This is a genomic window from Lacisediminihabitans changchengi (assembly GCF_016634425.1).
GTDB classification, from domain to species: Bacteria; Actinomycetota; Actinomycetes; order Actinomycetales; family Microbacteriaceae; genus Lacisediminihabitans; species Lacisediminihabitans changchengi.
In genome coordinates, this window is the sequence record NZ_JAEPES010000001.1 from 111,929 (window position 1) to 169,081 (window position 57,153).

55 protein-coding genes and 2 pseudogenes (2 of these 57 only partly in view) are annotated in these 57,153 nt (G+C 66.5%); 16 read left to right on the plus strand and 41 right to left on the minus strand.

Annotated elements, in window-relative coordinates:
• Both IV501_RS16470 and IV501_RS00580 read right to left on the minus strand, forming a co-directional pair.
• A protein-coding gene (locus tag IV501_RS16470; protein ID WP_307812112.1) for an alcohol dehydrogenase catalytic domain-containing protein crosses the window boundary here: on the minus strand, positions 1–269 show its 5' portion. It extends 1,402 nt beyond the left edge of the window; the window shows 269 of its 1,671 coding nt (coding positions 1–269); it begins with the start codon at positions 267–269; its stop codon lies off the left edge, out of view.
• A gap of 37 nt (positions 270–306) precedes the next feature.
• On the minus strand, positions 307–753 hold the full coding sequence (locus IV501_RS00580) for a MarR family winged helix-turn-helix transcriptional regulator (RefSeq protein ID WP_200554475.1): 447 nt from the start codon (positions 751–753) through the stop codon (positions 307–309).
• Positions 754–936: 183 nt separating this feature from the next.
• Here IV501_RS00580 and IV501_RS00585 point away from each other — a divergent pair, with 183 nt between their 5' ends.
• Positions 937–2,130, plus strand: coding sequence for an MFS transporter (locus tag IV501_RS00585; protein ID WP_200554476.1), 1,194 nt, complete (start codon positions 937–939; stop codon positions 2,128–2,130).
• Between the two features lie 102 nt (positions 2,131–2,232).
• Here IV501_RS00585 and IV501_RS00590 read toward each other — a convergent pair whose 3' ends face one another.
• Together IV501_RS00590 and IV501_RS00595 are read right to left on the minus strand one after the other, a co-directional pair.
• Positions 2,233–2,823, minus strand: coding sequence for a PadR family transcriptional regulator (locus tag IV501_RS00590; protein WP_200555376.1), 591 nt, complete (start codon positions 2,821–2,823; stop codon positions 2,233–2,235).
• Positions 2,824–2,977: 154 nt separating this feature from the next.
• A complete protein-coding gene (locus tag IV501_RS00595; RefSeq protein ID WP_200554477.1) occupies positions 2,978–3,523 on the minus strand; it encodes a DUF6611 family protein in 546 nt (181 codons plus the stop codon).
• Positions 3,524–3,619: 96 nt separating this feature from the next.
• Between IV501_RS00595 and IV501_RS00600 the strand changes: the two genes are divergently transcribed.
• The 4 genes from IV501_RS00600 (at position 3,620) to IV501_RS00615 (ending at position 6,448) form a co-directional block, all read left to right on the plus strand.
• A complete protein-coding gene (locus IV501_RS00600) occupies positions 3,620–4,405 on the plus strand; it encodes an alpha/beta fold hydrolase (RefSeq protein WP_307812113.1) in 786 nt (261 codons plus the stop codon).
• A gap of 101 nt (positions 4,406–4,506) precedes the next feature.
• Positions 4,507–5,595 carry a calcium:cation antiporter gene (locus IV501_RS00605; protein WP_200555378.1) on the plus strand — a complete coding sequence of 363 codons (1,089 nt, stop codon included), beginning with the start codon at positions 4,507–4,509 and terminating at the stop codon, positions 5,593–5,595.
• A gap of 15 nt (positions 5,596–5,610) precedes the next feature.
• The gene (locus IV501_RS00610; RefSeq protein WP_200554478.1) at positions 5,611–5,925 is read left to right on the plus strand and encodes a hypothetical protein; all 315 of its coding nucleotides are present in this window, start codon (positions 5,611–5,613) and stop codon (positions 5,923–5,925) included.
• A gap of 61 nt (positions 5,926–5,986) precedes the next feature.
• Positions 5,987–6,448, plus strand: a complete 462-nt coding sequence (locus tag IV501_RS00615; RefSeq protein ID WP_200554479.1) for an OsmC family protein — start codon at positions 5,987–5,989, stop codon at positions 6,446–6,448.
• A 5-nt stretch (positions 6,449–6,453) separates the two neighbouring features.
• Here IV501_RS00615 and IV501_RS00620 read toward each other — a convergent pair whose 3' ends face one another.
• Positions 6,454–7,539 carry a zinc-ribbon domain-containing protein gene (locus IV501_RS00620; protein WP_200554480.1) on the minus strand — a complete coding sequence of 362 codons (1,086 nt, stop codon included), beginning with the start codon at positions 7,537–7,539 and terminating at the stop codon, positions 6,454–6,456.
• A 143-nt stretch (positions 7,540–7,682) separates the two neighbouring features.
• Here IV501_RS00620 and IV501_RS00625 point away from each other — a divergent pair, with 143 nt between their 5' ends.
• A complete protein-coding gene (locus IV501_RS00625; RefSeq protein ID WP_200554481.1) occupies positions 7,683–8,558 on the plus strand; it encodes an EamA family transporter in 876 nt (291 codons plus the stop codon).
• Between the two features lie 117 nt (positions 8,559–8,675).
• Here the strand turns inward: IV501_RS00625 and IV501_RS00630 are convergent.
• Positions 8,676–9,242 (minus strand): annotated as a pseudogene (locus IV501_RS00630) (DedA family protein); the annotation flags it as partial.
• Here IV501_RS00630 and IV501_RS16040 point away from each other — a divergent pair.
• Entirely contained in the window at positions 9,160–9,348 is a 189-nt protein-coding gene (locus IV501_RS16040; RefSeq protein ID WP_234698336.1) for a hypothetical protein, read from the plus strand. The pseudogene IV501_RS00630 and the gene IV501_RS16040 sit on opposite strands and share 83 nt — an antisense overlap.
• A 113-nt stretch (positions 9,349–9,461) precedes the next feature.
• On the opposite strand, the gene IV501_RS16320 is transcribed toward IV501_RS16040, so the two are convergent.
• The 3 genes from IV501_RS16320 to IV501_RS00640 all read right to left on the minus strand — a co-directional run bounded on the left by IV501_RS16320 (position 9,462) and on the right by IV501_RS00640 (position 12,238).
• Positions 9,462–9,587: a hypothetical protein gene (locus IV501_RS16320; protein ID WP_267910385.1), complete on the minus strand. Its 126-nt coding sequence runs from the start codon at positions 9,585–9,587 to the stop codon at positions 9,462–9,464.
• A 176-nt stretch (positions 9,588–9,763) separates the two neighbouring features.
• On the minus strand, positions 9,764–11,266 hold the full coding sequence (gene gatB / locus IV501_RS00635) for an Asp-tRNA(Asn)/Glu-tRNA(Gln) amidotransferase subunit GatB (protein WP_200554483.1): 1,503 nt from the start codon (positions 11,264–11,266) through the stop codon (positions 9,764–9,766).
• A 9-nt stretch (positions 11,267–11,275) separates the two neighbouring features.
• Positions 11,276–12,238 (minus strand): EamA family transporter, encoded by a 963-nt coding sequence (locus IV501_RS00640; RefSeq protein WP_200554484.1) that lies wholly within the window; start codon positions 12,236–12,238, stop codon positions 11,276–11,278.
• A gap of 72 nt (positions 12,239–12,310) precedes the next feature.
• On the opposite strand from IV501_RS00640, the gene IV501_RS00645 reads away from it, so the two are divergent.
• The gene (locus IV501_RS00645; protein ID WP_200554485.1) at positions 12,311–12,883 is read left to right on the plus strand and encodes a CGNR zinc finger domain-containing protein; all 573 of its coding nucleotides are present in this window, start codon (positions 12,311–12,313) and stop codon (positions 12,881–12,883) included.
• A gap of 13 nt (positions 12,884–12,896) precedes the next feature.
• Here IV501_RS00645 and gatA read toward each other — a convergent pair whose 3' ends face one another.
• The 8 genes from gatA to IV501_RS00685 all read right to left on the minus strand — a co-directional run bounded on the left by gatA (position 12,897) and on the right by IV501_RS00685 (position 23,698).
• Positions 12,897–14,414: an Asp-tRNA(Asn)/Glu-tRNA(Gln) amidotransferase subunit GatA gene (gene gatA / locus IV501_RS00650; RefSeq protein WP_200554486.1), complete on the minus strand. Its 1,518-nt coding sequence runs from the start codon at positions 14,412–14,414 to the stop codon at positions 12,897–12,899.
• Positions 14,414–14,713, minus strand: coding sequence for an Asp-tRNA(Asn)/Glu-tRNA(Gln) amidotransferase subunit GatC (gatC, locus tag IV501_RS00655; RefSeq protein WP_200554487.1), 300 nt, complete (start codon positions 14,711–14,713; stop codon positions 14,414–14,416). The genes gatA and gatC overlap by 1 nt, the downstream gene beginning before the upstream one ends.
• A gap of 121 nt (positions 14,714–14,834) precedes the next feature.
• Positions 14,835–16,619, minus strand: a complete 1,785-nt coding sequence (locus tag IV501_RS00660) for an alkaline phosphatase family protein (RefSeq protein ID WP_200554488.1) — start codon at positions 16,617–16,619, stop codon at positions 14,835–14,837.
• 37 nt (positions 16,620–16,656) lie between these two features.
• Positions 16,657–18,147 carry an alpha/beta hydrolase gene (locus IV501_RS00665; RefSeq protein WP_200554489.1) on the minus strand — a complete coding sequence of 497 codons (1,491 nt, stop codon included), beginning with the start codon at positions 18,145–18,147 and terminating at the stop codon, positions 16,657–16,659.
• Between the two features lie 283 nt (positions 18,148–18,430).
• A complete protein-coding gene (ligA, locus tag IV501_RS00670; RefSeq protein WP_200554490.1) occupies positions 18,431–20,746 on the minus strand; it encodes an NAD-dependent DNA ligase LigA in 2,316 nt (771 codons plus the stop codon).
• A 54-nt stretch (positions 20,747–20,800) separates the two neighbouring features.
• The gene (gene mnmA, locus IV501_RS00675; protein WP_200554491.1) at positions 20,801–21,913 is read right to left on the minus strand and encodes a tRNA 2-thiouridine(34) synthase MnmA; all 1,113 of its coding nucleotides are present in this window, start codon (positions 21,911–21,913) and stop codon (positions 20,801–20,803) included.
• A 53-nt stretch (positions 21,914–21,966) separates the two neighbouring features.
• Positions 21,967–22,494 (minus strand): hypothetical protein, encoded by a 528-nt coding sequence (locus IV501_RS00680; RefSeq protein ID WP_200554492.1) that lies wholly within the window; start codon positions 22,492–22,494, stop codon positions 21,967–21,969.
• Positions 22,487–23,698 carry a cysteine desulfurase family protein gene (locus tag IV501_RS00685; protein WP_200554493.1) on the minus strand — a complete coding sequence of 404 codons (1,212 nt, stop codon included), beginning with the start codon at positions 23,696–23,698 and terminating at the stop codon, positions 22,487–22,489. Before IV501_RS00685 ends, IV501_RS00680 begins: the two co-directional genes overlap by 8 nt.
• Before the next feature lie 68 nt (positions 23,699–23,766).
• Between IV501_RS00685 and glgX the strand changes: the two genes are divergently transcribed.
• Together glgX and ybaK are read left to right on the plus strand one after the other, a co-directional pair.
• Positions 23,767–25,803 (plus strand): glycogen debranching protein GlgX, encoded by a 2,037-nt coding sequence (gene glgX, locus IV501_RS00690; protein ID WP_200554494.1) that lies wholly within the window; start codon positions 23,767–23,769, stop codon positions 25,801–25,803.
• Between the two features lie 14 nt (positions 25,804–25,817).
• Positions 25,818–26,288 (plus strand): Cys-tRNA(Pro) deacylase, encoded by a 471-nt coding sequence (gene ybaK / locus IV501_RS00695; RefSeq protein ID WP_200554495.1) that lies wholly within the window; start codon positions 25,818–25,820, stop codon positions 26,286–26,288.
• Between the two features lie 270 nt (positions 26,289–26,558).
• Here the strand turns inward: ybaK and IV501_RS00700 are convergent, their stop codons facing one another.
• The 3 genes from IV501_RS00700 to glgP form a co-directional block, all read right to left on the minus strand.
• Positions 26,559–26,924: a GntR family transcriptional regulator gene (locus IV501_RS00700; protein ID WP_200554496.1), complete on the minus strand. Its 366-nt coding sequence runs from the start codon at positions 26,922–26,924 to the stop codon at positions 26,559–26,561.
• Positions 26,921–27,895 carry a hypothetical protein gene (locus IV501_RS00705; protein ID WP_200554497.1) on the minus strand — a complete coding sequence of 325 codons (975 nt, stop codon included), beginning with the start codon at positions 27,893–27,895 and terminating at the stop codon, positions 26,921–26,923. Before IV501_RS00705 ends, IV501_RS00700 begins: the two co-directional genes overlap by 4 nt.
• A gap of 89 nt (positions 27,896–27,984) precedes the next feature.
• Complete coding sequence (gene glgP, locus IV501_RS00710) at positions 27,985–30,579, minus strand: alpha-glucan family phosphorylase (RefSeq protein ID WP_200554498.1); 2,595 nt, start codon at positions 30,577–30,579, stop codon at positions 27,985–27,987.
• Positions 30,580–30,697: 118 nt separating this feature from the next.
• Between glgP and IV501_RS00715 the strand changes: the two genes are divergently transcribed.
• Together IV501_RS00715 and glgB are read left to right on the plus strand one after the other, a co-directional pair.
• Positions 30,698–32,716, plus strand: coding sequence for an alpha-1,4-glucan--maltose-1-phosphate maltosyltransferase (locus tag IV501_RS00715; RefSeq protein ID WP_200554499.1), 2,019 nt, complete (start codon positions 30,698–30,700; stop codon positions 32,714–32,716).
• Positions 32,608–34,965 carry a 1,4-alpha-glucan branching protein GlgB gene (gene glgB / locus IV501_RS00720; RefSeq protein ID WP_200554500.1) on the plus strand — a complete coding sequence of 786 codons (2,358 nt, stop codon included), beginning with the start codon at positions 32,608–32,610 and terminating at the stop codon, positions 34,963–34,965. The genes IV501_RS00715 and glgB overlap by 109 nt, the downstream gene beginning before the upstream one ends.
• A 56-nt stretch (positions 34,966–35,021) precedes the next feature.
• Here the strand turns inward: glgB and IV501_RS00725 are convergent, their stop codons facing one another.
• Together IV501_RS00725 and IV501_RS00730 are read right to left on the minus strand one after the other, a co-directional pair.
• Positions 35,022–35,951 carry a co-chaperone YbbN gene (locus tag IV501_RS00725; protein WP_200554501.1) on the minus strand — a complete coding sequence of 310 codons (930 nt, stop codon included), beginning with the start codon at positions 35,949–35,951 and terminating at the stop codon, positions 35,022–35,024.
• Complete coding sequence (locus tag IV501_RS00730; protein WP_200554502.1) at positions 35,948–37,705, minus strand: DUF8094 domain-containing protein; 1,758 nt, start codon at positions 37,703–37,705, stop codon at positions 35,948–35,950. The genes IV501_RS00725 and IV501_RS00730 overlap by 4 nt, the downstream gene beginning before the upstream one ends.
• A 270-nt stretch (positions 37,706–37,975) precedes the next feature.
• Between IV501_RS00730 and IV501_RS00735 the strand changes: the two genes are divergently transcribed.
• Together IV501_RS00735 and IV501_RS00740 are read left to right on the plus strand one after the other, a co-directional pair.
• Positions 37,976–39,862, plus strand: coding sequence for a coiled-coil domain-containing protein (locus IV501_RS00735; RefSeq protein WP_200554503.1), 1,887 nt, complete (start codon positions 37,976–37,978; stop codon positions 39,860–39,862).
• A 39-nt stretch (positions 39,863–39,901) separates the two neighbouring features.
• Complete coding sequence (locus tag IV501_RS00740; protein ID WP_200554504.1) at positions 39,902–40,966, plus strand: AI-2E family transporter; 1,065 nt, start codon at positions 39,902–39,904, stop codon at positions 40,964–40,966.
• 3 nt (positions 40,967–40,969) lie between these two features.
• Here IV501_RS00740 and IV501_RS00745 read toward each other — a convergent pair whose 3' ends face one another.
• The 9 genes and pseudogenes from IV501_RS00745 to rpsB form a co-directional block, all read right to left on the minus strand.
• Positions 40,970–41,719 (minus strand): alpha/beta hydrolase, encoded by a 750-nt coding sequence (locus IV501_RS00745; RefSeq protein ID WP_200554505.1) that lies wholly within the window; start codon positions 41,717–41,719, stop codon positions 40,970–40,972.
• Positions 41,716–42,018, minus strand: a complete 303-nt coding sequence (locus tag IV501_RS00750) for an Rv1322 family protein (protein ID WP_200554506.1) — start codon at positions 42,016–42,018, stop codon at positions 41,716–41,718. The genes IV501_RS00745 and IV501_RS00750 overlap by 4 nt, the downstream gene beginning before the upstream one ends.
• 157 nt (positions 42,019–42,175) lie before the next feature.
• Positions 42,176–42,469: pseudogene (locus IV501_RS16730) on the minus strand (aggregation-promoting factor C-terminal-like domain-containing protein); the annotation flags it as partial.
• Positions 42,470–42,884: 415 nt separating this feature from the next.
• A complete protein-coding gene (locus IV501_RS00760; RefSeq protein WP_200554508.1) occupies positions 42,885–43,436 on the minus strand; it encodes a DivIVA domain-containing protein in 552 nt (183 codons plus the stop codon).
• 41 nt (positions 43,437–43,477) lie between these two features.
• A complete protein-coding gene (locus IV501_RS00765; protein WP_200554509.1) occupies positions 43,478–44,392 on the minus strand; it encodes a phosphatidate cytidylyltransferase in 915 nt (304 codons plus the stop codon).
• A 95-nt stretch (positions 44,393–44,487) separates the two neighbouring features.
• A complete protein-coding gene (frr, locus tag IV501_RS00770; RefSeq protein ID WP_200554510.1) occupies positions 44,488–45,042 on the minus strand; it encodes a ribosome recycling factor in 555 nt (184 codons plus the stop codon).
• A gap of 109 nt (positions 45,043–45,151) precedes the next feature.
• Positions 45,152–45,865, minus strand: coding sequence for a UMP kinase (gene pyrH, locus IV501_RS00775; protein ID WP_200554511.1), 714 nt, complete (start codon positions 45,863–45,865; stop codon positions 45,152–45,154).
• Between the two features lie 123 nt (positions 45,866–45,988).
• Complete coding sequence (tsf, locus tag IV501_RS00780) at positions 45,989–46,816, minus strand: translation elongation factor Ts (RefSeq protein ID WP_200554512.1); 828 nt, start codon at positions 46,814–46,816, stop codon at positions 45,989–45,991.
• A gap of 49 nt (positions 46,817–46,865) precedes the next feature.
• Positions 46,866–47,918, minus strand: a complete 1,053-nt coding sequence (rpsB, locus tag IV501_RS00785; protein WP_200554513.1) for a 30S ribosomal protein S2 — start codon at positions 47,916–47,918, stop codon at positions 46,866–46,868.
• A gap of 326 nt (positions 47,919–48,244) precedes the next feature.
• Between rpsB and IV501_RS00790 the strand changes: the two genes are divergently transcribed.
• Positions 48,245–48,877 (plus strand): M23 family metallopeptidase, encoded by a 633-nt coding sequence (locus IV501_RS00790; RefSeq protein WP_200554514.1) that lies wholly within the window; start codon positions 48,245–48,247, stop codon positions 48,875–48,877.
• Entirely contained in the window at positions 48,861–49,217 is a 357-nt protein-coding gene (locus IV501_RS00795) for a DUF5997 family protein (RefSeq protein WP_200554515.1), read from the plus strand. The genes IV501_RS00790 and IV501_RS00795 overlap by 17 nt, the downstream gene beginning before the upstream one ends.
• Positions 49,218–49,228: 11 nt before the next feature.
• On the opposite strand, the gene IV501_RS00800 is transcribed toward IV501_RS00795, so the two are convergent.
• The 10 genes from IV501_RS00800 to IV501_RS00845 all read right to left on the minus strand — a co-directional run.
• Complete coding sequence (locus tag IV501_RS00800; RefSeq protein WP_307812114.1) at positions 49,229–50,140, minus strand: tyrosine recombinase XerC; 912 nt, start codon at positions 50,138–50,140, stop codon at positions 49,229–49,231.
• 36 nt (positions 50,141–50,176) lie between these two features.
• Positions 50,177–51,184 (minus strand): phosphodiesterase, encoded by a 1,008-nt coding sequence (locus IV501_RS00805; protein WP_200554517.1) that lies wholly within the window; start codon positions 51,182–51,184, stop codon positions 50,177–50,179.
• Between the two features lie 174 nt (positions 51,185–51,358).
• Entirely contained in the window at positions 51,359–52,630 is a 1,272-nt protein-coding gene (gene dprA, locus IV501_RS00810) for a DNA-processing protein DprA (protein WP_307812115.1), read from the minus strand.
• Positions 52,627–54,162 carry a YifB family Mg chelatase-like AAA ATPase gene (locus IV501_RS00815; protein ID WP_234698081.1) on the minus strand — a complete coding sequence of 512 codons (1,536 nt, stop codon included), beginning with the start codon at positions 54,160–54,162 and terminating at the stop codon, positions 52,627–52,629. Before IV501_RS00815 ends, dprA begins: the two co-directional genes overlap by 4 nt.
• Positions 54,162–54,515: a YraN family protein gene (locus IV501_RS00820; protein ID WP_200554518.1), complete on the minus strand. Its 354-nt coding sequence runs from the start codon at positions 54,513–54,515 to the stop codon at positions 54,162–54,164. Before IV501_RS00820 ends, IV501_RS00815 begins: the two co-directional genes overlap by 1 nt.
• Positions 54,516–54,696: 181 nt before the next feature.
• On the minus strand, positions 54,697–55,020 hold the full coding sequence (locus IV501_RS00825) for a DUF2469 family protein (protein ID WP_200554519.1): 324 nt from the start codon (positions 55,018–55,020) through the stop codon (positions 54,697–54,699).
• Entirely contained in the window at positions 55,013–55,699 is a 687-nt protein-coding gene (gene rnhB / locus IV501_RS00830; RefSeq protein WP_200554520.1) for a ribonuclease HII, read from the minus strand. Before rnhB ends, IV501_RS00825 begins: the two co-directional genes overlap by 8 nt.
• A 13-nt stretch (positions 55,700–55,712) precedes the next feature.
• A complete protein-coding gene (gene lepB / locus IV501_RS00835) occupies positions 55,713–56,486 on the minus strand; it encodes a signal peptidase I (protein ID WP_200554521.1) in 774 nt (257 codons plus the stop codon).
• Positions 56,487–56,554: 68 nt separating this feature from the next.
• Positions 56,555–56,905, minus strand: a complete 351-nt coding sequence (rplS, locus tag IV501_RS00840; protein WP_200554522.1) for a 50S ribosomal protein L19 — start codon at positions 56,903–56,905, stop codon at positions 56,555–56,557.
• Positions 56,906–57,113: 208 nt separating this feature from the next.
• A protein-coding gene (locus IV501_RS00845) for a hypothetical protein (protein ID WP_200554523.1) crosses the window boundary here: on the minus strand, positions 57,114–57,153 show its 3' end. It continues 566 nt past the right edge of the window; 40 of the gene's 606 nt are visible here — the last part of the coding sequence; the start codon falls outside the window, past its right edge; the stop codon is at positions 57,114–57,116.

The following is a 57,153-nucleotide window of genomic DNA, read 5'->3' on the forward strand; positions in this document are numbered from 1 at the left end:
TTGAGATACCGGTCGAAGCGCACCGCGTCCTCGGGCGCCGGGTCGAGCAGATAGACCAGCGACGAGTACGAGTCGAGGTACTGGCGGGTGAGCGGAAATTGCTGGTCGCCGTCGGCGTCGGCGAGGTCGCGCAGCATCCGTCGTCCGATCTTGACGATGCGCACCAGGTGGCCGACGACGATCGCCTGATCGCGGCTGAGCCCGGCGTGCGCCCCGACCACACCCTCGACGATGCGCACGAACTCGGCGACGAGTGCGGTCTCGGGCAACCCCGCCTCAGGCTGTACCACCTCAGGCTGTACCACTTCAGACGAGGGCAACGCCGTGAAGGGCATCGACCAGCGGCAGCAGCTCTGGTGTCTCGCGCGCCTCGGCGAGCGCCTGCTCGAGCGTCGCATCGTGGGTCGGTTTGGCCTCAGCGAGCAGCCTTTTGCCCGCCGCAGTGAGTTCGGTGTAGATGCCGCGCCGGTCATCAACGCAGAGGATGCGGGTGAGCAGATTGCGGTCTTCCAGTCGCGTGACCAGTCGGGTGGTCGCGCTGTTGCTGAGCGCCGCCGCACGAGAGAGCTGCTGCATGCGCATGTGCCAGCCGTCTTGGCGGCTCAACACGTCGAGCACGGTGAACTCGACCACGGACAGCTTCGAGCTCGCCTGGAGCGCTCGCTCGAGTCGTGAATCGATCAGCCCGTGCAGGGCTGCAAGCGTGTACCACCCCTGCGCCCGCACCTCGACCGCGTCGTCTCCGATACTCATTGCCTGCTCCGTCCGTTCCCGCGCCCCGGCGTGCCCCGTGTCTCCGAGCGATCGGATGACACGGTTGCGGAAATACCCCGCGTGTGCAACTATTTATGACGCGTCTGCAAATACCAGCGTACGCGTGCCATCCCGCGCCCACAAGCGCAGCCCCACAAACACAGCCCCCACAAGGAGATAGCCATGCCCATCGGCCTGATCGCCCTCGCCATCGGCGGATTCGGAATCGGCTTGACGGAATTCGTCATCGCCGGCCTCCTCCCCGAGGTCGCGGCAGACTTCCATGTCAACGAGGCAGCGGCGGGCTGGCTGATCTCGGGCTACGCCTTGAGCGTGGCCGTCGGCGCCATTCTCATCACCGCGGCCGTCACGCGCGTGCCCCGCAAGACCGCACTCATCGGCCTCATGGTGCTCTTCATCGCGGGTAACCTGATCTCCGCACTCGCTCCGACCTATGGCGTCATGCTGCTCGGCCGCATCGTCGCCGCACTCTGTCACGGGGCGTTCTTCGGCATCGGGTCCGTCGTCGCCGGCACCCTGGTGAAGCCGGAGAAGAAGGCGAGCGCGATTTCGATCATGTTCACCGGTCTCACCCTCGCGAACGTGCTGGGCGTGCCGTTCGGCACTTTCCTTGGCCAGGCGCTCGGCTGGCGCTCGACCTTCTTCGCCATCACGATCATCGGCGTGATCGCGCTGCTCGGCATCGTCGTTCTCGTCCCAAAGCCCACCGAGGCGAACGCTCACGTGAGCAATCTGCGCGGTGAGCTCTCGGCCTTCCGTGCCGGCCAGGTCTGGCTCTCGATCGCCGTCACCGTTCTCGGTTTTGGTGGGATGTTCGGCGCCTTCACCTACATCGCCTACACGCTCACCCGGGTGAGCGGATTTCCGAGCGGCGCCGTTCCGTGGCTACTGATCCTGTTCGGCGTCGGGCTGTTCGTCGGCAACCTGGTGGGCGGCAAGGCGGCGGAACGCCGACTCGACCGCACGCTCATCGTGCTGCTGATCGGCCTGACCATCGTGCTCGTCGCCTTCGCACTGACCGCCACCTACCCCATCGCCGTGATCGTCGCCCTGCTCCTGATGGGAGCGTTCGGCTTCGGCACAGTCCCCGGGCTGCAAACCCGCGTGATGCTGTACGCGAGCTCCGCCCCGACGCTCGCCTCCAGCGCCAACATCTCCGCCTTCAACATCGGCAACGCGCTCGGAGCGTGGATCGGCGGGCTCACCATCAGCGCGGGTCTCGGCTTCACCAGCCCGCTCTGGGCGGGAGCCGCGATCACCGCCGGGGCCGTGATCGTGATGGTGATCGCCGCAACGCGACGCTCGGTCATGCCAGACACGAAGCACCCCGCCGTACTCGAGCCCGCCGATGCGTGAGCCCGCCCGCGGGTAACGACGCGAACAACAAACGGATGGCCGCCCCGGTTTCCCGGGACGGCCATCCGTTTGCTTGTTTGTGCCGCGTTATTTGTGACGCGCCTAGTCCGCGAGGATCAGATACAGGGCACGGCGCGCTTCGTCGATCTTCTCGACGGCCGCCTTGCGCTGGGCATCGCTCGCTCCATGACGGAACTGACCGACGACGCCCATCAGCTTGCCGACGCTCTCGAAGAACTCGCTTGCCCCCTCGGAGCGTCCGGGGGTTGCTTCCCAGGCCTTCGAGAACTCCTCCTCGTGCTCGGCGACGTATGCGGAGCCGGCCTCGGTGAGCTCGAACTCGGTCTTGCGACCGTCGCCCTTGCTCACGATGAGCTCCTCATCGACGAGTTGCTGCAGCGTCGGGTAGACCGAGCCGGGGCTCGGGCGCCACGCACCATTGGTGCGCTCGGCTATCGCCTTGATGAGGCCATAGCCGTTCGACGGTCCCTCGCTCAGCAGCGACAGGATGACGGAACGGATGTCGCCCTTGCCCGCCCGGCGCGAACCGCGCGGTCCGAATCCACCAGGCCCGAATCCCGGGCCGAAGCCCTGGCCCGGGAACCCGGCTCCGAAGCCGCCGGCGAAGCCGTGACCATGGTCACGACCGCGTCCGCCGCCGTCATTGTGGAATCGCATCGCCTCGGCACGCATTGCGCGAAGGGTGTCGAACTGGTTGTTGTGATGTGTGCTTCTCATGAAAGTCTCTTTTCGCATTCTGCTCGCAGTCAGCCGGTTCATGCCGGGTGATCGTTCCACTGGAACTCGAGCCATCGCAGAACTTCTGCGATGCGTCAAAGATATATCGCTAAAGCGAAAAGCGCAAGCGCGGGTTTTTGAGCGGCATGCTCTCCAACGAGTTGTAGACGACGGCCCAGCCCGCTTCGTGTTGCACGTGCACGATCTCCCCCGCCGACATCCGTCGATCGAGCTCGAGCAGATGCCGCACGCTCGCCTCATAGAGCGCGACATCGCCGAACCGATGCCGCTCTCCCGACAACTCGGTCACCACCACCGTGATCGACCGCACCTGCTGGCGCAGGCCGCGCGTTCCGGCCAGGCCGACCGCGATCCCCGAGAAGTACAGCGACAGGATGATGACGGTCACCACGCTCGGCACCCAGAGTGTGCCGAGGATCAGCTCCGCAAACAGAGCCGCAATGCCGCCGCAGACCGGCCAACGTCGATGGAAGGTGAGTGCGCGACGCTCGGCGGCATTGGTTCCGGGCGGGTATACCCGTAGTCGATACTCACCCCAGCCGCGGCGGGCGAGATCGACGGGATTGGCAACATCGAGAGTTCCCCAGGGATGATGGCCCTCGAGCGCGAAGGCGAGGGCGGATGAGACGTTCACAGGCCCGGTCTACGCCGCTGGACGACGATCGGCCAGAGTCCTCACGCGATCCTTACGAAAAACCACCGGGGTACTCATGGCGCGATAATTGTCAGGGTGAGCCTGCTGCCCGACGCCCCTCCCGCCCGCGGCGTGATGACCTCAGACGGCCTTCGCCTGGCGACCTACGACTTCGGCGACCAGGATGCCCCTGCTGTCCTCGCCGTTCACGGCTTCGCCTCGAGCGGCCTGATGAACTGGCAGCAGACAGGCTGGACCCGCGACCTGCTGCGAGCTGGTTTCCGCGTCATCGCCTACGACCAGCGCGGGCACGGCGCGAGCGATAAGCCGGAAGATCCCGCGCAGTACACGATGGAGCTGCTGGTCTCGGATCTGCTCGCTGTGCTCGACGGCTATCTGCTCGACGAGGTGGCTCTCGTGGGCTACTCGCTCGGGGCCCGCGTGAGCTGGCACGCCTCGATCGAGCTGCCTACCAGAGTCACCCGGGCGGTGCTCGGCGGAATTCCCGGAGGTGACCCGCTCACCCGGTTCCGTCTCGACGAGGCCCGCCGGTTCATCGCCGACGGAACCGCCGTCACCGATCGGCTGACCGACACCTATCTCTCGATGGCGGCCGGCATCCCTGGCAACGATCTCAGCGCGCTGGTCGCTCTGGTCGAGGGGATGCGCGGAGGGCTTCAGCCCGACCCGGCGGACCCACCCCAGCAGCCGCTGCTCTTCGCCACCGGCAGCGACGATCCGATATTCGACGCGTCCCGGGATCTCGCGGCTGCTGTGCCGAACGGCGAGTTCTTCGACATCGTCGGCCGCAATCACTTCACGGCGCCACCCGCCCGACCGTTTCGCGATCGCGCGGTGGAGTTTCTCGACGCCACTAAATGACTATGCGACGAAATGACTATGCGACGAAATGACTCCGCAACGAAGTGACGGTCTGACGAGCTAGAGGCCGGTCAGGCCGCCCCGGCTAGGGTTGAACCGTGATGAAAACGGTGCAGCGCGTGTCACCGGTCGGCGTGCCGCTGCTGGCGTTCGTGCTGCTCATCGCCACCTGGCATCGCACCCTTCCGCTCGCGATCGTGATCATCGTCGCGGTCGTGCTCATCGGGGCAGTTCTCGCCGCGGTGCACCATGCCGAGGTGGTCGCCCATCGCGTCGGGGAGCCATTCGGCTCGATCGTGCTGGCCGTCGCGGTCACGGTGATCGAGGTCGGGCTGATCATCACGCTCATGATCTCGGGCGGACATGGCACCGAGACGCTGGCCCGCGACACCGCCTTCGCCGCGGTGATGATCACGTGCAACGGCATCGTCGGACTGTCCCTGCTGCTCGGCTCCGTTCGCCACGGCCTGCCCCGGTTCAACCCGGAAGGCACCGGTGCCGCGGTGGCGGTGGTCGCAACCCTCGTGACGATCACGCTGGTGCTCCCGCGCTTCACCACCGGCGCATCCGGCGGGCGCTTCACCGGATCGCAACTCGCCTTCGTCGCGATCGCCGCCGTAGCCATCTACGCCGTGTTCATCACCACCCAGACCCGTCGCCACCGCGATTTCTTTCTGCCCGTGAACGCCACGGGCAAACCGATCTCCGACGACGAGCACGCGACGCCGCCCTCCACGCGCACCACGGTCATCAGCGGCATCCTGCTCGCGGTCTCACTGCTCTCCGTCGTGGGGCTCGGCCACGCCGTCTCCCCGTCGATCGAGGCCGGGGTTGCGGCCGTCGGCATCCCGAGCTCCTTCGTCGGTGTGGTCATCGCGTTCATCGTGCTGCTGCCGGAGGGAATCTCCGCGTCGCGCGCGGCGCTGCGTGATCGCATGCAGACAAGTCTCAATCTTGCGTACGGCTCGGCCATCGCGAGCATCGGGCTCACCATTCCGGCCATCGCCGTCGCGAGCATCTGGCTCGACGGCGAGCTCGTTCTCGGGCTCGGGCCGGTGCAGATCGTGCTGTTGGTTCTCACGATGCTGGTCGGCACCCTGACCGTCATCCCCGGGCGCGCGACGCGGCTCACGGGATTCGTGCACATCATCATCCTGGCAGCGTTCGTCTTCCTGGCGATCAGCCCGTAGGCCGGAAGGGGCACCATGGAGATCAGGCTGTTCGATACCCCGACCGCGACGACGCTGGCGCAGATCCTGCCGGTGCTGCTTCTCACCGTGATGGTGGAGATCCGTCGGCTCGAACTGCACCGGCGCGGCAAGAACATCGTCACCACCCGAGTTCTGCTGGGAACGTTCTTCGGGCTGTTCGCGATCGTCGAGACCGTGCTCGTGCTGTCGATCGACGGCCACCTGTTCCCGTTTCAATGGAGCGACTGCATCGCCGCCGTCCTCATCTTCGCCCTGCTCGTGATGCTCTTCATCTTCTCGATGATGGGCGCGGAGCCGAAACGAAAGTAGGCCTGGCACTCGGCTCCACCGTCGGAGCAGACTGGGGTCATCCCGATCGAACGGAGATGCCATGCACGTCACCGCCCGCATCCAGAATTCTCTCGACTCGCACTCGGTGTCATTCGCGAGCGAGGAGAGCACCCACTCGTTGACGATTCCGCCGCGCGAGCAGGGACGCGGGTCGAGCGTCAACGGCGGCGAACTGCTCTTGCTCGCCCTGGCCACCTGTTACGGCAACGACGTCTACCGCGAGGCGGAGGCCCGCGGCATCGAACTCGACAGTGTCGATGTCACGGTCGACGGTGACTTCGACGGTCCCGGCGAGCCCGTGCGCGCGGTGCGGTACGGGGTCTCGGTGGTGACCTCGGCCGACGAGGCCATCGTGCGCGAGTTGCTGCGGCACACGGATACCGTGGCCGAAATCCAGAACTCGTTACGCTCCGCCGTACCGATCGAGCTGGCCTCGATCGAGATCATCTCCGATGCCGTGGCAACGGTAGAGGCGGAAATCACGACCGGTCACGTTGGATAGGCCGGCTATTTTCCGTAAGCGCTGACGAACAGCTCGCCCCTGATCTCCCCCAGTCGCTCGATCACCCGGTCGAGCAGCACCCCGCTGATCCCTGCCGCAACGAGGTCGTAGTCGCCGAGCGGCAGGAGCTTGCCGACCCGGATGCGGATGACCTCCCAGCCCACCGAGCGCAGCAGCCGGTCTTTCCGGCGGTCGACCTCCTCACGCTTTCCGAGGTGTTCCAGCCCGTCCCGGCCGATCGTGTCGTACTCGATCGCGACCTTGAGTTCTGCGATGGGGATGTCGGGCCAGACCTCGAGGTGCGCGAAGAACGGGCGCGCGACGCGCACGGCGTTCGGCGTGAGGTCGACGTCGAGACGGTCGAGAATGCCCTGACGCAGCTCCGACTCGGCCCGGGAGGCAGGCTTCGGCGCCAAGGCACTGACGAACGCCTCCCCCACCGGCACCGCGGCCGCGCCGGCGCGAGCGTTCTTGCACACCGGACACCGCGGCCCCGACAGCACAGACTCGACCCGTGCCGAGTAGGTACCGTGCCCGGCCGCGCAGACCCAGGAGTACCGCGCCTTCGGCGAAATCTCCTCGGCGAGCGCCGTGCGGCGTGCGGGGTTCACCCGGGCGAGAAGTTCACTGCGGTTGACGGCACTTTCCTCGAGTCGTTGACAGAGCAGGCAGCGCAGGTCGGCATCGGGGTCGGTCCACGGCGCGATTCCGGGGTGACCACAGGAGAACGGCGTACCGACTTTCGGCGACTCGGGCACGGGCATCCGTCTCGCTCGCGTCGCGCGGTGTACGGCCAGCGACGCGCAGTCGGGACACCAGGTCGATCGGCGCCTAGAGGTTCCGGGCTTACTGCGCTGCTCCTCGGGCGTCGCGGCGAAGCGATGGCCCACCTCGCACTCCCAGAGCAGCAGCACCTCGGCTCCTGGGGGGATCTGGGTGAGGGTGATTCCGTGGTTGAACTCGGGGTGGTACTGGCGGATCAGCGCAGGGTACGCCTGCCACGCCTCCCGGTAGGTTCCGATCGGGTATGGCACCGCGACGCCCTTTGAACGCTGTCGCCTCGCCCACCACGCATCCACACTCTCGGTCACGCCGCAACCGTACTTTCGGCCACTGACACTCGCCCAGAAACTAGCACTGACACTCGCCCTGGCACTTGAGGGCGGCCACGATCCTCCCGCCGATCGCGTAGGGCGGTCACCCGGTGTCCCCCGGCTGCTGCCAAGCTGACCTGGTGACACCCCGACACGCCCTCCTCGCTCTCGTCGTCGTCGTGATCTGGGGACTCAACTTCGTCGTGATCGACCTCGGCGTGGCAGACGTGCCCCCGCTGCTGTTCGTCGCGATGCGCTTCCTGCTGGTGTCGATCCCGGCGATCTTCTTCATCAAGCCGCCCGGCATTGGGTGGAGGAACGTGCTCTTCATCGGCCTGTTCCTCAGCCTCGGGCAGTTCGCGCTGCTGTACCTCTCGCTCGCGCTCGGAATGCCGCCGGGGCTAGCCTCCCTCCTCGTGCAAACCCAGATCGTTCTGTCGGTGGCCATCTCCGCGCTCGTGCTCCGCGAGCTGCCGACTCGCCGCCAATTGATCGGCATCGTGATCGGGATGATCGGGCTCGCCGTCGTCGTGGTCGGGCACATCGCCTCCGCTCCCTGGCTGCCGGTGGTCATCGCGCTTCTCGCCGCACTGAGCTGGGCGATCGGCAATGTGCTGAGCCGTCGAGCGAAGGCCGCATCCGGCCTCTCCCTCGTCGTCTGGTCCGGACTGGTCGTGCCGATCCCCAGCGCCGCCCTCGCCCTCGTCGTCAACGGGCCGCACGCGGTCGGTGTCGCGCTCACCCACCTGCCGCTCGCGGCGATTCTCAGCACCGTCTACACGGCGGTGTTCGCGTCGCTGATCGGGTACGGCATCTGGAATTCGCTGCTCACCCGCTACCCGACCAGCGCGGTCGTGCCGTTCACACTCCTGGTGCCGGTGATCGGCATCCTCGCCGCCTGGGTGGCACAGGGAGAGGTGCCCGCCGCCACAGAACTCCTCGGCGGAGCGATCATGCTCGGCGGACTCGCTGCCGCGGTCATCACCCGCCGCGGGCCGGTCCCCCTGGTCGAGTAGCGGCGCAACGCTGGTTGAGTAGCGCACGCGCTCTGGCGCGTTCGCGTATCGAAACCGAGCAGAATTACCACGCCGAGGCGTCCGGCGAGTGCACCGTCGGCACGACAAGGGACGAACCTATTCGGCGCGGGCCTCGCGTCGACGGCGGATGCGCCGCAGCACCAGCCACCCGACGAGCGCCGCGCCGGCCGCGTACACCGCGTAGTCCACGTACGCCGAGTAGTCCACGTACGCCGAGTAACGATCGAGCAACTCGTACTGAGCGCCGAGGGCTGCTCCGAGCAGCACGAGCAGCGAATTCCAGACGGCACTGCCGGCGATGGTGAAGACGCTGAAGGCGAGCCGAGACATCCGTTGCGCACCGGCGGGGAGGGAGATGAGGCTGCGCACCCCGGGGATCAGCCGGCCGAAGAAGACGGCAGAGCGACCATGGCGCGAGAACCAGCGGGATGCCTTCTCGAAATCCTCGCGGTCCACCAGCGGGAGCTTCGCCAGCAGGCGCACAGCCCGTTCCTCCCCGAGCCACGCGCCCAACGCATAGAGCACGAGCGCCCCGAGCCAGGCGCCAGCGGTCGACAGCACGATCACGAGAACGATGTTCATGTCGCCACGCTGGGCGATGAATCCGGCGAGCGGCAGGATGACCTCGCTCGGGATCGGCGGGAACACCGTCTCCAGCAGCGACCTACACTCCCGCGAGGTCTTCGCGCGCGGCACCCACCCCGTCGCGGTCGACGGCCCGTACGCGCTGCCCGCCGCAACGGAGGTGCACCGCGGGTTCTGGAGCTAGCGCTGCGCTCGTTCTCGATCGACCTCCAGCCAATGTGCCCGTTCGTGCGCGTTGTGCCCGCACGAGCAGGCACAATCGCCACACACGGGCACAATCGCCATGAGCAGGCAGCATCAGGCACAGCGGCAACGGTTCAGCCGCCCCAGGTCGAGGTGCGCGTAAAGCCGGGCGATGAGCTCCCCGTGGGCTGCCACTTGTCGTTGCAGCTCTGCGATGGCGTCTTCGTCGTCGAGGGCCATGCCTTCGACGCTAGCCAGCGGCCGTAGCGCAGTCCAGAGCAGCTCCGCGTCACTGTGCCCTTTCGTGGCGATTGTGCTCGCACGAGCAGGCACAATCGCCACACACGGGCACAATCGCGAACACCGCGATCGCGAACGCTGCCGCCGCGAACGCTGCGGCCGCGAAACCGCGCGGGTTACGCCTGCGCCCGCTCCAGCACCAGCTCGCGCACGCGGGCCGCGTCGGCGGTGCCCTTCATCGCCTTCATGACCGCACCGATGACGGCACCGGCGGCCTGCACCTTGCCGTCGCGGATCTTGGCGAGCACATCGGGCTGGGCCGCGAGCGCCTCGTCGATGGCGGCGATGAGGGCACCGTCGTCGGACACGACCTTGAGGCCACGCGACTCCACAACTGACGAGGGCGAACCCTCGCCGGCGACAACACCCTCGAGCACCTGGCGGGCGAGACGATCGGTGAGTTCACCCGACTCGATGAGCGCGATCAGTTCGGAGACGTGCGCCGGGCTGACCAGGCTGGAGGCATCCACACCGGCCGCGTTGGCGAGGCGAGCGATCTCACCCGTCCACCACTTGCGGGCCTGCGCCGGGGAGGCGCCAGCAGCCGTGGTCTCCTCGATCTCGGCGAGCAGACCGGAGTTGTAGACATCCTGGAACTCGAGGTCGGTGAAGCCCCACGCGTCTTTCAGGCGGCGACGACGGATGGCCGGGGCCTCGGGCAGCGCGGCGCGCAGCTCCTCGATCAGCTCGAGGGACGGCTCGACCGGCACCAGGTCGGGCTCCGGGAAGTAGCGGTAGTCGTCGGCGTCGCTCTTCGGGCGTCCGGCCGAGGTGACGCCGGTGTCTTCGTGCCAGTGCCGGGTCTCCTGCGTGATCGTTCCGCCCTTGGCGAGAATCGCCGCCTGGCGCTGGATCTCGTAGCGGATGGCCCGCTCCACCGAGCGCAGGCTGTTGACGTTCTTCGTCTCGGTGCGCGTGCCGAGCTTGCCCGAACCGCGCGGCGACAGCGAGATGTTCGCGTCACAACGGATGTTGCCGCGCTCCATCTTCGCGTCGCTGATGCCGAGCGACCGCACGATGTCGCGAATGGTGGACACGTACGCCTTCGCCAGTTCCGGCGCGTCGGCCTCGGCTCCCGTGATCATGCGGGTGACGATCTCGACGAGCGGAACGCCGGCCCGGTTGTAGTCGACGAGCGAGTACTCGGCACCCTGGATGCGGCCGGTCGAGCCTCCGACGTGCGTGAGCTTGCCAGCGTCCTCTTCCATGTGGGCACGCTCGATGTCGATCTCGAAGGTGCGACCGTCTTCGAGCTCCACCTGCACGGTGCCGTCGTAAGCGATCGGGTCTTCGTACTGGCTGATCTGGTAGTTCTTCGCAAGATCCGGGTAGAAGTAGTTCTTGCGCGCGAACCGGCTGGAGGGGCGGATGCTGCAGCCGAGGGCCAACCCGAGGCTGATCGCGTACTTCACCGCCTGTTCATTCACCACGGGCAGCGAGCCCGGAAGACCGAGGTCGACGGGCGTCACGTTGGTGTTCGGCTCACCGCCGAAGTAGTTCGGCGCATCGCTGAACATCTTGGTTTTGGTGTTGAGTTCGACGTGCACCTCGAAGCCGAGCACGGGCTCGAACATTTCGATGGCTTTGTCGTAGTCCATGAGTTCTGCTGGTTGCGCCATGAGGCAATTCTACGGGCGCGCGTCGACCCGTTCATGCGCGGGGTCCGCGCCCGCCTCGACGATCGCATCGGTCTTCTCCGACCGCACGAAGGCGATGCCCGCGAGGATGAGCGCGCCACCGATCAACTGCGGAATCGTGAGGCGTTCCCCGAGCAGCAGCCAGGCGTAGAGCGTCGCCGCGACCACCTCGAGCAGCCCCATGAACGACGCAAGCCGAGAGCCGAGCATTTCGCTCGCGGTGATGCTCGTGGCGTAGGCGATCGCGGTGGCGAACACCCCGACGATGAGCACCGGCAGCCACCACGGCGCGAGCGCACCGAACATCACGACGTCGCGGGTGCTGGTCATGAACGGCACGACGCCGGTGAGGCCGACCAGCCCGAGCACGATCGCGCCCAAGATCAGGCCGGATGCCGCGAGCGCGACCGGCGGCAACCCGTCACTCGGGCGGGCCGCGACGACGTAGTAGATGGCGCAGCCGACCATCGCGATCAGCGCGAACATCACGCCGAGGATGTCGAGGCTGCCGCCTCCGCCGGGCGCGACGACGAGGACGAGGCCGGCCAGCGCGACGACGGAACCGATCAGCACGACGACCTTCGGCATCCGTCGACTGGTCGCCCAGACGAATGCGACAAGCAGAAGGGGCGCCATGTATTCGATCAGGATGGCCGTGCCCACGGGGATTCGCTGCAGCGCGGCGAAGTAGACGAGCTGCGTGCCAGCGACGCCGATCAGCCCCATCGCGAGCACCCGCCCGCGGGCCCGCCAGAGCGCGTTCCACTTTCCGCGCAGGGCGATCGCCGCGAACGGCGCGAGAACGATGCCGCCGACCCCGGCGCGCACGGTGACGGCTGCTGCCGGAGACCAGCCGGACTCGAGCAGCGGCTTCACGAAGGCTCCGGAGAGCCCGAAGGTCGCCGCGGCGACGAGCGCGATGAGCAGGCCGAGGGATGTCGACGAGCGCGTCATGAAAACCTCCGAGTCGTGGCCCATCCTGGCTGACACCCCCGACATTAGGATGGCCGGGAGTAAGGAGTCAACTTGCAATTAGCCCCTGACACAGAAGAGGTGCTGGCGTTCACCGTCACGCTCGCCAACACCGACCCCACCGCCTCCCGCAGCGGCGAGGATGAACTCGCCACTATCGCCCAACTTCGCGACCTGCTGGCCCTCGCCCGGTACTCCGGTCGCATCGATCACGATGAGCCGGAACGCCGCGACGTGCTCGCCACCCGCGACCGACTGCGCGCGATCTGGTCGCTCGACCGAGACGATGCCGTCGACGAGGTCAACGCGATGCTGCGCGAGGCGAAGGCACTCCCCCAGCTCACCCGGCACGACGGCAGCGACTGGCACTGGCATGCGACCGCTCCGGATGCCCCGCTCGCGGAACGCATCCGGGTGGAGGTCGCGCTGGCCCTCGCCGACGTCATCCGCATGGACGCCACCGACCGGCTGCGGGTCTGCGCCGCCCCGGACTGCAGCGGTCTGCTGGTCGACCTGTCGCGCAACGGCTCGAAGCGGTTCTGCAGCGTGCGTTGCGGCAACCGGGTGAACATGATCGCGTTCCGGGAACGCGCGTCGGGCACCCAAGCGCGTGCGCTACTCAACTAGCGGCGCGCCGAAGCTATGCCAGCGAGGGCACCTGCGAGATGAGGGTGTGACCCCACGCGTCTTCGAGGATCGCCTCGATGGCGGCTCCGTGCTCGTAGAGCCGAGCATCCGCTCGCGCCGGCGCCATGATCTGAAGCCCGGTGGGGAGGCCGTCTTCGGGGGCGAGCCCCATCGGAAGCCCCATGCCCGGGATGCCCGCGAGGTTCGCGGGTATCGTCGTGACGTCGTTGAGGTACATGGCCAGCGGGTCGTTGATCTTCTCGCCGAGCTTGAACGCCGTGGTCGGCGCTGCCGGGCTGATCAGGATGTCGGCCTGCGCGAACGCAGCATCGAAGTCGCGCTGGATCAGCGTGCGCACCTTCTGCGCGCTGCCGTAGTACGCGTCGTAGTAGCCCGCGCTCAGCGCATACGTGCCGAGGATGATGCGGCGCTTCACCTCGGGACCGAAGCCAGCCTCGCGGGTCGCGGCCATGACATCCTCGACCGTTCCGCCACCGACCGGGTTGACCCGCAGCCCGAAGCGCACGGAATCGAACTTGGCCAGGTTGCTGGAGGCCTCGGCCGGGAGGATCAGGTAGTACGCGGCGACCGCGTACTCGAAGTTGGGCGCGGAGACCTCGACGATCTCCGCACCGTTGGCCGAGAGCAGGTCGAGGGTCTCGTGGAAGCGCTGGCTGACGCCGGCCTGGAACCCGGGGGCGTCGAGCTCCTTGACCACGCCGACACGCACGTTCTCGAGGCTGCGGGTCGTCTTGCCGCGGCGGGCAGCGGCGGCGAAGCTCGGCCAGGCCTCTTTCAGCGACGTGGAGTCGCGCGGGTCGTGCCCGCCGATCACGTCGTGCAACAGGGCCGCGTCGAGCACGGTGCGGGTGACAGGTCCGACCTGATCGAGCGAGCTCGCCAGGGCGATGGCGCCGTAGCGGGAGACGCCGCCGTATGTGGGCTTGACGCCGACCGAGCCGGTGACCGCGGCAGGCTGACGGATGCTTCCTCCGGTGTCACTGCCAAGTGCGAGCGGCGCTTCAAACGCTGCCACCGCTGCCGCAGAACCACCACCAGAACCGCCTGGAATCCGGTCGAGATCCCACGGGTTGTGGGTCGGGCCGAAAGCGGAGTGCTCGGTTGACGACCCCATGGCGAACTCGTCCATGTTGGTCTTGCCGAGCGGGATGAGGTTGGCGGCGCGCAGGCGGGCGACGACCGTGGCGTCGTATGGCGGGATCCAGCCCTCGAGGATGCGTGACCCAGCGGTCGACGGCATGTCCAGGGTGCAGAGCACGTCTTTGATGGCAATCGGCACGCCGGCCAGTTCGCCGAGCTCGCTGCCGGTGCGGCGCAGCACGTCGACGCCCTCGGCGGTGTCGATGGCATCCTTCGAGACGTGGAGGAAGGCGTGAACATCGCCGTCGACGGCGGCGATGCGATCGAGGTGCGCCTGCGTCACCTCGACGCTGGAGACTTCGCGCTTCTGCAGCAGCTCGCTGAGGTCGGCGGCGGAAAGACGGGTGAGGTCCGAGTTCAGATCGGGCATTACTGCTCCTCCCCCAGGATCGCGGAGACCTTGAAGCGACTGCCGTCGTGCTCCGGGGCACCACTCAGTGCTTCTTCAAGCGAAAGGGTGTCGCCGACGACATCGGGACGGTAGACGTTGCTGAGCGGGATCGGGTGACTCGTGGCCGGGACATCCGGGGTCGCCACCTCGCTCACCTTGGCAATGGAGTCGATGATCACGGCGAGTTCGCCGGTGAGCTTCTCGATCTCGTCAGGGGTGAGGCCGATGCGAGCGAGGTTCGCGAGATGCGCGACGACGTCGGTCGTTATTTCAGACATGGTGCTCCGAGCGTGGCTGTCGTGGGAATGGTCCCAGTCTATTCGGGACCCGGGGGTCTATTCGGGCCGGGCGGTTCTCGTTGGGCGCAGAGGTTCCGTTCGCGACAGGCGGGCCATCGCCTCAGCGTTGACCGTCGCCGCCGCCCTTGGGCTCGTCGCGCACCCCGAATAGTCCCTTGCCGTGTTTCACCAGTACGGCGTAGGCATCGGCATAGTTGATCGGCACCTCCGCGGCCGGGTCGTACTTGGCCAGCAGCATGCCGACCAGTCCGATGCCCGGTGCGGTGAGCAGGCGGCCGGGAGCGTTGGCTGCCAGGGCGGGCGCCTTCGACTCCGGGTTTGACGGAACGTAGGCGGGGTAGACCTCCGGCCACAGAGCGGGCTGGCGCGGTTTTGCCAGGTTGACCGCGTTGAAGATGCCGCGCGCCTGGTCGTCGCGATGGCTGAGCGGCTCCAGTCCGTGCAATTGACAGAGGGTATGGATGATCGAGCCGTGATGCATCTCGTCGTTGATCACCGTGCCCTTGCGGGTATAGGCCGAGACGACGATCGTCGGCACACGGCAACCAAGGCGGTCGAAGCTGAACCCCATCTCGCCCGACTCTGGCTTTCCCGAGGGCGGTACCGCCGGCGGCGGCGGCACGTGATCGTATGTCCCGCCGTGTTCGTCGAAGGTCATGATGAAGGCGGTGTTCATCGCGTTCGAGCCGGTCTGCGATGCTCCGTTCTTGATCGACGTGTAGACCTGAGCGATCAAGACTTCGGCCGCGCGAGCGTCAGACAGAGCGCTCTCGAAGAGCTGGTCCTCTTCGCGCTCGGTGTCGGCGAAATGGTGCGGTGGATGCATGTCGTTGTGGTTGAACACCATGCGCGGCTCGACGAAGGCATAGGCCGGCAGATTGCCGTCCCGCGCATCCTCGTGAAACTGCTCCATGCTGCGGAAGTTCGTCTTCCAATACTTCTCGATGTGCGCCGCATGCAGCATGCCGGTGAGCGAGACCAGCTGGTCGGCGTCGTAGTAGACCCGCCAGGTCTTGCCCGCCGTCTCGAGTCGATTGAAGATCGTGGAGCCGTCGAAGGCGTCGAGCCACTTGTTGTAGCCGCCTCCACCCATGTTGGTGACGTACCCGTGTGACGTACCGGCGTTGAAGAACGAGCGATTGCAGAAGGTCTGCGATGGCACGCCGGCGAACCAGTGGTCGTAGACACCGAAGTTCTGCGCCAGGGTCGAGATCACCGGCAGCATGTCGGGAGTGAAACCGCCCATGGCCACCCGGTACTGCTCCGTCGTCGCGACCTTGCCCTCGCTCTCCATGGTGAAGTTGATCTCGTAGTCGTTCACGAAACCCGACATCGTCGGATGCGAGGTGTCGCGGGGCGCGTTGAACGGCGGTCGCAGGCCGTTGCGGAAGATATCGGCGTTCGACGGCGGATCGATCGTGCCGAACAGTTGCGTGTTGACGTGCGGGTACGTCTCGCCGGGATCGGGGTCGGGCGAGCTCATGATGTGGTCGGTTGAGCCCTGATACGGGTGCGCCTCCACCACCGTGCCATCGAACGCGGTATTGCTATGCTCGCCCGCCTTCAGCCCCTCGAAGCGCTGACCAAGCGGCGGCTCCTGCCCCTCATACAGCCAGCCGAGGATGTTGTCGAAGGAGCGATTCTCGTACATGAGCACGACGACGTGGTCGAAGCCCGGTCCTGAACGTGCGGGAAGCGGGGTGAAGCCGTGCTCGGTCTCGGGCTGGGAGATCGCCGCCTGCAGGCTCGCTCCGCCGACACCACCGGCGATGAGTCCGGTCGCCGCGATTCCGGCACCGGCGAAGAACGCCCGCCGCGACGGGTCCGCCGGCGTGTCGCCCATGCGCGGGCGGTCGGCGGGCGTGTCACGGTTGCGGCGGGCCATGCCCCCATAGTGCCACCGGCCCTAGAGCACGCAAGCCCTATCGCGAGGCGAGCGTGCGCGTGGCGTCTGCCTGTGAACCGTCGGTCACCAGCGAGCCCTTGCCCAGGCCGATGAGCGCGAGGTTGCGCATGGCCTCCGATCCGGGATCGAAGTAGCCCAGGTGGCCCACCGCGGCGGAGAGTTTCTTGTGGGTGATCGCATCGGTGGTGCCGGAGACATCCATCTTGTGTGCCCCGAAAGATGCCGCCCCCGGGTCGCTGCCGTAGAACGCGGTGTTCACGATCGGGTCGAGCTCTGCCTCGCCGACATAGACGTTGTCATTGGCCACCGAAAGCTGGCTCGCGCTCTGCGCCGCGGCGCCAGGAGAGCCGATCAGGGCGAGTGCATTGACCGAGATGCCGCCCTTCGCAAGCTCGACCATCGCGGTGGTGGACCCGTACGAGTGACCGATCACCGTGACGTACGGCTCGGCTCCGTGACGAGCCGCCTTGACCCCCTGCACCGCGTTGCCGAGGAAGCCGGCGCCGGCATCTGCGCGCGTGAGAGAGGTGATGTCGAGCACACCCGGGGTGGAGTATCCGATCCAGGCGACGGTGGCGGCGGTCTTGCCCTGATACGACGCGTCGGTCGTCGCGAGCCGCTTCAGCCACGAGGTCTGCTGCTGCTGCAGGTCTTGGGCGATGACCGTCCAGTCGTACATCTGCCCCTGCACGGTGAAGAACATGCCAGGAACGAGGTAGCTCACATAATCGGCCTTCGTGATGTCGCCGACGACGACGGCGGCACGGCCATCTCCGCTCGGGTCGAACGTCATCAACTGCCGATTCGGCTCGCTCTTCGTGGTGTGGAGCGTGCGCTGGATCTGCTTCAAGATCTCGAGGTGATGCTTCGACGATACGAGTGAGCCCCGCCCGGCACCGACGTTCACCGACTTCTTCGCGGCGGTGATCTCGGATCGCAGCGCGACCCGGTTGGCCGAATCGCGCACCGAGAACGGCAGGCCCTCGAGGTTGCCGGCGAGCTCCGGGGCGGATGCCGCGAACTTCAGCTGCTCGGAGCTCGAGAGTCCCGTCCACCAGCGTGAGACGCTCGCCGCGCGCGGCGGGTTGACAACGAGACGATGAATGGCGGCCGGGTTGGACTTCACAAAAGCCGCGAGATCGTCGGTGGGGAGCATTCCGAGCTGGGTCAGTAGCGCGCTGCCGCCGAGCTTCGGTAGGAGCGACAGGTCGACGGCTCCTGAGCGCGGAAAGGTGGCTTCCGCCCCAGTGGACGATGATTCCTTGGACGATGGCCGAGTAGAGGATGGGCCTGAGTCCGTGGGAGATGCCGGAATACCGGTGATGCTGCTCGCCGACACCGTTGGCCCGAGAAACAGAGAATCGGTCGCGGTTTCGGATTTCCGCTGAGCGGGGTCGGTAAAGCTGAGGGTGACGATCGATGACGAACCTATTTCGTGAACGACAAACGCCTCTGCCACGCCGCCCAGGGCACCAGAGGTAGTCAGAGCTGCCGAATCGACCAGCACGGAACGGTTCCAATCGTGAACGTCGGCTCGAAAACTTCAGCCGATGTAACGCGAGTTGCACGCACCCCCCAATAGTAGGGGCGGATTGTGTACCCCGGCCAGACCCTAGAGCAGCAAAAAAGGCGATATATCGGGCGTTTTTCATGATTTTCTATGAATTCGGTACCCCGATCGGCAATTTCCGATCCGGCCACAATCTGGCCGCAATAAATGGTCAGCCATCGATCAGGTGTTGCGAAGGCTGCACCCAGGGATTTCTGCGCCGGAGAGCAGAGAGTCACCGTTAGTCGTTCGAAGCGCCGACTTCGTCAGTCGAATCGTCCAGTCCCGCTGGCCCAAATTCGAGTAGGCGAGCAAACTGCCCGGCGTCGATGATGCGCACACCGAGCTCTTCTGCCTTGCCGAGCTTCGACCCGGCGCCGGGCCCAGCCGCGACGAAGTCGGTCTTCTTCGACACGCTCGACGCGGCTTTGCCGCCCGCGGCCATGATTGCTTCCAGCGCGCCCTCACGGGTGAAGCCCTCGAGGCTGCCGGTGGCGACGACGGTGAGTCCGGTCAGCGGTCCGTCCAGCGCGGCGGCCGCCCCTGGCCCCGGGTGACCGGGCGTGGTGAACTGCACCCCGGCATCCGCCCAGCCGCGCACGATCTCGTCATGCCAGTCGATGGCGAACCAGTCGATCAGGGCATCGGCGATGATGCCACCCACCCCGTCGACCGCGGCGAGCTCATCCCTACTTGCCGAACGGATCGCGTCAAGCGAACCGAAGTAGTCGGCCAGCGCGCGGGCCGCGACAGGTCCGACATGCCGGATGCTCAGCGAGACCAGGATGCGCCACAGCTCTTTCGACTTGGCGAGTTCGATCTCCCTGAGCAGCTTGTTCGCAAGCTCAGACGGATAGACCACCGGCGCGCGCGTGAACCCCGCCTTGCGACGCTCGGACGCGTTCAGGCCGGAAGCCTCGGGCGGGTACTCCGACACAACCTTGCGAAACGGAGTGCGGAGCTTCAGCGTGCCGTCGTCTTCGAGCTTCTCAAGCCCCGTCTCCACGTCGCGCACCACAACCTCGATCGGCAACAGCCGCTCGACGGTGAGCGAGAACAGGCCGGCTTCGTTGACCAGGGGCGGCGTTTCGGGAAAGTTGGGCTGCGTGAGGGCGGCAGCACCGACCTCGCCGAGCCCCTCGATATCGAGGGCGCCGCGGCTGCCGACGTGCTCGACGCGCCCGCGCACCTGCGCCGGGCAGGAACGGGAATTGGGGCAGCGCAGATCGATGTCTCCCTCTTTAGCCGGAGCGAGAGGGGTGCCACACGACGGGCACTCGGTCGGCATCACGAACGCGCGCTCGGTACCGTCGCGGAGTTCGACGACCGGGCCGAGCACCTCGGGAATGACGTCTCCGGCCTTGCGCAGCACGACCGTGTCGCCGATGAGCACGCCCTTTGCCTTCACTACCTCCTGGTTGTGCAGGGTGGCCTGGCGCACCTCACTTCCGGCGACGCGCACCTTCTCCATCACGGCGAACGGGGTGACTCGACCCGTGCGACCGACGCTGACGACAATGTCGAGGAGCTTGGTATTGACCTGCTCGGGCGGGTACTTGTAGGCAATGGCCCAGCGGGGCGCGCGACTGGTCGCGCCGAGCTCTTCGTGCAGGGCCAGCTCGTCGACCTTGACGACGATGCCGTCGATCTCGTGCTCGACGGGCTGTTCGGGAACTCCGCCGCGGTGCGCGCCGAAGTACTCGATGAACTCGGCGGCCTCCTTCGCGGTCGACACCACGCGGAAGTGGGTACTGGTCGGCAGCCCCCACTGTTTCAGCAGGCCGTAGACCTCCGACTGCGCGCTCACCGGCGGATTCTGCCAGGCGCCGATTCCGTGCACCAGCATGCTCAGCCGACCGAGCCGCTTGTGCATGCGCTCGAGCTGCACGGGACTCTTGCTCTCGGCGACCTGCCGCAGCGAACCGGATGCCGCGTTCCGGGCGTTGGCGAAAACCCGCTCCCCCGCGGCGACCTGATCCGCGTTCAGCTGCTCGAAGATCTCCGTCTCGAAGAACACCTCGCCGCGCACCTCGACCAGCGGCGGGTGACCAGAGCCAGCCAGCCGGGTCGGGATGCTCGGCACGAAGGCGATGTTCTCGGTGACGTCTTCGCCGACCACACCATCTCCGCGAGTGGCAGCGCTCACCAGCTGGCCGTTCTCGTAGCGCAGGTTGATGGCGAGACCGTCGATCTTCAGCTCGCACAGGTAGTCGACGCGGCGACCGGAGTTGCGCTCCACCTTCGCCGCCCAGTCTGCGAACTCCTCGATGGAGAACACATTGTCGAGGCTGAGCATGCGTTCCGCGTGCCGCACCGGGGCGAACAGCGTCGTCTCGGCCCTGCCACCCACGGTCTGCGTGGGCGAGTCGTGGGACTGGAGCTCGGGAAACAGGCGCTCGAGCTCTTCGAGGCGCCGCAACATCCGGTCGTATTCCTCATCGGCGACGAGCACCTCGTCGCGCTCGTAATACGCGTCGCGGAGTTCGAGGATGCGCGAGGTCAGGCCAGAGGCGTCGTCGCGGGCCTGCTCGAGGGTGAGGTCTTCTGCGTCAGCCACAGTGCAAGTGTAGAGAGCACCTCTGACCGTCGGCAGCGGCGTGCGCGACCCGGATCAGGAGGATGCGGGCATCGGCACGGCAGACACCGTACGGTCGATCGTGAACTGACCCAGCACCCGGGTGCCCACGTAGATCACGGCAGTCTGGCCGGGCGCGACACCGTTCAGCGGGGTAGTCGGGGTCGCGACGAGCACGCCGTCACGCAGCACCGCGATGGCGGGCACCGGGTCGGCGTGGGCGCGAATCTGCACCTCGCAGTCGAAGGGGACGGTCGCGTCATCCGGTGCGAGCCCCGCCCAGCTGAACTTCGAGCCGGAGATCTCGGCGATGTCGAGGGCTTCTTTTGGCCCGACCACTACCTCGTTGGTCGCCGGCTTGACCTCGAGCACGAAGCGGGGACGGCCGTCGGGCGACGGCACACCGAGGTTCAGTCCCTTGCGCTGACCGACGGTGAAGGCGTGAGCGCCCTCGTGGCTGCCGACGACCGAGCCGTCGCGTTCGAGGATGCGACCCTGCTCGGCGCCGACTCGCTCGGCAAGCCAGCCGCGGGTGTCACCGTCGGGGATGAAGCAGATGTCGTGCGAGTCCGGCTTATTTGCGACGCTGAAGCCGCGGGCCGCGGCCTCGGCCCGAACCTCCGCCTTCGAGGGGGTCGCTCCCAGCGGGAACATGCTGTGGGCGAGCTGGTCCGCGGTGAGCACGCCGAGCACATAGGACTGGTCCTTGGCCCAGGCGGCCGCACGATGCAGCTCGCGGTTGCCATGATCGTCGGTGCTGATGCTGGCGTAGTGACCGGTGGCGACGGCGTCGAAGCCCAGGTCGATCGCCTTTTCGAGCAGAGCGGCGAACTTGATGCGCTCATTGCAGCGCATGCAGGGGTTCGGCGTGCGACCCGCCGAGTATTCGGCGATGAAGTCGTCGACCACGTCGAGCTTGAATCGCTCCGAGAAGTCCCAGACGTAATACGGGATGCCGATGATGTTGGCCGCCCGCTGCGCATCCATCGAGTCCTCGATGGTGCAGCATCCGCGGCTGCCAGTGCGGAGCGTGCCCGGCATGCGGCTGAGCGCAAGGTGCACGCCGACCACATCGTGGCCGGCCTCGACGGCGCGCGCCGCGGCCACGGCAGAGTCGACCCCGCCACTCATCGCCGCTAGTACTCTCATCGAACGCTGCCTCCCATGGGTTCCAGTCTAAACGCGAGGTTCTGAGGGTCGACCTACGTGGGCAGGTCGGGGCTGGCCAGCTGCACGGAGATCGCGGGCGCATTGTCGACGCGTGGGTCTGCGCTGAGCTGCAGCAACCAGGAGCTGGCCGCAATAGACCCGCTCGACAGGGTCACCTTATAGACCTCCTCGACATCCGTGGTCTGCAGCACGTTCCAGCCGGATGCGTGAAGTCGGTCGACGAGCGCCTTGGTGATCACCGTGGGATCGACGGTCGATTTCAGGGTCACCAGCTGGATCACCCCGTAGATCGCCTTCGCCGAGTCGGTTGCGGGAACGAGCTGGTCTTTTGAATCGATGTTGGCGACGATGTCGCCGGGCAACAGCGCGTCCAGAGCGCCGGCCAACCGGAGGGTCTCGGTCTTCGCGCTGTCGGCGTCGTACTTCGCCGGGAACTTCGACTTCAACGCCGGATCGGGCACCGCCGTCTGCGTCGGCGACGGACTCGGCGCGGGAGTCGACGACGTGCAGCCGGTGAGGAGTACGGCAGCGGCGAGCACGATCGGTATGGCCCTAAGCACGAAGATCCGCCGTCACGTCGCGATCGGCGAGACCCGCGCGGCTGGCCCGCGCGTAGGCCTCGGGCAGCGCGGCGAGGAAGGCATCGACATCCGCCTCGGTGGTGCTGTGCCCCACAGTGATGCGCAGCGCTCCCCTGGCCTCGACATCGCCGAGCCCCATCGCGAGCAGCACGTGAGAGGGCTCGGGGATGCCAGCCCGGCAGGCCGATCCGGTCGAGACCGACACGCCCGCGACATCCAGAAGGAAGAGGAGGGAATCGCCCTCGCAGCCCGGAAAAGTGAAGTGTGCGTTGTTGTCGACGCGATCACTCGGATCGCCGTGGAGTACGGCCTCTGGCACCGCGGCCCGCACCCCTGCGATGACCCGGTCGCGCAACCGCGTGAGCGAGGCAGACGGATGCTGCGCCGCGACCCCGAAAGAGATGGCCGCCGGCGCATCCTGAGTACCCGACCGCACGTCGCGTTGCTGCCCGCCGCCGTGAATCAGCGGCACCACGGTCGCACTGCGTGAGAGCACGAGCGCCCCGATGCCGAGCGGTCCGCCGATCTTGTGGGCCGACACGCTCAGCGCTGCGAGGCCGGAATCGCGGAAGTCGATCGGGAGATGCTTGTAGACGGAGACCGCGTCGGCGTGCACCGGAACGCCGTACCGGGTGGCCAGTTCGACGACCTCGGCGATCGGCTGGATCGTGCCGACCTCGTTGTTGGCCCAGAGCAGGGTGATGAGGGCGACGTCGTCGTACTCGTCGAGGGCCACGGCGAGCGCCTCCAGGGAGAGACGGCCGACGGAGTCGAGAGGCAGCCACTCGATGATCGCTCCCTCGTAGCGCTCGAGCCACTCGACCGTGTCGATGGTGGCGTGGTGCTCACCGAGCGGCACGAGGATGCGCGGGCGTGGCGCGGGTCTCGATGTGCGGCCTCCTTCGTCGGTCGCTACTCGACCAACGGTATTGCGGGCCCAGTACAGGCCCTTCACGGCGAGGTTGATCGACTCGGTTCCCCCCGAGGTGAACACGATCTCGATCGGATCACAGCCGAGCGACGACGCGACCTGCTCGCGCGCTTCCTCGAGCATCCGTTTCGCGTTCTGCCCCTGGCTGTGGATCGAGGAGGGATTGCCGACGATGCCGAGGGCACCCGTGTACGCCTCGATCGCCTCGGGCAGCATCGGCGTGGTCGCCGCATGATCGAGGTAGACGGGCACGGCGACTCCTGTAGCGAGAGCGCCACGACTGGCGCTTCCTGAAACTCTGACGCCTTACTCTAGATCGCATGCCTGAGACCGACCCGCTCCGCGATCTCGGCGTGCAGCTGACCCCGAATGGTGGTCGCCTTCGCGTCTGGAGTGAGAGCGCCTCGGCGCTCGAGCTCTGCCTGTTCAGTGAGAAAGACCTCAACTGGGCCACCGAATCGATCCCTCTCGTGCGCGATAGCCACGGAGTGTGGGAGGTGACCACCCCGAACCTGGCGGCTGGCACGCGATACTCGGTGCGGGCGTCGGGCCCGACCGGGCCGATGAACCAGTTCGACCCGACGCTGCACCTCATCGATCCATGGGCACGGGGGCTCGCGCGAACCTCGACCGGTTGGCGGTCGTATGTGCAGAACGACGCCTTCGATTGGGCCGGGTCGACCAAGCCGCAGACGCCGCTCGATCACACGGTGATCTACGAGGCGCACGCCAAGGGCATGTCGAAGCTCAACCCGGCCGTTCCCGAAGAGTTGCGCGGCACGTACGCCGGCCTCGCCCATGAGACAGCGATCGAGTATCTGAAAGATCTCGGCGTTACCGCCATTCAGCTGCTTCCCGTGCAGCAGTTCGTCAGCGAGCAGCGCCTGCTCAAGCAGAACCTCAGCAACTACTGGGGCTACAACACGCTCAACTTCTTCACCCCGCACGCCGCCTACGCGTCGCGCGCCGCGCAGACCGGCGGCACGGGCGCCGTGCTTCGCGAGTTCAAGGGCATGGTCAAACTGCTGCACGAGGCCGGTCTCGAGGTCTACATGGACGTGGTCTACAACCACACCGCCGAAGAAGGCCGCACCGGCCCCACCACGTCGCTGCGCGGCATCGACAACGCCAACTATTACCGCCAGAACTCGCTCGGTGACTACATCGACGTGACCGGATGCGGCAACACCGTCAATTTCGCCACACCGGCCGCCCAGCGCCTCGTGCTCGATTCGCTGCGCTACTGGGCAAACGAAGTGCAGATCGACGGATTCCGGTTCGACCTGGCCGCCACGCTGGGTCGGGATGCCGGAATCGAGTTCGATCCGCACCATCCGCTGCTCGAGGCGATCGTCTCCGACCCCGCGCTGAAGAACGTCAAGATGATCGCCGAGCCGTGGGACGTGGGGATGGGCGGCTGGCAGGTCGGCAACTTCCCCGACGGCTGGTCAGAGTGGAACGACGGCTTTCGCGACCAGGCCCGCGAGTTCTGGCTCACCGACATCGGTGCCGCCCGGGTACACGGCGTCCCTCCGATCGGCATCGGCCCGCTGGCCGGCAAGCTGGCGGGTTCGGCTGGGGTGTTCTCGCAAGAACGGGGGCCGCTGGCATCCGTCAACTTCGTCACCGCGCACGACGGCTTCACCCTCGCCGACCTCACCGCCTACAACCAGAAACACAACCTCGGCAACGGTGAGAACAACCGGGACGGCACCGACAGCAACTACTCGTTCAACTACGGCGTCGAAGGCCCGACCCACGACCCGGCGATCCTGGGCTCCCGGGACAAGGCCGTGCGCAATCTGCTTGGCACGCTGCTGCTGTCGGCGGGAGTGCCGATGATCACCGCCGGCGACGAGTTCGGCCGCAGCCAGCGCGGCAACAACAACGCGTATTGCCACGACAGCGAGCTGACCTGGCTGCCGTGGGAGCACTGGGATTGGCAGGACGACCTGTTTCGGGTGTCGAAGAAGCTGCTGCGGTTACGACGCGAAAACCCGGCGCTACGGCCGGTGCGGTTCGCCGTGAACGGCGAGACCGTTCCCTCCGCCTCACAGATGGACTGGTTCAACAAGGAGGGTCTGTCGATGTCGGTCGACGACTGGGATTCGCCTTCCGAGCGCACGCTGCAATACCTGGCTGCATCGACCCCCGAGTTCGAAGACTTCAACCGCATCTTGCTCATCGTGCACGGCCTGGAACGCTCCGAGACGGTCTGTCTTCCCGAGCACGAGGGCGTCACCGGGTACGAGTTGCTCTGGAACAGCGCCGACGACAACGCGACGAGCGAGACCTACGCGCCGACCACCGAGCTGGTGCTGGCGCCGACCTCCATGCAGCTGTTCCGGGCGATCTGAGCGAGCTGCAGACCATGGCAGGCACTCCGGCGACCGTCGCGCTCACGGCGCTCGGCATCCGTTTCATCGAGCACGAGTACACGCACGACGCGGCCGTGACGTCGTACGGGCTCGAGGCTGCTGAGGTGCTGGGGGTCGAGCCGGAGAGCGTGTTCAAGACCCTTCTGGCGGATGCCGACGGCACGCTGATCGTCGGGATCGTGCCGGTCACCGGCAAGCTCGACCTCAAAGCTCTCGCCGCGGCGGCGGGCGTGAAGAAACTCGAGATGGCCGATCCCCGTGTCGCCGAGCGTAAGACCGGCTACGTGGTCGGAGGAATCAGCCCGATCGGCCAGAAGTCGCGACTGACGACGGTGCTCGACGAGACCGCAGAACTCTTCGACACGATCTTCGTCTCCGGCGGACGTCGCGGTTTCGACGTCGAGCTCGCCCCGGCCGGCCTGCTGCGGGCGACGAACGGCACCGCGGCGGCGATCGCTCGCTGACCCGGCCTCCGCCACCCGTGCCCCGCGCCCCGCGCCCCGCGCCCCGCACGTTTGCCCGAATATGCAGGTTCTTGGGCCACGAAACCTGCATATTCGGGCAAACGTGGAGAGAATCGGGGTGCTTAGCGTCGTTCGCGGGCGACGATCGCTTGTCGCCCGGAACGGCCCGGAACGACGTGAAGTGACTGCCCCGATATTCCTGATCCCCACGGCCTAGTAACATCGCGTATCAAAAAAGCGTCCGCGTTTCGCAGTGCAACTATTCCGTCCTCAGCGAACGGCACCCGCCTCGAATGTGTCACGCAGAAGCCTGACGGCGTCGTCGACACCCAGCCCGAGAGCCACAGCCTGCCGCGCATATGATTCCGCTGCGGATTGCGCCTGCCGACGGACCGGGTCAGCATGCGGGGCGACGAACGTGCCATGGCGCCCGCGCGTCTCGATCACGCCCGCGCGCTCGAGCTCGCGGTAGGCGCGCGCGACAGTGTTGGGAGCCAGCCGCAGATCGCTCGCGAGTTTGCGCACCGTGGGGAGCCGGGCATCCGGCGGCAACTCGCCCGACTGCACCTGCGCGACCAATTGCACCCGAATCTGCTCGAACGGCGGCACAGCCGAGCGCGGGTCGACGACGATCACGGGCGGCGCTCCGCAGCCCTAGCGTCGTCGCTCTCCTCAGAGTCGTCCTCTTCCGAATCGTCGACAATCTCGCCCACGTCGCCGAGGATCGGCCAGAGACGATACCGAAAGTAGTTTCGCCCGCCGCCGTAGTTGAATACGCGACTGAGCGCGATAATCCCGAGGTTGGCCGAAAGTTGCAGAACGATTCGTGCCCACTGGGGCTCGATCGGAGTGTCAAGCGCTCTCAAAATGCCAAGGCCTGCGAACACGACGGCCAGCCAACCGACCTCGCTTTCGAACACCCACAGGTTGCGCAATGTATCTGCTCGTAGCGCATCGCTCCAGGCGAGTTCGAGCTGGTCAGATGCCGCCTGCTTGTGGCGGATGACGATGCGAGCAGCGATCGCGCCGCCGATAGCGAGCACGACTGCTAGCGCAGCCACCCACACTGCGGAACTCTCAAAGTACCGCGGCGGGTCGATGACCCCGATCGAGGACAAAACGAGGCCCATGACCGCCAGAAGTGAGGCGGTGAGGATCAAAGCCGGCACCAGCCAGAACCGCACCGGACTGATGTAGTCGCGAATGGTGACGGACACCGCTCGGGCGACGCGGGGAGCGTGCTCGTCTGGAGAAAACAACTCGTCGCTGACCGACGCCGCCATCGAACCGGCCGTGACGCCGAGGAGCATGAGCGGCAATACAGCACCCCAGACGAAACCCTGGAAGTCGGCCGGATGGACGATGGCGAACAGGAGCGCCGAAAGGAGAAGACCCACCAGCGCACCGCTGGCGCTTCCGTTCTCCGTTCGCCGCAGTCGCCTGATCACCGCAGCGGTGATGACTTCGTCTGACACTCGCAACTCGGACTGGTGAGCGAACAGCTCGAAGCGACGCTGCCAGTCTCGCAACCGCGTGACCGCGAAGCCGATCGCGATGCCGACGAGCCCGAGCCCGAATAGCGCCAGCAGCGTGGTCGTGTCCGTCATTGCTTCCACTCCCCGTTGATTGGACTTTGTATCAATGTATCAATACGAGCCCGGGGAGTCGAGGGTCGGTGCGAGTCGGCGTCGGGGCGCTACGACGCGACGGCGATGAGTCCCATCTCGGCGGCCTCGGCGAGCAGCGGATTGCGCGGCACCACGCGCACGTTGTAGCCGAAGCTTCCCGCACGTGAGAGAGTGACCGTTCCGGTGTACTGCGTGACGACGGGAAACTGCACGCTGCTGCCCGGGTTGGACGAGGGTGCGCCCTCCAGTGACCCGGAAAGTTCGATACGCTCCGGCTTCTCGAGGGTGTCCCCGTCTCGAGCACGGCCATAGACGACCTCGACGGCCACGTCATCCGGGGAGAGTCCGCCGAGCGTCACCGAGGCCCTCACGTGGAGTTGGTCGCCTACCTGCGGTACGGCATCCACTCCGCCCGACTCGACGTGCGTCACCGCGACGTTCGGCCAGGCCGCGCGCACCTTCTCTTTCCAGGCGGCGAAGGCGCGCGCCGGGGCGAATGCGTCTGCCGCGATCGTTCGTGCGGCGATCGCCGCCGGCGTGTACAAGCGTTCGACGTACTCGCGCACCATGCGATTCGCCGACAGCTCGGGCGACAGCGTTGCCAGGGTGTGACGGATTCCCTGCACCCAGCGCTTCGGCACATCGTCGGCGTCACGATCGTAGAAGCGCGGTGCGATCTGGTTCTCGATCAGGTCGTACATCGAGTTGGCTTCGAGCTTGTCGCGCTCGGCGTGGTCGCCGGCGGCATCGGCGCTCGGGATGGCCCAGCCGTTCTCCTCGTCGTAGAACTCGGCCCACCAGCCGTCGAGGATGGACAGGTTGAGCGAGCCGTTGAGCGCCGCCTTCATGCCGGAGGTGCCGCAGGCCTCAAGGGGGCGGAGCGGATTGTTCAGCCAGATGTCCGTGCCCGGGTAGAGCTTCTGCGCCATCGCGATGTCGTAGTTGGGAAGGAACACCATACGACCCCGGATGTCGGGCTCCTGAGAGAACTCCACCAGCTTCTGAATCAGACGCTTGCCCTCATCGTCGGCCGGGTGCGACTTTCCGGCGATGACGATCTGCACCGGATGTTCTTTGGAGAGCAAAATGGACCGCAGGCGTTCCGGGTCGTTGAGCATTAGGGTGAGGCGCTTGTACGTGGGCACGCGCCGGGCGAAGCCGATGGTGAGCACCTTCGGGTCGAGCAGTTCGCTGAACCAGCCGGGGTCGCCGACACCGGGATTCTGCTCCTCCCAGGCGGCAGAGACGCGGCGGCGGGCATCCTGCACGAACTGTTCGCGCATGCCGTTGCGGACGGTCCAGAGGTCGAGATCGCTGACCGCCTCCGATCCCCAGTCGGCCGCGGTGGTATCGAGGGTGCCGAGCTTGTCCTGCGCCAAGGCAACCAGGGAGGGGTCGGTCCAGGTGGGAGCGTGCACACCGTTCGTGACGGAGGTGATCGGGACATCCGCCTGATCGAATCCGGGCCAGAGCTGCCCGAACATCCCGCGGCTGACCTCGCCGTGCAGCAGCGAGACGCCGTTGGCGTGCTGACTGAGCCGGAAGCCCATGACCGCCATGTTGTACATGCCGGGGGTACCGCCGTGGTAGTCCTCGGCACCGATTGCTAGTACGTCGGCGACCGCCACTCCGGGAAGCAGGTCGGTGGAGAAGTACTGGCTGATGAGCGAGGCGTCGAAACGGTCGATACCCGCTGGTACTGGCGTGTGGGTGGTGAATACCGTGCTGGCCCGCACGACCTGGAGCGCGTCTTGGAACGTCAGCCCCGCCGCGACGAGATCGTTGATGCGCTCCAGCCCCTGGAAGCCGGCGTGGCCCTCGTTGGTGTGGAACACCTCGGGTGCAGGGATGTCGGTCAGTTCGGTGAGCAGCTTAATCGCCCGCACACCACCGATGCCGAGAAGCAGCTCCTGCAGCAGCCGGTGCTCTCCCCCGCCGCCGTACAGTCGGTCGGTGACCGAGCGCAGGTCGTCGTCGTTGTCGGGGATGTCCGTGTCGAGTAACAGCAGCGGCACGCGCCCGACCTGCACTCGCCAGACCCGCGCGTAGAGGGCACGCCCGCCCGGCAGCGCTAGCACGACCTGGGCGGCCGTGCCGTCCGGATGACGCAAAACCGACAGCGGCAGTCCGTCCGGATCGAGCACCGGATAGGCCTCCTCCTGCCAGCCGTCGGCGGAGATCGACTGGGCGAAGTAGCCGGAACGGTAGAACAGGCCGACGCCGATGATGGGCACACCGAGGTCTGATGCGCTCTTGAGGTGGTCGCCGGCGAGGATTCCGAGGCCGCCCGAGTACTGCGGCAGCGCAGCGGCGATACCGAACTCCGGGGAGAAGTACCCGATCGACTTCGGCGCACTCTCCGACGTGTTCTGCTGGCACCAGCGCGGTTCGGTGAGGTAGGTGTGCAGGTCGGCGAGCAACTCGTTGGCGCGATTGACGAACTCCGAGTTATCCGCCAACTCGGTGAGACGAGCCGGCTCGACGGCTCCGAGCAGCGCGATCGGGTCGTACTGGCTGGCTACCCACTCAGCCGGAGAGATCTGCTCGAACAGGCGTCTGGTCGGCAGATGCCACGACCAGCGCAGGTTGGTCGCGAGTTCCTCGAGCGCACCGAGGGAGGCTGGGAGGACTGTACGGACAGTAAAACGTCGGATTGCCTTCACGGTCCCACCATAGGCCCGCACAGGTTGCCGCGGCGATCACTGAAATGAACACGGCGTACACACGATGCGAATGGGGGTTTGCAAACTCGTCGCAGGGGCTACTGTGCGGAGGGTGGCTATGGATTATGAACCACGGATCGGTCGCATCCCGATCCGAAACCTGTCCCCCCTTCAACCCGAAGACCGCTGGTCGGCTAAGGCTTTTGCCGGCGAGGTGGTGCCGTTCAGCGCGACCATCTTCAAAGAGGGTCACGATCAGCTCGGGGCCGACCTCGTGCTCATCAGCCCCAGCGGCGAGCGCACGACCCACCGGCTGACCGACCTCGGCGAGGGCAGCGACCGCTGGGAGGTGTTGGCCCAACTGCCGGTGGCAGGCGAATGGCGTTGGCACATTCAGGCCTGGGTCGACGAGTGGGCGACCTGGCTGCACAACGCAGAGATCAAGATCCCGGCCGGCGTCGACGTGCCGCTCATGCTCGGCATCGGTGCCGATTTGTTGAAGCGCGCGGCCAAAGCCGACCCGACCAGCACCGTGCTGAAGGATGCCGCCAAAGGCTTCGCCAGCAAGCGCGCGTCAGCAGAAGAACGTCTTGCGATCGCGCTGGACCCCCTGCTCACCGCGGAGATCGAGCGCACCCCGCTCGCCGCCATCCTCTCCCGCGGCGAGGAGCAGACCCTGCGGGTGGAGCGTGCGCGCGCCGGCCTCGGGGCCTGGTACGAGTTCTTCCCCCGGTCGGAGGGCGCCAAGAAGAACCGCGACGGCAGCTGGAAAAGCGGAACCTTCCGCTCCGCCGCCAAACGCCTGCCGGCCGTGGCCGCGATGGGCTTCGACGTGCTCTACCTTCCGCCGATTCATCCGATCGGGGTCAGCTTTCGCAAGGGGCCGAACAACACGCTGAATGCCGGACCGAATGACCCCGGCTCGCCCTGGGCCATCGGGTCGGCGTTGGGCGGCCACGACGCCATCCACCCCGATCTCGGCACCGAGGCGGATTTCGTCACCTTCCTGAAGGCGACGAAGAAGGCGGGACTCGAACTCGCCATCGACCTGGCTCTGCAGTGCTCGCCCGATCATCCCTGGGTCACGGAGCACCCCGAGTGGTTCACCACGCTCCCGGATGGGTCGATCGCCTACGCCGAGAACCCGCCCAAGAAGTACCAGGACATCTACCCGCTCAACTTCGACAACGACTTCGAGGGCCTGAGCCGTGAAGTGCTGCGCATCGTGCAGTACTGGATCGGGCTGGGCGTGAAGATCTTCCGGGTGGACAACCCGCACACCAAGCCGCTCCAGTTTTGGGAGTGGCTGCTGCACGAGGTCAACACCGAGCACCCCGAGATCGTGTTCCTGGCCGAAGCGTTCACCGCGCCGGCGATGATGTACTCGCTCGGACAGGCCGGGTTCCAGCAGTCGTACACCTACTTCACCTGGCGCAACACGAAGCTCGAGCTCGAGGAGTTCCTCGACGGTCTCGCCCATGAGACGGATGCCTTCTTCCGGCCGAATCTCTTCGTGAACACGCCCGACATCCTCACCGCCTACCTGCAGTTCGGCGGTGTGGCCGCGTACAAGATCCGCGCGGCGATCGCCGCGACGGCCTCGCCGAGTTGGGGCGTGTACGCGGGCTACGAGCTGTTCGAGAACGTGGCAAGGCCCGGCTCAGAAGAGAACATCGACAACGAGAAGTACGAGTACAAAGCCCGCGATTACGCTGCTGCCGAAGCCGAAGGCCGCTCGCTGGCGCCGTACATCACGCGACTCAATGAGATCCGGCACCAGCATCCGGCCCTCCAGCAGTTGCGCAACCTCGATGTGCACTGGAGCGATGACGACTCGATTCTGGTCTACAGCAAGTACATTGCACCCGAGTTCACGGCGAATGGCAGCGGCGACGGGATCATCGTTGTCGCCAACGTCGATCCTCACTCGGTGCGCGAGACCACGGTGCACCTCGACCCGCGCAAATTCGGCTACCTCGCCGGCGAGACCTTCGAGGTGACCGACCTCCTCACCGGGCAGGTGTACACATGGGGCACGGACAACTACGTCCGGCTGGACGCGTTCACCGAACCCGTCCACATCCTGAGCATCGCGCTCCGCACCCCTACCGCCACCAATCACAAGAGAGGCGAATGATGTCAGACACCAACGGCACGACGCCCCCCGCGACATCCACCCAAACGGGTCCGGTTCTTGCTGGACGCAAGCTCGCGAAGGCGAACACGGCAACCCTCCCGGCGCTGCACCCCGATCACGTCACGGCCCTCGTCGAGGGCCGCCACCCACAGCCACATGAGGCTCTCGGCCAGCATCCGATCGATGGCGGATTCGTCGTTCGCGCCATCCGCCCGCTCGCGCAATCGGTGACGGCGGTGCGTGCCGACGGCTCGCGGGTACCGCTCACCCACTCCGCCCATGGGCTCTGGCACGGCTTCGCGCCCGGCGAGGGCCAGGCGTACACGCTGGAGACCGTCTATGACGGCGCACCGGACTGGACCGTGGATGATCCATACCGATTCGTGCCGTCGGTGGGCGAGGTCGACCTCTACCTGTGGGGCCAGGGCCGCCACGAACAGCTCTGGCACGTACTCGGCGCGCACTACCGACCGCACGAAGACGTGGCTGGCACGAGCTTCTCGGTCTGGGCACCGCACGCGACCGCAGCCCGCGTGATCGGCGACTTCAACGACTGGAACGGCGTCGGCCATGCCATGAGGCGTCTCGACGACAACGGGGTCTGGGAGCTGTTCATCCCGGGCCTGCACCCGGGCACCGCCTACAAGTTCGAACTGCGAACGCAGGGCGGCGAGTGGGTCACCCGCGCCGACCCGATGGCGCGGTACACCGAGATTCCCCCGCTCACCGCATCGAAGGTCGGCGAGAGCCAGTACAGCTGGAGCGACGGCGAGTGGATGTCCGGGCGGGCGAACATAGACCCGCACAATTCCCCGATGAGCGTCTATGAGCTGCACGTGGGATCCTGGCGGCCGGGACTCGGCTACCGCGATCTCGCCGATCAACTGATCGAGTACATCCACGAGACCGGGTTCACCCACGTGGAGTTCATGCCGCTTGCGGAGCATCCGTTCGGTGGGTCTTGGGGCTACCAGGTGACCGGCTATTACGCACCGACCAGCCGATTCGGGCATCCCGACGACCTGCGGTACCTGATCGACCGCCTGCATCAGGCGAACATCGGCGTGATCATGGACTGGGTTCCCGCGCACTTCCCGAAAGACGAGTGGGCCTTGGCCAACTTCGACGGGCAGCCGCTCTACGAGCACTCCGATCCGCGCAGGGGCGAACAGCCGGACTGGGGAACCCTGGTGTTCAACTTCGGCGACTCTCAGGTGCGCAACTTTCTCGTCGCCAACGCGCTGTACTGGCTCGAAGACTTCCACATCGACGGTCTCCGGGTCGACGCTGTGGCCTCGATGCTCTACCTCGATTACTCCCGCGAAGACGGCCAGTGGCTGCCGAACAAGAACGGCGGGCGCGAGAACCTCGAGGCGATCAGTTTTCTGCAAGAGGTGAACGCCACCGCCTACAAGCGCAATCCCGGGATCGTGATGATCGCCGAGGAGTCCACTGCATGGTCGGGCGTCACCCGCCCCACCAACGCGGACGGGCTCGGGTTCGGCATCAAGTGGAACATGGGCTGGATGCACGACAGCCTCTCGTACATGGAGGAGGACCCGATCAACCGGTCCTACCACCACAACGAGATCACTTTCTCGATGGTCTACGCCTACACGGAACAGTTTCTGCTGCCGATCAGCCACGACGAGGTCGTGCACGGCAAGGGCTCGCTGCTGCACAAGATGCCAGGAGACCAGTGGCAGAAACTCGCCAATCTTCGGGCGTTCCTGTCGTTCATGTGGGCGCATCCCGGCAAGCAGTTGCTCTTCATGGGCCAGGAATTCGGCCAGCCCTCGGAGTGGTCGGAGGAGCGCGGCCTCGACTGGTGGATTCTCGACCAGCCGGTGCATCGCGGTTTGCTGAACCTCGTCGGGGCGCTCAACCGTGTCTACCGCGACACTCCTTCCCTCTGGCTGCGCGATAACGATCCTGGCGGATTCGAATGGCTCGATGCTGGCGACGCCCAGCACAATGCGGTGTCGTTCCTGCGCTGGGATGACGACGGCAATCCGATAGCGGTGCTGATGAACTTCTCCGGCAACCCGGTGGGGCCGTATCGCATCGGCTTGCCCTTCGCGGGCACCTGGGACGAGATCCTCAACACGGATGCCGCGGAGTACGGCGGCTCGGGAGTCGGCAACTTCGGCGCGGTCGAAGCGACGGACACTCCGTGGGGTGACCGTCCGGCCTCCGCCGAACTCACACTGCCGCCGCTCGCCGGACTCTGGCTCAAGCTCCGCCGGTAGCTCGGGCGTTGGTCGAGTAGCGCACGCGCTCGGGCGCTACTCGACCAGCGACGGGGCTAGTAGAGCAACATCGTCAGCTGGCGACGCGCAGCGATCACGCGAGGGTCCTCGCCGCCGGCGATCTCGAAGAAGTCGACGAGTCGCGCGCGCACTCGGTCTTTGCCCGCCTGATCGAGCGTCGGGAACAGGTCCAGCAGACGCAGGAAGGCATCCTCGAGGTGCCCGCCCGAGACATCCAGATCCGCCACGGCAAGCTGAGCATCGAGATCCGTCGGCGTGGCTCCGGCGGCGGCGCGGATGTCGGCGGCGCTCGCACTACCCAGTCGGGCCAGCAGCGACACCTGTGCCAGCCCGGCCACGGCCAGCTGGTCGCGCGGGTTCTGCGCGATGGCCGTCTTGTACTCCGCGATCGCCGTCTCGTAGTCGCCGGTGGCAATCGCGTCGTAGGCCTCCTGGTGATGCGGCGGCAGCGGCTCTTCGACCGGCTCGGCGTTCTCGGCGGGGGCATCCGCGTTCTGCGGGGTGGCCACGCCGGTCACGTTGTTCTGCGCGGCGAGGGTCGCGACCTGCTCGAGCACCTGGCGGATCTCCGCGTCGGAGATCTCGCCCTCATAGAGTGCGATGGGGCGTCCGCCGATAACGGCGGCGACCGTGGGCGCCGCCGTGGCGCGGAAGGCCTCGCGCAGCTGGGGGTTGCCGTTCACCTCGACGTTGGCCAGCATGAACCGGCCTCCATACGACAGGATGACGCTCTGCAGCAGCGCCGACGGGCTACCGGCGTACAGCTCGACGATGACGGGTACCTGCTGCGAGAGGTCGAGGATGCCGGTGAAGTTGGCATCCGTTCCATCTAGCACCAGCGACGGGACCGGCACCCCTCCCCCGGGAGCCGCCGCGGGTGCACCCTGGGGTGCCGCGGGACGGGTGAGCGAAGAGAGGTCTACGGCGCCGCGCAGGTTGGCGGCGGACGGAGGAAGATTGGTCACGGCAATTCCTTGGCTGAGATCAGACCCGAAGCGAACCCGAGCAGTGTGATCTTGCCCTTGGTTCCGGCCTTCGGCACATAGAACAACAACTGGTCACCGTAGACCGAGACGGTGCCTTTCGTCGAGCCGGTGATGCCGGAGAGCGTTTTGACCTGGCCTTCGGGGTTGACCGCGGCGCCGGCCTCATTCGGCTTGACGGTGACCGTCTCCTCGAGTTCGGTCGCCACGATGGCCCCGGAATCGTTGGTGGAGAGGGCAATGACCGGATTGGTTCCGTTGCCGTTGGCCACCGTCATCGCCGCTGTCGCCGGCAACGCCGCGGCGGTCGCCTTGCGGTAGTCGTTGCCGAAACTCGAGATGAACTTGTCGGCGGTCAGGTCGAAGTCCTTGGTGAACGGACTCGCCGTTCCCTTGTCGAGGATGTCGCCGTAGTCGAGCGCGAGATCCTGCGGGGCGAGCTTCAGCAGTTTCGAGTCGGGCGAGACGGGCGACGCCCCGATGTTGGCGGCCGACACCTTGGGGAAGTCGACCTTCGCTTCGAGCTGCACCGCGTAGTTGACCTTGTAATCGTCTCGTGCCGTGTCTTGCACGAGCATGAGGGCGACGGGCGGAACGGTCTTGTCCTGCGGGTTCTGCACCACGGTGAAGACGGTGCGGGGCCAGGCGTCGGTCGCCTGCGGAAGGGTGAGACCCACGGCGGTCGCGGGAATCGGGAACAGCGCGGGAACGGTGTTGTCGACCTTGCGGATCGCATAGTTCGCCGACCGCAGGGCTAGAGCAGCGCCGGTGAACCGAGTCGCGGCGAGGGTCGGATCGTTGGTCTTGTCGGCTTCGGTGGCAACGGTGGAGATGCGCGCCACGATCTCTTTGAGCTGCGGGATCGACACCGCTGGCGGGTCGAGCTTCTCCCCGGCCGGTGCCGCCGTGGTCGGGGAGGGCGAGGGGGTGGCCTGATGTGCGCCACCGAGGAACTCCGGCCAGAGCTCGGACGAGCATCCGCTGAGAAGCAGCGTGCCCACCAGCAGCACGGGAGTCGCCACGACCATCTTGCGCCGGATCGAGCGTCGTCCCGCGGTCGACGAGACCGCGCGGCGCTGGCGGTACCCGCGCTGCCGAGGCACCTTCGGCATCTTGGGAGTCTTTCGCCGCGGCCCCCTGGACCGACGATGATGGACGACCGCCCAGATATACAGGCCGATGCCGATGAGCAGCAGCAGCAGTCCCCCGGCCATCAACGGACCCGACCACGGGGTGCGATTGTCGAGCGGCCACTGCAGAGAGATATTGTTCGGAGCCGGGTCGGTGCCGTTGGACACGATGAGCACGGTGATGTCGCTCGGCACGTTGACGGTGAAGGTAAGGGCCTTGGCGTGCGAGAAGTGTCCAAGCCACAGGTCGGACCCTGCCGGGTTCGGGACCTTCGTCGCCTTACCCTCGACGACCGTGTTGGTGAGCTTCTGCGTCGACGCTTTGTAGCCGATTCGGTTGTAGGTGGTCTTGCCGACCCAGGCCTTCACGTCTTCGGTTCGACCGTATGCGGCGAAAACAGTGGATGAACCGCTGATGTCGATCTTCTGACGCCCGGGTAGCGACTGCAGGGTCTTCGAATCGATCAGCGTCACAGTGGCGGGCGAGTCTGTGGAGACGGACGCCGTCAGGGTCGATGGCGCGGCGAGCACGGTTCGCTGGGCGAATCCGTACGCGATCATTCCGAAAGCGATGACAAACGCCACGATGGCGGCGACAAAACGCACGTTGGGGTACTCCTTTCGTGTTGCTCGACGCGACAGGAGGTCGGCGACCCATGTCTCGATGCACTCAAATGAGCGATCGTGACGACTCGCACTAGGGGGCGAGTACAGGGGTTCCAGGCTGGTGGGCCCGGGGTGGCAACAGGCAAAGACATCCCAGGGTAGCCCAGGCAGGCTGTGAACGTGCCTCATGGCTCAGGCTAAACTCTGAGCGTTCGGCCCCTGACCCCGATAGGCGCCGTCAATACTTTACGAACTCACGAGGAGATCACCGTGGCTGCCGACGACGAGTCCTTCAGTACCGCCATGCGCGGATACAACCGCGACGAGGTGGATAGCGCTATTCAGGACCTGCGCCGCGAGCTCATCAAGGCCAACGCCGACAAGGCCGAAGCGAGCAAAGAGGTCAAGCGCCTGAACTCGACCGTCGAGGATCTGCAGGCGGAGATCGAGGAGACCGGCAGCCCCACCTACAGCGGGCTCGGCACGAAACTCGAGAACACGCTGCGCGTCGCCGAAGAGCAGTCGACCCGCATCATCAGCCAGGCCGACATCGACGCCGAGAAGCTGCGCAGCAGCGTGCAGGCCGAGATCACCGCGCTGCGCGTGGACGCCATGGAGGCCGCCGAGCGCGTCGTGACGGAAGCCAGGGCCACCGCGAAGGCGGCGCTCGATTCCGCATATTCCGAGGCGGCCGAGCGGCGGGAGCTCGCGAATGCGGAGGCCGAAGCGCTCACGCAGGACGCCCTGCGGGAGGCCGCGGCCATCCGTGGCGCCGTCGCCACCGAAGCCGCCGAGGCCCGCACCACCGCGAAGCGTGAGGCAGCTGCCGTTCGCGCAGACGCCGAGCGTGAGGCGGCAGAGCTCAAGGTCGTCGCCAGCCGAGAGGCAACCGAGGCTCGAGATGCCGCCGCCGCGCTCGCCCGCGAGACCGAGCTCGGCCGAGCCGAATTCATCAGCGAGAACGAGAAGCAGTGGGGAGACCTCGCCCGCGAGACGGAACAGCAGCGCACCGACCTCGCTCGCGAGATCGAGGAGAGCCGCGCCCTGCTCATCCAGAACGCTCACGACCAGCGCGCTGAGCTCAAGCGCGAGATCGACGAGGCGCGCACCACCCTCGAACACGACACCGCTGATGCCCGTGCTCGCCTCGAGCACGAGACCACCGCCACGCGCGACGCACTCGCGAACGAGGCTGCGGCGACGCGGTCGGCACTGGAGCAGGAGGCCGTAGCCACCCGCGATCTGCTGGAGCAGGAGACATCCGCTGCCCGGTCAGCGCTGACGCAGGAGACCGCAGCTGCCCGCGCCGCCATCGAACTCGAGGCCGCTGCCGCCCGCACCGACCTGATGCAGCACACGAACGCCGTTCACGCCGCGCTCGAGCTGGAGCTCAGCAGCGCCCGCACCGCTCTCGAGCAGGAGATCGCCGCCGGCCGCGCCGAGGCCGAGCTGGAGATCACCAGCGCCCGCACCCAGCTGGAGCTCGACACCAAGCGCACCCTTGACGAACTCGACCAGGAAGTCGAGGAGGCCCGCGCCAAGCTCGAGGCCGAGCTGGAGGCTGCGCGTTCGGCGCTCGCCATCGACCTCGAGCAGCAACGCACCAACGCCGAGCGCGAGATCGAGGCCCTCGAGGCTGAGGTCACCCGCGAGTCGGAGCAGACCCGCGCACAACTCGCGCACGACGTGGCCGAGACGCGCAGCCGCATCGCCCTGGACGCCGAGCAGGCTCGCGCCGATCTGGATGTCGAGCTAAAGTCACGCAGGGACGAAGCCGAGAAAGATTTCCTGGCCAAGCACCAGGAGGCGGTGTCGCAGATGCAGAAGTACCTCGACGATGCGCAGGCGCAGCTGGCCGAGCTCACCGCAGCCGCCGCCGAAAAGCGGCACGAGGCGGACAACATCGTCAGCGAGACGCGAGCCGCGGCACGCGAGCTCACCGAGAAAACCGCCAACGACACTTCTGCAGCCATCTCTGCCGCCGAGGCCCGCGCGATCGAGCTCGTGAAGGACGCGGAGAAGCGCAGTGCTCAACTCGTGTCCGACGCGGAAGACCGCCTGGCCAAGATTAGAATTGAGCGCGAAGCCGTCGCCGGCTACTTCGAGAGCCTTCGCGGTGTGCTGACGCAGGCCGAGAGGGTTTCTTCGGGCGAGTAGCGCGCGCGGAGACGTTCACACACCGAGCCGGGGGACGCCGTGAAGATTCAGAACGCATTCCGGCTTGGACTTCTGGGCGGGCTCGGCGTCATCGTGGCGATCGCCATCGGCGGGGCCGTGGCGACGCTCTCCACGATCCTCACCTACATCGGCGCAGCGCTGTTCCTCTCGCTCGGTATCGACCCGGCCGTGTCGTGGCTGGAGAAGCGCAAATTCCCGCGCTGGGCTGCCATCCTCACGGTGCTGGTCGTGGTGATCGGGGTGCTCGTCGGCCTCGTGTTCGCTCTCGTGCCGGTCATCGTCGACCAGGTGAACAACCTCATCGGCACGCTGCCCGCCTTCATCAGCACGGTGACGACATCACAGTTCATCCCCGACATCCAGAAGAACCTGCCGAGCTTCATCGACCTGCAACAGCTGATCGACAATGCGGGCGGCTACCTCACCAGCAACGCCGGCAAGATCGGTGGCGGACTGCTGAACGTGGGTATCGGCATCGCCGGAGGCGTGACGGGTCTGTTCATCATCAGCATCCTGACGATCTATTTCGTCGCGTCGCTGTCCGCTCTCAAGCGTGGGGTCTACCGCCTGGTGCCCGCCTCGAAGCGCGAGCGGTTCGCCGACATCGCAGAGCAGATCACCGACGCCGTGGGTCGGTATGTGATCGGTCAGGCGACGATCGCCCTCGCCAACGGAATCGCGAGCTTCATTTTCCTCTCGATCATGTCGTTCTTCGGCGTGAAATACCCGGCACTGTTCGCCTTCATCGCCTTCCTGTTCGCCCTGGTTCCGCTGGTCGGAACCTTGTCGGGCAGCATTTTGATAACCCTCAGCACGCTCGCGATCACCGTCGGCGAAAGCGGGCCGTGGCCGACCATCATCGTCGCGATCTACTACCTCGCCTACATGCAGATCGAGGCTTACGTCATCAACCCGCGGGTGATGACGCGGGCGGTCAAGGTGCCGGGTGCCATCGTCGTTATCGCGGCTCTGGCTGGCGGCTCGCTGCTCGGCATCCTCGGCGCCCTGATCGCCATCCCGGTCGCTGCCGCGGTGTTGCTGATCATCGACCAGGTCGTCGTACCTCGCCAAAACGAGTTGTAGAGGCTATGCCAGCCGGTCGGCCGGGAACCACTCGGGCAGCGGCAGCGCTGCCGGGTTGAGCCGCAGAACTATTTCGCTGAGCACGCGGCGGGTCTGACTCTCCCCCACCCACAGGTGCTTGCCGCCCTCGACCGCCACGAAGTCGATCTGCGGCACCACAGCGAACCGCTCCGCGGCGTCCGCCGGGCGCAGGAAGTCGTCCAGCTCGGGAATGAGCGCGACCAGCTTTCGACCTGAATCGGCCCAGGCTGCTATCTCGGCATCCGACGTGCGGTGCAGCGGCGGAGAGAGCAGGATGGCCCCCTCGATCGGATGTTCGAGACCCCACTTGAGCGTGACCTCGGTGCCGAACGACCAGCCCACCAGCCACGGATGTGGGAGTCCGCGAGCCGCGACGAGATCCATCGCCGCAGACAGATCGAAGCGTTCGGTGACGCCGTCGCCGAACGACCCCTCGGAGGTACCGTGCGGCGAGGTGACCCCGCGGAAGTTGAAGCGCAGCACGGCGAGGTCGGCAAGCGCCGGCAGTCGAGCGGCGGCCTTGCGAATGATGTGCGAGTCCATGAATCCGCCCGCCGTCGGCAACGGATGCAGCGCAACGATCGTGGCGACCGGGTCGCGGTGCAGGGGCAGCGAGAGTTCGCCGACCAGACTCAAGCCATCGGAGGTGCGGAGTTCGACCGCCTCCCTCCGGGCCGGGAGCTCCACCGCGCCGCGGATCTCGATGCCCGGGTCTTCGGGCGCTGTGGTCATCGGATCTTCCAGCAGTGCGAGTGCCAGTGGCGACGGGCGGCGATGTCGTCGGCCTCGCCCATCAGGCCATCCGCCCGCCACGCGACGAGGTGCGGGGTACCGGGAGCGATCTCGAGGCCACAGCCGGGGCACACGTAGTACTTGACCGCGGAGGCCGGCGCAATGGGCTGTACGTTCCACAGACCGTCACGTTTCGATTCGCTGTGCAGCGCCCCATGGAGAACGCGGGAGAGGTCGACATCCTCGTCACTCCGCGCGTCAGACTGGTGGGGTCTGCGCGGACGATTGGATCTAGGCACCCGTCAAGCCTACGAGGTCTGCCGACAGGCCGGGCGCTCATGACCCGCTCGGATTGTCGATCGGTTCGATCGGTTCGATCGGTTCGATCGGTTCGATCGGTTCGATCGGTTCGATCGGTTCGATCGGTTCGATCCTGGCCTACGGGGCCAGGCGCTATCAGTACCAGCCCGTGGACTGGCTGTGACCCCAGGCGTTACACGGCGTGCCATAGCGCCCGCTGATATAGCCGAGCCCCCAGGTGATCTGGGTGGCGGCGCTGGTCTCCCAGTCGGCCCCGGCTGACGCCATCTTCGACCCGGGCAGAGCCTGCGGGATGCCGTACGCGCCACTGGACTGATTGCCCGCTGTGGTGCTCCAGTGCGACTCTTTGTTCCAGAGCGAGACCAGGCAGGAGAACTCGTCGTCGCCCCAGCCACGCGCTTGAACCATTCCGTAGGCGATCTGCTGAGCCTCACCCGCCGGCACCGCAGGACCCGCGGCAGCCTTGCCCTTGGCTGCGACCGGAGGCGCCACCGGAATGATCTTGGCGGTGACGGTGTAGTTGTCGCGCGCGCCGGGAGCGGACACCGGGCCGATCACGCTCAGGCTCTGAGGCGCCGGATGAGCCGCCGCACCGCCAACCGCGATGGGGTCGGCGTAGGCCGCGGGAGTCTGCGGCGCGAACACCAAAACGACGACGAATGCGAGAGCGGCGGTGAACGCGAAGATGGGCAATGAGTACTGCATGCGAGTATGCCTCATTTGAGCGGACCGCCCGCGGGGCCGGGCACCGACTCCGCTAGGGGAGGCTACGGGCGATAAAGAATTCGCTTGCCTACTCATCGCCTACCAATTTAGCCCAGATGGCCGCAAAAGGCCCATCGAGTCAGCGCACTGCCAGCATCACCGAGACGACGGAGTCGAGCAACAGGTCCACCTGAGCTTCGCGGTAGCCGCCCTTCTTGGGGCGGAAGGCCACGGTGCGCACCTCTTCGATGCTCATCGGGCGCCCCTCCTGGAAGTAGCTGGTGAGCCGAGCGGCAAAGGCGTCGACCTGCTTGCGGTCGTACCCCGTGCTGAGCAGTTTCACCCGATCGAAGCGGTGACCAAGCGGCCGCGCGAGTCGCGCCAGGATCTCCTGCGCGATAGTGCGTGCCTCCGTGTACCAGGCCTGGTCGCCGCTCTGCTGCACCGCGCGCTCACGCTCACGATTGGCGAAGGCGTCTTCAAGCCGCTCCAGCGCCGCATCCACGTGGGTCGGCGAGTAGCCGCCCTTCTGCATCGCGAAAGCGATCTGCCGGATGGACTCCGAACTCACCACGACGGGGGCGTTCGGATCGGCGGTGTAGGCCTGGCGGGCATCCTCGAGAAAGTCTTCGACCTGTTCGATGCTGTAGCCGCGTCGCGACGTTCGGGTGCGGGGAAACGTAGTACTCACGCGACCATTGTGCCCTACGGCACGGGGAGTCGGCAGAGCGGTCAGTGCGTAGCGAAGATCAGGAACAAGACGTATGCGCCCGCCGCGCTCGGCAGCGTCGAGTCGAGACGATCCAGGAACCCGCCGTGGCCGGGCAGGAAGGTACTGATGTCTTTGATTCCGAGGTCGCGTTTGATCAGCGACTCGGTGAGATCGCCGATCGTGGCCGTGAAGACCATCACAGCCCCGAACACGAGGCCGAACCACCACGGCTCGTGCAGCATGAACAGCGACAGCAGGATGCCCGCGATCAGAGCCACGACGACCGAGCCGGCGAACCCCTCCCAGGTCTTCTTCGGGCTGATCTTCGGCGCCATCTTGTGCTTGCCGAAGAGCAGTCCAGACACATAGGCGCCGGTGTCGATGCCGACCACGATGATGAGGAAGGCGAGAGTCCACCACTCCCCGCCGCGCTGCGCGGTGAGCACCACGGTGAAGCTCGCGAGGAAGACCACGTATACCTGCACCAGGGTCGTCGCCCCGAGATCCGCCCAGAACGCGCGAACGGTGGTGCGATGACTGGGAAATGCCGACTCGACCAGGCGCCACAGCGCCACGAATACGATGCCGCCGAGCAGCGCTAACCATGCACCGCCCGCTCCCCCATAGAAGGCCGCGGGAACGATGGCGACGCCCGCCACCACACTTCCGACGCGGGGAACTTTGCGCCCCGCGAAACGTAGCGCGCTGGCGAGCTCGAACGTGGTGAAGCCGATGAGGAGCGCCGCGAAGACCATGAACAGCGCCTTGACGATCAGCAGGCTGGCAAGCAGACCACCGCCGAGCACCAGACCGATCAGGATGGCTACCGGCAAATTGCGGCCGGTGCGTGCCTGGATCTTCTCCTGCGTCGCATCGAACTGGGCGCGGGTCGCGGCGACCTGCACCCTGAAGTCTTCCTCGAGTCCGTGCGCCATGGCCTCTGCGTCGGCGCGACGGAACGGCCGACGCCGCCTGGGCGCGGTCGGCTGGCCGCCCTCCGAAGGCTGAGCGTCATCAGGAGCGCGAGTCATCAGACCTCGAGAAGCTCGGCTTCTTTTTTCTTCAGTGCGTCATCGATCGCGTCGATGTTGGCCTTGGTGACCGCCTCGAGCTCCTTCTCGCCGCGAGCGATCTCGTCTTCGCCGACCTCTTTCTTGAGGCCGTCGAGGTCGTCTTTCGCGCTGCGACGGATGTTGCGGATCGACACCTTGGCGTCCTCGCCCTTGCCGCGCACGATCTTCACGAACTCGCGGCGACGCTCTTCGGTGAGCTCGGGCAGTGTCACACGGATGATCGTGCCGTCGTTGCCCACGTTGGCACCCAGGTTCGGTGCGTTGGTGATCGCGCGCTCGATCTCTTTCAACGCACCCTTGTCATACGGCGTGACAAGCAGGGTGCGCGCCTCGGGGTTGTTCATTCCCGCGAGCTGGCCGAGCGGAGTCGGCGTTCCGTAGTAGTCCACCAGGATCTTCTGAAATAGCGCCGGGTTTGCACGCCCGGTGCGGACGTTGCTGAAATCGTCTTTCGCCGCCTCGACGGACTTGTGCATCTTGTCTTTGGCTTCTGCCAGGACTTCAGGGATCACGGTGTTGCTCCTTCGAGGGCGGTCTGTCGAGAGTTTATCGGGCTAGGAACTGGCTGCGGTGACGCCGGGCCGCTGTGGCTGGCTGACTGGCGGGCCGGCTGCTGCTGAGCTAGTTGTTGACGAGTGTGCCGATGCGATCGCCCGCGATCGCTTTCGTCAGGTTGCCGGCCGGGGACATCCCGAACACGACCATGGGCATCTTGTTGTCCATGCACAGGCTGAAGGCGGTCGAGTCGACGACCTTCAGGCCCTGAACGAGAGCCTCCTGATAGGTGATCTCGTCGATCTTCTTGGCGTCGGCGTTGTGTCGCGGATCGGCGTCGTACACGCCGTCGACACCGTTCTTGGCCACCAGCACCACGTCGGCACTGATCTCCAGCGCACGCTGTGCAGCGACGGTGTCGGTGGAGAAGTACGGCAAGCCGGCGCCGGCACCGAAGATGACGACGCGCCCCTTCTCGAGGTGGCGCTCCGCGCGGCGCGGGATGTACGGCTCGGCGACCTGGGTCATCGAGATGGCGGACTGCACGCGGGTCGCGGCTCCCGCCTGCTCCAGGAAGTCCTGCAGGGCGAGGGCGTTCATGACGGTGCCCAGCATGCCCATGTAGTCCGCACGGCCACGGTCCATTCCGCGCTGGCTGAGCTCGGCACCTCGGAAGAAGTTGCCACCTCCGACGACGATGGCGATCTCGACATCCTGAGCCGCCGCAGCGATCTCTTTGGCGAGCTCACTCACCACGTCGGGATTGACGCCGAGCGAGCCTCCGCCGAATGCCTCGCCGGAGAGTTTGAGGAGAACCCGTCTCTTGTGCGCGTCGGTCATGCTTTCTCCTTCAATCGGTGTGCGGTATCCAGGCTACCGGTCGTAAACCGTGCGCCTGGCATGGGAATGGGCCCGGCCGCGTGCGCGGTCCGAGCCCATTTCCGGGGTGCTGCTAGATGGTAATTACGCGCCGACCTTGAAACGTGCGAAGTCGGTGACGGTGAGGCCGGCATCCTTCAGCACGGTTGCGACGGACTGCTTGTTGTCGCGTGCGTAGTCCTGCTCGGTGAGCACGACCTGCTTGAAGAAGGCACCAACGCGTCCCTCGATGATCTTCGGCAGGGCGGCCTCGGGCTTGCCCTCGCCGCGGCTGATCTCCTCGACGATGCGACGCTCGTTCTCGACGTCGGCCGCGGGGACCTGGTCGCGGGTGAGGTACTGCGGGTCGGCGAACGAGATGTGCTGCGCGATGCTACGAGCGGTCTCCGCGTCGTCACCGGTGTAGCCCACGACCACGCCGACCTGCGGCGGCAGGTCTTTGTTGGTCTTGTGCAGGTAGACGGCGAAGTGCTCGCCGGTCACCAGCGCGACGCGACGAAGCTCGATCTTCTCACCGAGGATCGCTGCCTCGTCGCTGATGAGCTCGGCGACGGTCTTCGACCCGGCGGTGGCCGCAAGGGCTTCCTCGACGGTTGCGGCGCCAGCTGCGGCGACCGCATCCAGCACCTGGTCGCCGAGCGTGACGAACTTCGCGCTCTTGGCGACAAAGTCGGTCTCGCAGGCCAGCTCGATGAGCGTGGTCGTCGAGCCGTTGTCCTTTGCCGCGATCAGGCCCTCGCTGGTGGAGCGGTCGGAGCGCTTTGCATTGCTCTTCGCGCCGCGCAGACGGAGCAGCTCGGTGGCCTTCTCGAGGTCACCGCCCGCTTCGACGAGAGCGTTCTTGGTCTCGACCATGCCGGTGCCGAGGCGCTCGCGCAGGGTCTTGAGGTCGTCCAGGCTGAAATCTGCCATGGCTGGTTCCTTTGCTACTAGAAAAGAGGAGCTGTGCTGACGAGGGAAACTACTTGGCGGACGGCTTGGCGGCCGCGGCCTTCTCGGCCGGGGTCTCCTTCTCGGCGGGAGTCGCCTCGGCCTCGAGACGGGCCTCGGCCTCGTCGTCGGTCTCGGTCTTCGGGGTGACGACCAGGTCGGCATCCGCGATGGCGGCGAGATCGGCGGCTGCAACGGCATCCGCGTCGTTCTCCTCGACCGGGACCTCGGCAGCAATGACGGCCTCGACCGCAGCGGTGTCGGGGGTGGTCGACCCGACGAGACCGTCGACGGCCTCGATGGCCTCAGCCTCGGTGGACGGGGTCTCGGATGCCGCGAGCAGCTCCGCTTCCCATGCGGCGAGGGGCTCGAGAACGACGCCCTCCTCCGGCTTCTGGTGGCGCTGGATCAGACCCTCGGCAGCGGCATCCGCGATGATGCGGGTGAGCAGACCGACGGAGCGGATGGCGTCGTCGTTACCCGGGATCGGGTACTGGACCTCGTCGGGGTCGCAGTTGGTGTCGAGGATCGCGATGACCGGGATACCGAGCTTGTGCGCCTCGTCGATGGCGAGGTGCTCCTTCTTGGTGTCGACGATCCAGATCGCGGACGGGGTCTTGGTGAGGTTGCGGATACCACCGAGCGAACGCTGCAGCTTGATCAGCTCGCGGCGCTGGATGAGCAGCTCCTTCTTGGTGTAGCCACGCGTGGTGTCGTCGAAGTCGATTTCTTCGAGTTCCTTCATGCGGGCCAGACGCTTGGAGACCGTCTGGAAATTGGTGAGGAGGCCACCGAGCCAGCGCTGGTTGACGAACGGCTGGCCGACGCGCTGCGCCTGCTCTGCGATCGAACCCTGGGCCTGCTTCTTGGTACCGACGAAGAGGATGGTTCCACCGTGCGCGACGGTGTCCTTGACGTAGTCGTAGGTCTTGTCGATGTACGACAGCGACTGCTGCAGGTCGATGATGTGGCTGCCCGAGCGCTCGGTCAGAATGAAGCGCTTCATCTTCGGGTTCCAGCGACGGGTCTGGTGTCCGAAGTGGACGCCGCTGTCGAGCAGCTGGCGGATGGTGACGACGGCCATGGCCGATTCCTATTCCGCGCGCACGGCGACGCCTGTGCACGCTTATCTCAGTTGACTCCGCGGACCGGGTGGCCGCGAACCTGGTGCCCGGCGCTCACCCGCTCGGCACTCGCTCATCGTTTCGACGAGCGTGATGGAGACTGGTGGGTGATGTGCCACGGTCGGGATCGACCGCAGATGGGCACGCGTAGTCACCTCGCGTGATGCGGGGTGCTCCGAAAAGTGTAGCACCGGGTCTCGTCCTCCACCGCCCGCATCCCTGGTCACGTCTGCACAGATCGCTGCTTCGACGCCACCGACCATCGTCGTCAGCGCATCCTCGATCTATGTCGTCCCCGTCCGCCGCCGCCCGACCGATCCGGCTTGTCGGTTGGGTGATCCTGTCTGCTGTCGTGCTCGCCACGGTGGTGCTGGTCTCCCCCGGCTACCCCGCGCGTGCCGTCTCGCCTGAGACCGCGACGCCGACAGTGGATGCGAGGGCGGGGACGACAGCCCGCGTCACGTCGGCCAGGTGGAGCTGGCCGATCCCGGCACCGCATCCGGTGGTCCGTCCGTTCGTGGCGCCGGCAACCTCGTACGGGGCCGGACATCGCGGCATCGACGTGGGTGCGGCATCCGAGACGACCGTGCTGGCGCCGGCTGACGGGGTCGTCTTCTTCTCGGGAGTGGTCGTAGATCGCCCCGTGCTGTCCATCACGCACGACGGCGGACTCGTGTCGAGCTACGAACCGGTGGCGTCGACGCTTCCTGCTGGAACGGCCGTGACGCGGGGATCCGAGGTGGGAACCCTTCTACCCGGCCACTGCGCCGAGACCTGCCTGCACATCGGGGTGCGGCTGCACGGGGAGTATGTCTCGCCGCTCAACTATCTCGGCGGGGTTCCTCGCGCGGTGCTGCTGCCCACCCGGGCGACTCCGCCGGCTTCTCGCCTATCGTTGTCTGATGCCCAGCCGCCGTGAAGTAGCCCAACGCCTCGATGTCCCGCTCGAGATGGTGCAGCGGCACGGTATTCCGCCGCGACTCAGCGAGGCGGAATTCGTCGAGCTCGACACGAATCCGCCGGCCTGGCTGCAGCAGTCCCGGGCGAACCGCACCTCGAAGCGTCCGGTGTGGGTGACACTCAGGTGTGACATCTGCGGGTTTCAGGAGCAGGCCAGGCCGAAGAAGTGGTGGCCGCAATTCACCTACCTCAGCTGCTCGCACCATGACATCTGGGAGCTGCCAGAACCGGCCGCCGGGCTGGCTCGCGAGGAGATCGATGGGGTCGGGAGCACGTTCGTCGGGGTCGTCGACCGCTAGTAGCACGGCAGTCAGGCGCGCGGGTGCGCTCGGCCATAACTCTCTTTGAGGCGCTCTGCCGACACGTGGGTGTAGATCTGCGTGGTGCCGAGGCTGGCATGGCCGAGCATCTCCTGCACGGCGCGGAGGTCTGCGCCCCCGTCGAGCAGATGTGTAGCGGCCGTGTGGCGCAAGGTGTGTGGGCCCGATGATCCCGAGCCCGGCAAGCCCTCGAGCAGACGCGCCACCAGAGAGTAGACCGAGCGCGTACCGACCCGCGCGCCGCGGGCACCGAGAAAGAGGGCGGATGTCGTCGGCGATCCCTGCGCGAGCAGTTCCCTGCGCCCGCGGGTGAGATAGTCCGCGACAGCGTTCTTCGCCGGAACACCGAACGGCACGACCCGCTCCTTGGACCCCTTGCCGAGCACTCGAACGGTCAGTCGATCCAGGTCGATGTCTCCGAGGTCGAGACCGGTCACCTCGCTGACGCGCAGCGCGGAAGCGTAGAGCAACTCGACGATCGCCAGGTTCCGGAGCGCGAGGGGGTCGCCCTCGGCGGCGAGGAGCACGAGCGCGTCGAGCATGGAGTCCATCTGGGTGCGGGTGAGCACGCGCGGGAGGCGATGGTCGGTCTTCGGTGAGGTGAGGCGAGCGCCAACATCCTTCGCTACTGCGCCATCGCGGAACAGCCAGGCGGTGAGTCCCCGAGCCGAGGCGGACCGGCGCGCCAAGGTCGGCTTCGCCAGTCCCGCCTGGGAGCCCTGCCAGAGCCAGTCCCTCAGGAGTTCCAGGTCGAGGTCGTCGGTGTCGCGGATCCCCCGCTCGGCGGCGAACACACTGAGCTGCTCGAGGTCGGAGCGATAGGCGCGCACCGTGTGGGCGCTGAAACCACGCTCCACAGCGAGATGGGCGGCATAGTCATCGACGGCGCGTTCGAGGTGCACTGCTCCATGCTCTCGCACGGGGCTAGGGGTGCGGGGCTACGACGCGGGCCCGGTCGCAGATGCAGGCTCGTTCGGGGACGCGGCCCCGATCGGGGACGTGGGCTCCGAGGCCTCGCGCTCGGCGACGCTGAAGGCCGAGCTCTTGCTCGAGAACGCCTCTAGGCGTTCTTCGGGGCTCATCGCGGCGATCGCATCGAGGAAGACACCGCTGAAGCCGCTCACCTGGGTGAACCGCTCGATCGGCACCACGGAGTGGACGATCTGGTCGTCGTACACGTGCACAAGATTGAAAGCCTGGGCGCCGTCGACACCGGAGAGTCCGTCGCCGGGCTCTGCGACATCCATCGTGTAACACGTGGCGGCGGCGACCGAGACGGGCACTCCGGCGAAGACGCTGTGCGTCGTGTAGTGAAGGTGACCGCCGAGGATGCCGCGCACGTCCGTTCCGCGGATCACGTCTGCCAGGCGGCTCTGGTCTTTCAGCTCGATGAGTGCCATCAGGTCGATCGGGGTGGGAATCGGCGGGTGGTGCAGCGCGAGTATGGTGCCGTGCGGGGCCGGCTCGGAGAGTACGTCGCGCAGCCAGTCGAGCTGGGCATCCGTGATCTCGCCGTGGTGGTACCCCGGAACGGTGCTGTCGATCGCGATGATGCGGAGACCGTCGATGTCGTAGACACGGTCTTGCGGAGCATCCGTCTGGTCTTCTTCGGCGAGTGGCTCGTCAAGCAGCTCGATGGAGAAACGGAAACGCTCGTCGTGGTTTCCCATCACCCAGATGACCTGTGCGCCCATGCGAGCCGCGGCTGGTTCGACGATGGACCGCAGGCTGCGATAGGCGTCGGGTTCGGCGAGGTCGGCGAGGTCCCCGGTGAAGACGATGGCCCGCGGGTTGGTCTTCGAGCGCTCCAGTTGCTCGATCGCCTTGATCAGATTCTCCCGCGACGGGATCTTTCCGTACAACGGGCGGTCGCCCCCGAGGAAGTGCGTGTCGCTGATGTGGGCGATCACGTGAGCGGGCTCGGGATACTGTCCGAATTGGGTCACGCCCCAACACTAAGACCGGGGCACCGACATCCTTGCCCGGGACGGCGAGAGCCACAACGGCACAGCAGAGTCGTTGCCCACTGTTCATGTGGCGTTCGTGATTCACGTGGCGTTCTCGATTTACGTGGCGTTCTCGATTCACGTGGCGTTCTTGATTCACGTGGCGTTCTTGATTCACGTGGCGTTCTTGCGGAGCCACCCACGCTCGCGCTCGGCCACGGTGCCCTCGAGCTCGAGAGCGCCCAGGACGGCGCGAACCGCGGCAACCGAGAGACCGGCGCGGGCCGCGATGTCGTGGGAGGCGCGCGGGGCACGGGTGCTGAGCGCGTCGATCACGCGCACCATGTCGGACGTCGGGCTCGATGCCGAACCGGCCGGGTCGGGATCGCCGGGCCAGAGCGCAGTCCCGTCACCGAGCGGCGCGAGCTCCGCCATCTGATCGGTATTGGTGACACAGGTAGCGTCATATTCGCGAATCAGCCGGTGGCAGCCGGCCGAGGCCGCGCTGGTCACGGGACCCGGAACTGCGCCGAGCGGCCGGCCAAGAGCTGACGCGTGCCCTGCGGTATTGAGCGACCCCGACCGCCATCCCGCCTCGAGCACGATGGTGGCCAGGCTCGACGCGGCAATGAGTCGATTGCGCTGGAGGAAGCGCCACTTGGTCGGCGAGGAACCGCAGGGAAGCTCAGAGATGACTGCGCCCTTCTCCACGATGCGGGTCAGGAGTGCGTCGTGTCCGCTCGGGTAGAACCGGTCGACACCGCCCGCAAGGAACGCGATGGTCTGGCCGGAACTGGCAAGCGCTGCTCTGTGAGCCATACCGTCGATGCCATAGGCCGCGCCCGACACGATGGTGTAGCCCCGGTCGACCAGGCCCGCCGATGCTTCCATGGTGACGTGCTCGCCGTAGCCGGTTGCGGCACGGGCGCCGACCAGAGCGATCGAGCTCTGCAGGGTGGCGAGCGTGGACAGGTTTCCCCGCACCCACACCGCGATCGGGGCGTGAGGACCAAGATCGTCGAAGCCGCCTGGCCACTGCGGGTCACCCGGAACGAGCAGCGTGGTCTCGTAGCGCGCGGCCTGCGAGAGTGCGACCACCACGTCGGGCGATTTGACCCGCGGCGCCCATCGATCGATCGCAGACTGCAGGTTATCGGCCGACAGGTCATCGGCCGCCAGCTCGTCGCCTCCGCTATCGACAACAATCTGCCTCAGCCCAGCACCGTCGATCTTCTTGATCAGTGCGCTGAGGGCTGGGGTGGCTCCGATCAACTGCACCACGAGCCCCGCGAAGCGATCCCCCGGTTCCGCGATCGCCGTCCACGCCGCTCGGGCGAACCGCTCCGAAACCGCATCGGGCGCAAGGCCAGGCACCAGGGCGTGCGGCGTGACGGCATGAATGAGCGGGGTGACGGCCGACTCCTCAAGCTCGAAAATTGTGGTCACAACGACCTCCTCAGGTAGAGCGCGCGACCGATGTGGTCTGCGGTGGGCCGGGATGCGCCGTCGAGATCGGCGATGGTATAGCCGAGGCGGAGAACACGGTCGTAGCCGCGCATGGTCAGGCCACCCCGCTCGAGGGCTCGATCGATGGAAGCGGTCGTCGCGGGAGACAGACGCCGTGATGGCTCCCGCAACCAGGAACCCGGCACCTCCGAGTTGAGCTTCCACGGGGTGGCGGCGAGGCGCTCGCGGGCGGCCGCGCGCGCCTGCACGACGCGGGTTCGGGCATCCGCCGAGCTGAGGCGCGGCGCTTCGTCCGAGAGGCGCAGTCGCGCAGCGGTCACCCGCGCGACGCGCAATTGGATGTCGATGCGATCGAGCAGGGGGCCGGACAGCCGGGCGAGATACCGCCTCCTGCTCGCCGGTGGGCATACGCACTCCGAGTCGGAGGCACCGTACTGCCCGCACGGACAGGGGTTCGCCGCCAGCACGAGCTGAAATCGTGCTGGGAAGTAGGCGACGGCATTAGCTCGGTGGATCGTGATCACGCCGGATTCCAAAGGCTGACGCAGGGCGTCGAGTACCACGGGCGAGAACTCCGGCGCCTCGTCCATGAAGAGCACACCGTGCGAAGCGCGCGCCGCCGCACCGGGGCGGATCGCGCCACTGCCACCCCCGACGAGCGACGCCGCCGTCGCGGTGTGATGCGGCGATTCGAGTGGCGGGCGGGAGCTCAGCTCGGATCCGACCGGGAGTCCGGCGAGCGATCTCAGCGAGCTCACCTCAAGCGCCTCCTGCGGCTCGAGATCGGGCAGCAGCCCGGGAAGCCGCGCCGCGAGCATGGTCTTGCCCGCGCCGGGCGGACCGAGCAGAAAGGCATGGTGCCCGCCGGCCGCGGCCACGAGCATGGCCTCGATCGCATCCTCATTGCCGACGATGTCGGCGAGATCGAGTCTCTCGCCGTCGTTTTCGGCGACCGCGCGCTGCGGCGCCAAAATGGGGTCGACCGGAACGGGGTCGAACTCCGCTCCGTGCCAGATGGCAGCGTCACGCACCGACGGCACGCCGATCACGCGGATTCCGGGGACGAGCGCCGCCTCATCCGCATTCCCCGTGGGCACCATCACGGTCTCGGCGCCCGCTCGGGCAGCGGCGAGAACCGCGGGGAGGATGCCCGTGGTCGGGCGCAGGCGACCGTCGAGACCGAGCTCACCGAGGTGCACCACCCGCTGCACCGATTGCCCCGACACCGTGCCCTCGGCTGCGAGGATCGCCATGGCGATCGCCAGGTCGAAGCCCGAGCCGTGCTTCGGAAGGGCTGCGGGCGAGAGGTTGACAGTGATCTTGCGGGTCGGAAAACCGCAGCCCGAATTGGTGGCAGCGGCACGCACTCGATCGCGTGCCTCGCCGAGCGCTGTGTCGGGCAGGCCGATGATAGTGAACCCCGGCAGGTTGCTCGAAATATCTGCCTCTACCTGCACGAGCGAGCCGGTGAGCCCGAGGAGGGCGACGGATGCCGTGTGGCCGACCGCCATCAGAACACCCGCCTGAGGTGCTCGATGGTGGGCTCGCCGCCCGAGGGGGCGATGACGCCGATCGCGTCGATGCGAATGCGATGGTGCCCGTCATGTGCCTCGCACCACGCCGCGGCGAGGCGTCGCAACCGGGCCAGTTTTGGGGCGGTGATGGCCTCGAGCGGATGTCCGAACGCCGTGCTCGAGCGCGTCTTGACCTCGACGAAGACCGTCTCGGCGCCGTCGGTGGCGACGATGTCGATCTCACCCTGGGAACACCGCCAGTTGCGGTCGATGACGAGCATCCCCGCCTCGGTCAGAGCGGTCGCGGCGAGGTCTTCGCCTCGCGTTCCGAGTATGTCTTTCGCTGCCATGTCAGGAGTCTGACGAGGGCGTCGGGGCTAAGGGACGGTGTGGACAGCATCCGTGGGAATGGTGACGGCGATCGGCGCTGTGGAGGAGAGGTGCTGGGTCTCGATACGCGTCCTCGTCCCTCGGCGCTACTCGACCGACGGGGCGGCTACTCCTCGGGCGCTACTCGACCGACGGGGGTGGCTACTCGTCGAGCGCGAGTTCCTTGGGCAGCTCGAGTTCTTTCGCCGAGAGCTCTTCCACGTTCACGTCTTTGAAGGTGAGCACTCGCACCGACTTGACGAACCGATCGGAGCGATAGACGTCCCAGACCCAGACGTCGTTCATCGTCAGTTCGAAGTAGAAGTCGTGCTCGGTGTCTTGCCGCAGCAGCTCCACCTCGTTGGCGAGGTAGAAGCGTCGCTCGGTCTCGACCACATAGCGGAACTGGGAGACGACATCCCGGTACTCCCGGTACAGCGCCAATTCGACTTCGCGGTCGTAGTCTTCGAACTCGTCTTCATCCATGCTGCAGCAATCCTACGTCCGGCCGAGCATCGGCCGGCTCCGCCGCGTGCAGCCAGGTGTGGCGGTGCAGTTCCGTCGCCCCCAGCTCGTTGATCGCGGCGTAGTGCCCCGCGCTGCCGTAGCCCTTGTTCGACGCCCAGCCGTACGCCGGCCGGTCACCGTGATGGGCGATCATCAGCGTGTCCCTGTGCACCTTCGCCACGACGGATGCCGCGGCCACCGAACCACAGTCGCGGTCGGCCTTCACCCGGGTGCGCACCGCGAGCGGCGAGGCCAGTGCGGGGGTCAGCCAGTCGTGCGATCCGTCGAGCAGCACCACCGAATCCGATACTCGGGCACCGGCCTCGTGCAGCATAGTCAGCGCGCGCTTTCCGGCGAGGCCGAGGGCAGCGATGATGCCGACTCGGTCGACCTCTTGGGCGCTCGCGAGCCCCACCGCGGAGTGCAGGGCCCAGGAAGCCGCGAGCGGCGCGAGCAGTTCCCGCTTCTTCTCGGCGAGCAGCTTGGAGTCGCGCAAGCCGACCGGCAGCGGACCCACGCTCAGATCGACGACGCAGAGTCCGACAGCGACCGGACCGGCGATCGCTCCGCGACCGACCTCGTCGCAGCCGATGACGAAGCGAGCGCCCTCGGCGTGGAGTTGTGTTTCAACCTCGAGGGTGGGCTCGACGACCGCCATCACTTGTCGCGCACTACTTGTCTTCGACGCCAGCGAAGACGTTCGGAAAGTCGCTCAACCAGGTCCAGTGGCTGGCGGGCCAGCTCACCACGAAAGCGCGGCCCACGACGTCGTCCATCGGCACGAAACCCTTGCTCGGGGTGTCCCGGTTGAAGCGGGAGTCGCGCGAGTTGTAGCGGTTGTCGCCCATCACCCAGAGACTGTTCTTCGGCACGGTGACCGAGAAGTCATCCCCCGAGGCCCGGCTGACGCCGATCGGCAGCTTGAGGTATGGCTCCTTGAGCGGAACGCCGTTGACCGTCATCTGGCCGAACGCGTTGCAGCACTCCACCTTGTCGCCGGGGAGGCCGATGACGCGCTTGATGAGGTGATCGTTACTGTCGGGGGCGCTGATGCCGACGAGCGCGAGGAACCAGTCCACCGCGCCCACGACGCCGCCCTGCTGCACGGTCGGCTGGTTCTCGGGAAGCCACCCACCCGGGTCTTTGAAGACGACGACGTCGCCGCGCTCCACCGGGACAGCGTTCGGAACGAGCTCGTTCACGATGATGCGGTCGTCGATCTGGAGGGTGTTCTCCATCGAGCCGGAGGGGATGTAGAACGAGCGGATCAAGAACGCCTTGATGCCGATCGAGATGATGATCGCCGCGAGGAAGATCAGGATGATGTCGCGGATGAACAGCTTCACGCCACGTGACTGGCGACGCCGTGTGTCCGCCGCGCCTGCGCCGCTGGACCGTACGTCCTGTGAATCCGTGCCGGGCGCGGCTGGATCGATTTCTGTCATTAAACCCCTGAGCTCCCCACCATATTAACTGGTGGGGAGCTCAGAGAATGCTCGATGGGAGGCGAGGCCTAGTGGGCGTCGCGCTTCTCCTTGATCTTCGCCTTCTTGCCGCGAAGGTTGCGCAGGTAGTACAGCTTGGCGCGACGCACGTCACCGCGGGTGACGACCTCGATGTGGTCGATGACCGGGGAGTGCACCGGGAAGGTACGCTCGACGCCGACCTGGAAGCTGACCTTGCGAACCGTGAAGGTCTCGCGGACGCCTTCGTTCTGGCGGCCGATGACGACGCCCTGGAAGACCTGGATACGCGAGCGCGTACCTTCGATGATGTTGACGTGGACCTTCACGTTGTCGCCAGCGCGGAAGTCGGGGATGTCGTTGCGGAGTGATGCCGCGTCGACTGCGTCGAGAATATGCATGGTGGTTCGCTCTCTGTAACCGCCACAGGTCGATCACGCTGATAGGTGTGACACAAAAAGGAATTGGTGCCCCAGTAACTGCCGGCTCCCCTGTGGCAGAGCCGTGCTGCAAGGCACAAGTTGCCATTCTGCCACATCCTGTTGCAACTCTGCATCACGCTGTTGAATATCTGCACCACAGCTCCCCCGTCGCAGGAGAGCGGATGTCCTAGGCCGTCGCTCCCGCGGCCGGCGGCACCGGCGTATCC

Excerpts from the sequence above, each read along its gene's own strand:
- IV501_RS00815 (WP_234698081.1), bottom strand. The coding sequence starts at position 54,162 with ATGGCGGTCGGCCACACGGCATCCGTCGCCCTCCTCGGGCTCACCGGC.
- IV501_RS00705 (WP_200554497.1), bottom strand. The coding sequence starts at position 27,895 with ATGACGGACACGACCACGCTGCTGGCGCTATTCGGGCTCGGGCTCGTC.
- gatC (WP_200554487.1), bottom strand. The coding sequence starts at position 14,713 with ATGTCTGAAATAACGACCGACGTCGTCGCGCATCTCGCGAACCTCGCT.
- rnhB (WP_200554520.1), bottom strand. The coding sequence starts at position 55,699 with ATGGCGGTCGTCGAGCCCACCCTCGAGGTTGAAACACAACTCCACGCC.
- IV501_RS00580 (WP_200554475.1), bottom strand. The coding sequence starts at position 753 with ATGAGTATCGGAGACGACGCGGTCGAGGTGCGGGCGCAGGGGTGGTAC.
- glgX (WP_200554494.1), top strand. The coding sequence starts at position 23,767 with ATGCCTGAGACCGACCCGCTCCGCGATCTCGGCGTGCAGCTGACCCCG.
- IV501_RS00745 (WP_200554505.1), bottom strand. The coding sequence starts at position 41,719 with ATGACCACAGCGCCCGAAGACCCGGGCATCGAGATCCGCGGCGCGGTG.
- IV501_RS00820 (WP_200554518.1), bottom strand. The coding sequence starts at position 54,515 with ATGGCAGCGAAAGACATACTCGGAACGCGAGGCGAAGACCTCGCCGCG.
- IV501_RS00825 (WP_200554519.1), bottom strand. The coding sequence starts at position 55,020 with ATGGATGAAGACGAGTTCGAAGACTACGACCGCGAAGTCGAATTGGCG.
- IV501_RS00660 (WP_200554488.1), bottom strand. The coding sequence starts at position 16,619 with ATGGCCCGCCGCAACCGTGACACGCCCGCCGACCGCCCGCGCATGGGC.
- gatA (WP_200554486.1), bottom strand. The coding sequence starts at position 14,414 with ATGCCCGATCTGAACTCGGACCTCACCCGTCTTTCCGCCGCCGACCTC.
- IV501_RS00610 (WP_200554478.1), top strand. The coding sequence starts at position 5,611 with ATGGAGATCAGGCTGTTCGATACCCCGACCGCGACGACGCTGGCGCAG.
- IV501_RS00605 (WP_200555378.1), top strand. The coding sequence starts at position 4,507 with ATGAAAACGGTGCAGCGCGTGTCACCGGTCGGCGTGCCGCTGCTGGCG.
- rpsB (WP_200554513.1), bottom strand. The coding sequence starts at position 47,918 with ATGGCCGTCGTCACCATCCGCCAGCTGCTCGACAGCGGCGTCCACTTC.
- gatB (WP_200554483.1), bottom strand. The coding sequence starts at position 11,266 with ATGGCGCAACCAGCAGAACTCATGGACTACGACAAAGCCATCGAAATG.
- IV501_RS00590 (WP_200555376.1), bottom strand. The coding sequence starts at position 2,823 with ATGCGTGCCGAGGCGATGCGATTCCACAATGACGGCGGCGGACGCGGT.
- tsf (WP_200554512.1), bottom strand. The coding sequence starts at position 46,816 with ATGGCAGATTTCAGCCTGGACGACCTCAAGACCCTGCGCGAGCGCCTC.
- mnmA (WP_200554491.1), bottom strand. The coding sequence starts at position 21,913 with ATGAGAGTACTAGCGGCGATGAGTGGCGGGGTCGACTCTGCCGTGGCC.
- lepB (WP_200554521.1), bottom strand. The coding sequence starts at position 56,486 with ATGACAGAAATCGATCCAGCCGCGCCCGGCACGGATTCACAGGACGTA.
- IV501_RS16320 (WP_267910385.1), bottom strand. The coding sequence starts at position 9,587 with ATGGCCCTCGACGACGAAGACGCCATCGCAGAGCTGCAACGACAAGTG.
- rplS (WP_200554522.1), bottom strand. The coding sequence starts at position 56,905 with ATGCATATTCTCGACGCAGTCGACGCGGCATCACTCCGCAACGACATC.
- IV501_RS00790 (WP_200554514.1), top strand. The coding sequence starts at position 48,245 with ATGTCGTCCCCGTCCGCCGCCGCCCGACCGATCCGGCTTGTCGGTTGG.
- IV501_RS00615 (WP_200554479.1), top strand. The coding sequence starts at position 5,987 with ATGCACGTCACCGCCCGCATCCAGAATTCTCTCGACTCGCACTCGGTG.
- IV501_RS00640 (WP_200554484.1), bottom strand. The coding sequence starts at position 12,238 with ATGACGCGCTCGTCGACATCCCTCGGCCTGCTCATCGCGCTCGTCGCC.
- ybaK (WP_200554495.1), top strand. The coding sequence starts at position 25,818 with ATGGCAGGCACTCCGGCGACCGTCGCGCTCACGGCGCTCGGCATCCGT.
- IV501_RS16040 (WP_234698336.1), top strand. The coding sequence starts at position 9,160 with ATGTCGCCACGCTGGGCGATGAATCCGGCGAGCGGCAGGATGACCTCG.
- pyrH (WP_200554511.1), bottom strand. The coding sequence starts at position 45,865 with ATGACCGACGCGCACAAGAGACGGGTTCTCCTCAAACTCTCCGGCGAG.
- glgB (WP_200554500.1), top strand. The coding sequence starts at position 32,608 with ATGGGGCACGGACAACTACGTCCGGCTGGACGCGTTCACCGAACCCGT.
- IV501_RS00795 (WP_200554515.1), top strand. The coding sequence starts at position 48,861 with ATGCCCAGCCGCCGTGAAGTAGCCCAACGCCTCGATGTCCCGCTCGAG.
- IV501_RS00765 (WP_200554509.1), bottom strand. The coding sequence starts at position 44,392 with ATGGCGCACGGACTCGAGGAAGACTTCAGGGTGCAGGTCGCCGCGACC.
- IV501_RS00585 (WP_200554476.1), top strand. The coding sequence starts at position 937 with ATGCCCATCGGCCTGATCGCCCTCGCCATCGGCGGATTCGGAATCGGC.
- IV501_RS00715 (WP_200554499.1), top strand. The coding sequence starts at position 30,698 with ATGGATTATGAACCACGGATCGGTCGCATCCCGATCCGAAACCTGTCC.